This is a genomic window from Massilia sp. 01N410 (genome assembly GCF_056399665.1).
In genome coordinates this window covers 1-55757 of record NZ_JBFTRV010000002.1, presented here as the reverse complement: position 1 = coordinate 55757, position 55757 = coordinate 1, and the positions used below count along the sequence as shown (strand labels likewise).

The window sequence follows — 55757 nt, the reverse complement described above, 5'->3', positions numbered from 1 at the left end:
GCGGCATGAATATCGATGAAAAGCGAAAAATTTCAGATAAACTTGTTTCCTTTTGTCGAACAAATGCTGGCAATGACGTTCAAACAACTCGAGGCTTTCTATTGGGCGGCAAGCTGCGCGAATTTCGCCATCGCGGCCGAGCGCCTGCACCTGTCGGTCTCTTCGCTGTCCAAGCGTATTGCCGAGCTCGAAGAGTCGCTCGGCGTGAGCCTGTTCGATCGCAGCGGCCATCGCGCGGTCATGACGGAGGCTGGGCAAGGCCTGTTGCCGCGGGCGCTGGACTTGCTCGATGCCGCCGCCGGCATCCGCAATACCTTCGCGCCGGGCGCAGGCCTGGTCGGCCGCTGCGCCTTCGGTGTCGGTGAGCTCAGCGCCCTGACCTGGCTGCCCCGTTTCATCGCGCAGGCAAGGGCGCAGTACCCGAAGCTGGTGCTGGAACCTTATGTCGACGTTGGCGCAGTGCTCGAGGCGAAGGTGGATAACGGCGAGCTCGACTTCGCCATCATCGCCGGCCGCTCGTCGCGCCAGACCATGCTGTCGCAGCCGATCGCGCAGGCGCAGTTCGTATGGACGGCAACACCGGCGGCGGCGGCGCAGTATGGGAGCGTGCCCGGGATGATCCGGGCCAGGCAGCCGATCATTGCCTTGCCGCCCGGCGCCGGGACCACGCGCCTGATCGACGACTGGCTGCTGGCGCACGGGATCGCGGCGGTTGAACGGATCAGCTGCAACAACTGGGGTGCGATTGCCGGGATGCTGATCGCATCGGTCGGCGTGGGCATTCTGCCCGAGGCATGGGCGCGCAAGCTGGTAGGCGAGGGCCTCGTGTGCATCCTGAGCGACGAGCACGTGCCGAGGCCGCTCACCTATTCCTTCCAGTGGCGGCGCGGCGATTCGCGCCCCCTGGTCGACCAGATGCTGGCGCGGGCGAGGAGTGCGGTGGACTTTTCCGCCGACGCGCGCCTGCCTTTGCTGGTCTGATTTCTATACATATTGCCAACGCTTTGGCGCCGGTTTTCGGCATTTCATCCCGCGTTTTCGACGCTTCGGCGGATACCGGCTGACGCTTGTCGAGGGCCTGAATACACTTCCATCACTCGCCGCACATTTTGGGATGCGGCGATATGAAAAACGGTGGACCCGTAGCGCGATCATAAATTGTTTTGATGAGGCGCCTTCGGTCCGTGATTTATATCGAATAGTGAATGGGAGCAATCATGCGCATCAAACAAGTCCTGGCCTTCATCGGCGCCGCCGCAGTCTCGACCCTGGCCCTGGCCGAACCCGCACCGGTGGCCGTCAGCGCCGACGGCAGCACCGTGACCGTGTACGGCAATACCAGCCAGCTGATCCACCTGACGCCGGGCCAGGCCGCGGACGCCACCGGCTCCTTCAAGCTGAAGGATGGCCGCATGCTGCGCCTGACCAGCCGCGACAGCAAGATGTTCATGGAAGTCGACGGCAAGCGCGAACAACTGCTCCCCCTGTCGCGCACCGAGTTCGTGGCGAAAAACAGCGGCGCACGGGTGGAGATCGACGAAGAGGCTTTCCCGGACAACGTGCAGCTGACCCAGTTCCGCCGCTGATACCTTGTACGGACACATCAAGCGGCCGGCCTGGCCGATGGGACCGGGCCGGCGATTCATTCCTCAGAAGGGATCCCCGAAGCGTCCCGCCTGGTAATCCAGGATCGCCTGGTTGATCTCTTCGCGGGTGTTCATCACGAAGGGGCCGTGTGCGACGACCGGCTCGCCGATCGGTTCGGCGTGCCCGAGCAGCAGCAGGCAGTCCTTTTCCGCGATGATTTCCAGTTCGTCGCCGACGGTGTCGAATTGGGCCAGGTGGAAGGGGCCGACGGTGTCCGGCGCAATGCTGATGACGCCGCGCACCACGTACAGGAAGACGCTGCGGTCCAGCAGATTGTCGAGGTAGAGGCGGCCGCCCGCCTGCATCTCCACGGTGCTCATGAAGACCCCGGTCAGGGATTCGACCGGGCCCTTGACGCCCTGGAATTCGCCCGACACCAGATGCACGCGCACCCGCCCGGTGTCGGTTTCCACCACCGGGATCTGGTCGCGCTGCAGGCCGACGTAGCGCGGCGCCGTCATCTTCAAGCCAGGGGGCAGGTTCACCCACAGCTGCAAAATCTCGAGCGGGCCGCCGTTCTGCATGAATTCGCGCGGCGAGATCTCGGCGTGCACGATGCCGCGTCCCGCCGTCATCCATTGCACGCCGCCGGGGCCGATCACGCTTTCGTGGCCGGCGCTGTCGCGGTGGGCCAGCATGCCGTCGAGGATGAAGGTGACGGTCTCGAAGCCGCGGTGCGGATGCGGGCCGAAGGGCAGGCCGCCGTTGTGCGGCGGGTAGACCTGGGGACCGTGGTGGTTGAGGAACAGGAAGGGATCGACCTGGTCGATGTGCGGGCCCGGCACCGGGCGCTGGGTGATCAGGTCGCCGATATCGTCGCGCATGGCCGGGTGCAGCCGCTGGATGGTCTTGTAGCTCATGCCTGTCCTTTTTGCTGTTGTTCGTTTCCCCATACGATAACCGATTCCGCGCTGCCGGCGGCGCGCGCCGGCCCGCTGAGGCCGTGCTAGACTCCTTGCGCTTTTGCAACAAGGAGACAAGCTTCAATGAAAACAAGAAAGACCCTGGCCTGCCTGCTGCTGGCCTTCGCCGCCGGCACCGCCGCCGCCGTCAATGCCGTACCCGCGACACCCGCCGCGCCCGCCGTACCGGGCGAGGCCGCGGTCAAGGCCGCCAAGCACGCCGTCACCGCCTACCGCGACGACGTCGTCGACACCCTCGCCAAACTGGTCAGCTACAACACGGTGGCCGACAAGGACCTGCCCGTCGAGCGCAACCCCCAGCACATCGGCTTCAAGAATTTCCTGAAGGCGGAGGCGGCGCGCCTCGGCCTCGATTTCGCCGACTACGGCCACGTGGTCGTGATCGGACTGGGCGCGCCCGACGCCGCCGAGCGCGTGGGCATGATCGCGCACGGCGACGTGCAGCCGGTCGACCCGTCGAAGTGGAAGAAGTCGCCCTTCGAACTGGACCGCACCAGCGAACCGGGCAAGCTGCTGGCGCGCGGCGCCGAGGACGACAAGGGCCCGATCGCCACCGCCCTGTATGCGATGAAGTCGCTGAAGGACCTGCAGCTGCCGCTGTCCAGGCGCATCGAGCTCTACGTCTACATGGCCGAGGAATCGGACTGGGAGCCGCTGGCCGCTTTCGTGAAGACCCATCCGCTGCCGCAGGTGAACATCACCCTGGACGCCGAGTACCCGGCGGTGACGGCGGAAAAGGGCTACGGCACGGTCGCCGTCACCTTCCCGAAGGGCGCGCAGCCGGCGCAGGATTCGCCTGTCGTTGCGCAGTTCGGCGGCGGCTTCTTCGGCAGCCAGATCCCCGAGGACGCGCAGGCGACCATCGCCAACGCCAGCCCGGCGCTCGAAACCCAGATCAGGCAGCGCGCCGCGAAGCAGACCGGCATGCGCTACACCTTCGAACGCAAGGGCGGCGAGCTGGAGATCGCGGCCAAGGGCGTGTCGGCGCATTCGTCCAAACCCGAGGATGGCCTGAACGCGATCAGCATGTTGGCCGACGCGCTGGCCGTGCAGGCCTGGCCCGACACGCCTGCCGGCGCCCTGGTCAACTTCCTCAACGAGATGGTCGGCACCGGCTACTACGGCGAGAAGTTCGGCAACATCGCCTACCGCGACGGCTTCATGGGGCCGATGACCTTCGCCCCGACCGTGATCCGCCAGAAGGGGGACGGTCCCGAGCTGTCGATCAACATCCGCCGCCCGCAGGGCAAGACCGCGCAGCAGCTCTCCAACGAGATCAACGCCGCGCTGGCGCAATGGCAGGGCGCGCACGGCGCGATGCAGCTGGCCGATGTGAAGGTGCAGATCGGCGAGCCCTGGATCCAGCAGGACGCGCCGCAGCTGCCGGTGCTGATGAAGGTGTTCTCGTACTTTACGGGCGTGAAGGATCCGAAGCCGGTCGCGGTCGGCGGCGGCACCAACTCGCGCCTGTTCCCGCGCGCCGTCAGCTTCGGCCCGGCGATGCCGCGCACGGTCTACACCGGCCATTCGGAGCACGAGTGCATCACCCTCAAGCAACTCTTGCTGAACCTCGAGATGTACACGGCCGTACTGGCCGAACTCGCGCAGTAAGAATTCACCATCGCGGTCCCGCGGCGATGCGTCCGGGACCGCTTCCGACCCCCGCCGCCCGCTTCGATCCCGCGTTTTGACATGTAGGCGGAAGCCTCGCCAAAATCTGCGAAATTTTCTAATCGTTCTGTAGGTCTAAGCCTACAAGGGGTCCCGCTTCATAGGGGAAAACTGCCCTCGTTCCACGCTCTCCCTAGGAGAGTGGGCGCCCGAGCCTGTGCTTGCCGGAAGCCTTCCGCATGAGCTTGTTGATGGCCGGAAAACCCTGCACTGACACTTGGAAAATGTGTCGAAAACGCCATGATAGGATCGGTCACTGACCCGACATGACCGCCATCATCGCCATGCACATCCAAGAACTCGTAAAGCCAGACGGACGCCCACTCACCCTCTACAGTAACAAGCCGATCCCGGCCGGCCTGGTTGCGCCGAGCCCATTTCCCGACCCGCAACATGCGAATCCGCACCTGCGCTGGCATCCGCTGCGCGGCGAGTGGGTCACCTATGCGGCGTTCCGGCAAAACAGGACTTACCAGCCGCCGCCGCAGTACAATCCGCTGGCCCCGACCAGCGACCCCCAGCACCCGACCGAGATGCCGGCCGGCGATTACGAGATCGCGGTGTTCGACAACCGCTTCCCGTCGCTGGCGCTGGATTCCCACGATCCGCCGGTGCTGACGGTGCCGACCGCGCCGGCCAACGGCCATTGCGAAGTGGTGGTGTTCACCCAGGATCCGCAGGCCGCGCTGGGCCGGCTGCCGCTGTCGCGCATCGAGCTGCTGCTGCAGGTGTGGGGCGACCGCACCACCCGCATCGGCGGCCGCCAGCACATCCAGTACGTGCTGCCGTTCGAGAACCGCGGCGCGGAGGTCGGCGTGACCCTGCACCATCCGCACGGCCAGATCTACTGCTATCCCTTCGTGCCCTCGGTGCCGGCGCGCCAGCTGGCCCAGGAACGCGAGTACTACCTGCAGCACGGCTCCAGCCTGCTGTGCGACATGGCGCGCGACGAAGCCGCCGACGGCAAGCGCGTGCTGTTCCAGGACGAGCATGCGATCGCCTTCGTGCCGGCCTGCGCCCGCTATCCCTACGAGGTGTGGGTGATGCCGACCGCCCCCTGCAAGGACTTCGCCGCGCTCACCCCGCCGCAGCGCGCGAGCCTGGCGCGCGCCTTGAAGACGGTGCTGCTCAAGTTCGACAATCTGTGGGACCGGCCTTTCCCCTACCTGATGGCGTGGTACCAGGCGCCCACCGACGGCGCCGAGCATCCGGAAACCCAGCTGCACTGCCAGTTCTATCCGCCGTACCGCACCCGCGACCGCCTGAAGTACCTGGCCGGCACCGAGCTGGCGGCCGGCATGTTCGCGATGGACGTGCTGCCCGAAACCACGGCCTACGAGCTGCAGCAGGTCGAAGTGAACCTGGAGGATGGCGCATGAGCGTGAGCGCCGATCCGCTGGCGGTGCGCGGCGCGGAAGCCGCCGCCAAGCTGGCCCTGCTGCGCGAAGCGCTGGCCCAGGCGGGCGCCGGTGCAATCCGCCTGCGCGGCGCCGGCTGGTTCGCCTGGGCGACGGCGGGCGGCGCGCCGTTCGCGCCGGAAGGCTGCGAGGCCTGCGTGGCCGAACTCCTGGTCACGCCCGAGGAAGCCTGCGTGCTCACCGACGAGGTCGAGGCCGAGCGCCTGCGCCAGGAAGAGATTCCGGCCGGCTTCACCTTCCACATCGCGCCCTGGACCGAGCCCGAGCTGCACGAGACCTATGCGCTGGGCGCGGCCGCCGGTCGCGCCGTGCTGTCCGACCGTCCGCACAACGGCGAACTGGCGCTGCCCGCCAGCCTGAAGCTGCGCCGCATGGTGCTGGGCGTGGAGGAAAGTGAACGCTACCGCCGGCTGGGCCGCGAAACGGCCGAGGCGATCGGCGAAGCGCTGCGCGCTGCGCGCCCTGACTGGACCGAATACCGGCTGGCGGGGGAGGGCGCGCGCGCCCTGCTGCGGCGCGGGATCGAGCCGGCGCTGGTGCTGGCCGCCGGCGAACGCCGGATGGGGCAGTGGCGCCGGCCCACGCCTTCGCATGAAACCATCGGCGCGCGCGCTACGCTGTCCTGCTGCGCGCGCAGGCACGGCCTGATCGCCAGGTTGTCCCGTTCGGCCAGCTTCGGGCCGGCGCCTGGCGTCCAGCAGGAGCTGCTGCGCCTGGAGGCGACCGGACTGGACGCGGTACGCCCCGGGCAGTCGCTGGCGGCGGTGTATCACGCCTTCGACGCCGCCTATCGCCACTCCAACCGGCCGGATGCGATCCGCGAACGGCGCCTGGGCGGCATCGCCGGCTACCAGGCCTGCGAACTCGCCGTCAGCCCCAGCACCGCGACCGGACTGGAGACCGGCATGGCCTTCGCATTCAACCCCGGCTTCGAGGGCATGGTGATCGAGGACAGTTTCCTGCTCGGCGCGAACGGGCTGGAAAACCTGACGCTCGACCCGCAGTGGCCGGCGGCGAACATCGGCGGCCGTGTGCGGCCGCTTTGGCTGGAGTTGACATGACAAGTGCAGAAACCTTCTTCGGCGGCGCCCCGGAGGCGTGCGCATCGGCTCCCGGCCGGGTCAACCTGCTGGGCGAACACACGGACTACAACGACGGCTTCATGCTGCCGGTCGCCACGCCCCAGCGCACCTCGGTGGCGCTGGCGCACAGCCAGGACGACCAGCACCACCTGTATTCCGGCACCCTGGACGGCAACGTGACCTTCGCGGCGAAGGGCGGCAGCGCGCCGCAGGGCTTCGGCAGCTATATCGAAGGCTGCATCCGCCTGGTCGAGGCCACCGGGGTCGAGATCCCGCCGCTGCGCGTGTTCGTCACCACCGAGCTGCCGGTCGGTTCCGGCCTGTCGTCCTCGGCGGCGCTCGAAGTCGCGACCCTGCGCGCGTTGCGCCAGCTGCTCGGCTTCTCGCTCGACGACGTCAAGCTGGCCCAGATCGCCCAGCGCGCCGAGATCGACTATGCCCACGTCAACTGCGGCATCATGGACCAGATGGCGTCCAGCCTGTGCGACGAGCGCAGCATGTTGTTCATCGACGCCCGCACGCTGGAGCACCGGCTGGTCCAGATGCCGGCCGGGAGCGAGCTGATCGTCATTGATTCCGGCGTGCCGCGCACCCTGGCCGCCAGCAAGTACAACGAGCGCCGCTCCGAATGCGAGGAAGCCTCGCGCAAGCTGGGTGTCAAGGCCCTGCGCGACGTCACCGACCCGCAGCTCGTCGAGCAGCTGCCCGAGCCGCTGCGCCGCCGCGCGCGCCACGTGGTACTGGAAGACCTGCGCGTGCTGGAAGCTGCAAAGGGCGTATCGGCCGAGCGTTTCGGCGAACTGATGAACGCCTCGCACGACAGCCTGCGCGACGACTACGAAGTCTCGATCCGCGAACTGGACCTGCTGGTGGATGCCCTGCGCGCCGCGCCGGGCGTGCTCGGCGCACGCCTGACCGGGGCCGGCTTCGGCGGCGCCTGCGTGGCGCTGTGCCGCGCCGGCCAGGCGCAAGAGGCGGCACGAACCGCACTCTCCAACTACAACAAAGAGGGACGCAAGGGACGCATCCTGATCCCGGTTCCCGCCCAAGGAAAGGAAAACAATGAGCCAGTTTGAGTACCCCCGCCCCCAGCTGGTACGCGACAATTGGATCAACCTGAACGGCAAGTGGCGCTTCCGTTTCGACGACGAGGTGAGCTGCAGGATGCCGGACGGCGTGACCGGCTGGACCCATGAGATCAACGTGCCCTTCGCGCCGGAAACCGAAATGTCGGGCATCCAGGACACCGGCTTCCACCGCTTCTGCTGGTACGAGCGCGACTTCGAGCTGAAACCATCCGAGCAGCGCACGATCCTGCACTTCGGCGCGGTGGACTACTTCGCCCGGGTCTGGGTCAACGGCCAACTGGTGGCCGAGCACGAGGGAGGCCACACGCCGTTCTCGGCCGACATCACGCAGGCGCTGAAGGCGGACGGCAGGCAGGTCGTGACCGTGTTCGTCGAGGACGATCCGGCCGAGCTGGCCAAGCCGCGCGGCAAGCAGGACTGGCTGCTGGAGCCGCACTCGATCTGGTATCCGCGCACCACCGGCATCTGGCAGACCGTGTGGGTCGAGCAGGTCTCGCGCACCTTCATCAGGAGCCTGCGCTGGACCCCGATCTTCGAGACCTTCGAGATCGGCTGCGAGGTATTCGCCGGCGGCGACATCCAGGAGAACATGTTCGTCGAGGTCAAGATCTGGCATGGCGATATCCTGATGGCGGACGATCACTACAAGCTGCTGCAGGGCGAGGCGAACCGCAAGATCGCGCTGTCCGACCCCGGCATCGACGATTCGCGGAACGAGTTGCTGTGGAGCCCCGAGCGGCCGACCCTGCTGGACGCCGAGGTGATCCTGCGCTGCGGCGACCAGGTGGTCGACCACATCAAGTCGTATACCGCCTTGCGCGCCTTCCACATCAACCGCGACCGCCTGCTGCTGAATGGCCGTCCCTACCCGCTGCGCCTGGTGCTGGACCAGGGCTACTGGACCGAGTCCTTCTTGACCGCACCAAGCGACGAGCACCTCAAGCGCGACGTCGAACTGGCCAAGCTGATGGGCTTCAACGGCGTGCGCAAGCACCAGAAGATCGAGGATCCGCGCTACCTGTACTGGGCCGACAAGCTGGGCCTGCTGGTATGGGAAGAGATGCCCTCGGCTTACCGCTTCAGTCCGCATGCGATCAAGCGCATCGTCAAGGAATGGACCGAGGCCATCGAACGCGACTACAGCCACCCCTGCATCATCGTGTGGGTGCCGTTCAATGAATCCTGGGGCGTGCCGAACCTGACGCTGACCCAGGCGCACCGCAACGCGGTCGAGGCGCTGTACCACCTGACGCGCACCCTCGACGCGACCCGCCCGGTGATCGGCAACGACGGCTGGGAAGCCTCGGCCACCGACATCCTGGGCATCCACGACTACGACAGCGATCCGGAAAAGATCAAGGCACGCTACGAGGTCAGCGACCCCGTGCGCACGCTGTTCGATCAGCGCCGTCCCGGCGGACGCATCCTGACGCTGGACGGCTTCCCGCATCGCGGCCAGCCCATCGTGCTGACCGAATTCGGCGGCATCGCCTTCGATCCGAACGCGACCCCCGAGGACGGCACCTGGGGCTATACCCGTGCCCATACGGCCGAGAGTTATCACTCGCTGTACCAACGCCTGCTGAAAGTGGTCAACGAGACCTTCATGTTCAGCGGCTTCTGCTACACCCAGTTCGCCGACACCTTCCAGGAAGCCAACGGCCTGCTCAACGCCGACCGTACCCCCAAGCTGCCTTTCGAGGTGATCAGCGCCGCAACCCGCAACGTCCCGCTGCACCCGCAAGACCCTGAGAAGGAGGGTAAAGGACAAGGCGGCGCCTGACGTGCTTTACACAGTTACAGGGGCCTCGAAAACCGTCGCGAGCGGCCGCAGAGGTGGCCGAGAAGCGCAGCCGTACTTACGGTACGGCGAGCATCGCAGGCCGCCTCTGCAACGCGCAGCAGATTTGCGAGGCTCCCACCAAAGGAGCCATCATGACTACGATCGTCGTTTTCAGCCACCTGCGCTGGGATTTCGTATTCCAGCGGCCGCAGCACCTGCTGTCGCGCCTGGCGCAGCATTATCCGATCCTGTTCGTCGAGGAACCGGAATACGATGACGGCGCCCCGTTCATGCAGCGGTCGAATCCCGCGCCGAACGTGACCGTGTGCCGCGCGCACACCCCGATCCATGCCATCGGCTTCCATGACGACCAGCTGCGGCTGCTCCAGCCCCTGGTGGCGCAGCTGGCACCACCAGGGGAGCAGGTCATCGCCTGGTTCTATACGCCGATGGCCTTGCCCCTGCTGCAGTCGCTCCAGCCCGCGCTGGTCCTCTACGACTGCATGGACGAGCTGGCCTCGTTCAAGAATCCGCCGAAGCAGCTGCTGCAGCGCGAGAGCGCGCTGCTGAACATCGCCGACCTGGTGTTCGCCGGCGGCCCCAGCCTGTACGAGGCGAAGAAGCACCGCCACCCGAACGTGCACTGCTTTCCCAGCAGCGTCGATGTGGTGCATTTCCAGCAGGCCCTCGACCGCAGCCGCAGCCATCCGCAGCAGCGCGAGATCCCGCATCCGCGCCTCGGCTTCTACGGCGTGCTGGACGAGCGTTTCGACCCGGAGCTGGTCGGCGAACTCGCCGACGCCCATCCGGAATGGCAGCTCGTGCTGGCCGGCCCGGTGGTCAAGATCGACGAGCAACGTCTGCCGCGCCGCGCCAACATCCACTACCTGGGCCAGCAGCCGTATGCCGCCTTGCCCGACCTGCTGGCCGGCTGGGACGTCTGCCTGATGCCCTTCGCCATCACTGAGGCGACCAAGTTCATCAGCCCGACCAAGGTGCTCGAATACATGGCGGCCCAGCTGCCGATCGTGAGCACGCCGATCGCCGACGTCGCCAACCCCTATGGCCACGTGGTCGCGATCGCCAGCGGCGCGCGCGAATTCGTCGCCGCCTGCGAAGCGGCCCTTGCCCAGACGCCGGCCCAGCGCGAACACATGGTCGAGGCGATGAAAACCGTGGTGGCTGCCACTTCCTGGGACAGCACGGCCAGGCACATGCACGAGCTGCTCGATTCCACGCCGGTGCGCGGCGAACGCGGGGCCATGCAGCGCACCGCCTCGCACGATGCCGGCCAGCCCGCGCCGCAGGCGGGCAGCGCCGCGCCGAACGTCAATCCGCTGCGCAGCCAGGGTCCGCGCCATGTCGGCACCGTCATCATCGGCGGCGGCCCGACCGGGCTGTCGGCCGCCTACCACCTGGGCGCGGACGCGCTGCTGCTGGACCGCAACGAGACCGTCGGCGGCTGGTGCCGCTCGATCGAAGACAAGGGCTTCACCTTCGATCACGCCGGCCACATCATGTTCTCGAACGACCCCTATGTGCTGAAGATGTACGAAGTGCTGCTGGGCGATAACGTGCACTGGCAGAACCGCGAAGCCTGGATCTACAGCAAGGGCGTGTACACCCGCTATCCCTTCCAGGGCGCGCTGTACGGCCTGCCGCCGAAGGTCATCACCGAGTGCGTGATGGGAGCCATCGAGGCCCGCTACACCGCCAACGACGCCCAGCTCGACGACGAGGCCCGGGCCATCGACGACTGCTGCGCCGACGGCACCGCCGACGTCTGCAACACCGACCGTTCGGTGCGGGGCAAGGTGAACAACTTCGAGCAGTTCATCTACAAGGTCTGGGGCAAGGGCATCGCGAAGCACTTCGCGATTCCCTACAACCGCAAGCTCTGGACCGTGCCGCTGGCCGAGATGGAGACGTCCTGGCTGGGCGGCCGCGTACCGCTGCCGAACCTGGAAGAGATCGTGCAGGGTGCGCTCGAGCCTTCGCCCAAGCCGGTCGGGCCGAACGCGCGCTTCGGTTATCCGCTCGAGGGCGGCTTCCAGGCGCTGATGAACGGCTTCCTGCCGCATATCAAGGGCAAGATCGAGCTGGGCGCCGAAGTCGTGCAGGTGCTGCCGCGCGAACACATCGTGGCACTGGCCGACGGCCGCCGCTTCCGCTATGACGACCTGATCTCGACCATGCCGCTGCCGGAGCTGATCAAGGCGATCGGCGACGAGGCGCCGGAAGAGGTGAGGAATGCCGCCCGTGGCCTGCGCCATGTGTCGATCCGCTGCGTCAACATCGGCTTAGGAATTGACAATAAGCGCGTCGTCACCGACAAGCACTGGATCTACTACCCTGAAGACACGATCTTCCACCGCATCTTCGTGCAGGGGAACGCTGCGCCCGCATGCAATGCGCCGGGCGGCTTCGGCTTCACCTGCGAGATCTCGTATTCGCCGACCAAGCCGCTGCCGCTCGACGGCGAGGAACTGATCGCCCGCGCGATCGAGGATTGCCGCCGGATCGGCATGATCCGCGAAGGCGACCGTATCCTCGTCAGCAACCAGGTCGACATGCCCTACGCCTATGTGCTCTACGACCACCAGCGTGCGCTCAATGTCGAGACCTGCAAGGCCTGGCTGAAGCAGTTCGACATCACCCTGGTTGGCCGCTACAGCGAGTGGGAGTACTACAACTCCGATCATGCCCTGCTGGCCGGCAAGCGGGGCGCCGAAATCGTCCTCGACAAGCGCGCCCGCACCCAGAAAGCCAGCGCGGAGTAGGCGATGGGCCCCTTCGCCCGGGCCGGCTTGCCCCTGCTGCTCTTGCCTGATGCGTGAGAACAGCGGGACTTTCGTCGGGCTGGGTATGCTGCCCCGGCTGCTGGCACAGCGGGGCCATCTGGTGGAGCGCGTTTATTGAGCGCCGCTCGTCTGGCCTGGCGCGGCTGTTCAGTGCTTGATCATGCCGTCGGACAGGTTGACCCGGTCTCCGCTGCGGAAATCCGGCGTGGTTTCCTGGGTGATCACCTGGGTGCTGCCATCGTCCATGCGCAGGGTCACGCGGTAGACGCGCTCGGACGAGGAACTGCCGGTGGTGCCGCTGCTGCCGCTGCCGCCCACTGCCGCCGCGCCGACCGAACCCGCGCCCGCCATGCCGCTGGCCGTGCGCGGCACGACTTCGACCGCCATCACGGTGGCGTTCGGGCTCGAGCTCGCCGCCGTGGACGAACCCGCCGCCGAGGCGCCCATGGAACCCTGGCCGGTGGTGGCGCTCGCGGTGCCGCCGCCACCCTCATAGCCGCTGCTGGAGGTGCCGCTGCCCGAGGTGCCCGAGCTGCCGGTGCCGCCCCAGCCGGCCGATCCGCTGCTGCCGGTGCCGGACATGCCGCCGCTGCTGGTGGAGCTGCCGCTTTCCATGCTGCCCTTGTCGCCCTGCATGGATTTACACGCGGACAGCCCGAAAGCCAGCGTCAGCAAGCCTGCCAGGAGTACGCTCTGGTGTTTTAGCTTCATGATCAACTCCTTCTGATGGGATGGATAGGTCAGGTAGGTGCGTGATGATATCGTGTGCCACTCGAATAAGAGGCGCGTTTGGGAGCGACGTTCCAGCTGACTCGGGTTGGGCATGAGCCACGTCAAGGACGTCGAGGGATAGTGGAATTCGGCGTGGCGTGCGACTCAGCGTTTCGTTGCCAGGACCGATTTCGGCAGCACGGCGCATAACAGTAGGACCGTCAGGATGGCGGCAGTGCAATCGACTTCCCAGTCATGCACGTTGGCGCCGCGATAGGGAAAGAAACTCTGGATGAATTCGTCGCCGGCGCCCATCAGGGCGACCGCCAGCACGGCCTTGACGGCGCGCGCGGCCGGGCTGCCGGTGCTGCCGAGGAAGCACAGGCCGGCCAGGATGGCATACGCGGTCGAATGCAGCACGACGCCGGACGCAAGCTCGCCGATGTCGGCGCGCGCACCAGGAATATTGCCGGTCACCACGATTGCCAGGTACATCAGAACGGCGCAGGCAAGGCAGGCGTAGCGCAGGCGAGGGTGGAGCAGCAACTGGGACAGCATGGCGTTCATGGCAAGGAACAACTGGTATCAGGAAAACGCACACCTTACCATGACGCCTGCGAGAACGTCCGCACGGCCGCTGCGCCTTGCCATGGGTGAAACGGTATCAGGAAGGCTTGGCCCCTGGCCTCGGCGAACCGTGTTACGGAACGTCGGCCAAGGGCGGGACCGCGTCAGATCGTGAGCGCGGGTGTCCCGTTGGGGTAATGTGCGTCGAAGCAGCTTTCGCATTCGGCGCAGAAAAGATGGGCGACGCGGACGGTTTGCTGTCGCAGGACGAGCTTGAGCTGGTGTGTCCGGCATTTCGGGCAGATCTCGCGGACGCTGCCGAAGGTCAGTACGTGAAGAGGCTGTTCTTCATCGTCGAGGTGGTCGATGACCATGCGCGGGTTGAGTTCGCTGAGGACCAGGTAGTCGTCGGCGAAGTGCTGTCGCCGGCGCGATGGCTGGGATTGCTGCTGCTTCGGTGGGGACATCGCTTCAGGTAAAGTCATAGGACTGGCTCCATGAAAAAACGCAAGCGCGAAATTCATGATAGCGAAATCCCTGACTGGTTCAAGCATTGCGGGACATTTTTATTTGTTGCGTTGCATTCTCGACATTAATCATACGGAACAAAAAAATGCCCGCCAACGGAGGACGGGCACAACCCAAGATCAGGGCCAAGAGACGCGGAATTCGGTGCGGCGCACCGCTTTGCGGTACGCCTTTCTGCGATCACGCGTATCGGTTGCGTGTATGCAGATGAACCCAGTATAGGAGGCGAATGTGACCCGGACATGACACGCCTCAAGCAATCGTCGGCTGGCTGAGAACGAACTCGGTTGAGATCGGTCTATTGATAATCCCCGAACGAAACCCAGGCGACAGATAAAAAAAAGCCCGCTTCATCGGCGGGCTTCAAACTATTTTCTTGGAGGAGAATAGTGGAGACAGGTGAGATTATGTTGCGACGCGATATATATGTCCAATTTTGTTTATGGATATGTGATATTCACATAAATGATAATTGATGGGCTCACCCTGGTCCGCTTCATTCCTTTACCGGTACCGTGTAATTCAGCGCCATCCTGCCGCCGTCCGCGTACAAAGTCTGGCCGGTGATATACGAGGCGTCGTCGCTGGCGAGGAAGGCCGCGATGCCGGCGATCTCCTCCGGCTCGCCGCAGCGGCCCAGCGGCGTGCGCGACAGGATCGTGTGGCGCGCTTCCGGGCTGCCCATCACGGCATTCTTCGCCAGCTCGGTCAGGATGGTGCCGGGGCCGATCGCATTCACGCGGATGCCGTGTTCGGCCAGGGCGATCGCCGCCACCCGGGTCAGCTGGTTCACGCCGCCTTTCGAGACGACATAGGGGATCTGGTTGGGGATGGTCAGCTCGGCGTTCACGCTCGACATATTGATGATGCAGCCGCGCTTGTCCGTGTCATTGCGCTTGACCATCTCGCGTGCCACCGCCTGGCTGCACAGGAACATCGACTTCAGGTTGACGCGCAGCACGCGGTCGAAGTCTTCCTCGGCCAGCTCGAGGAAATCGGCGGCGTGGGTGACGCCGGCATTGTTGACCAGGATGTCGACCTGGCCGAAGGCGGCCAGGGTCGCGGCCAGCATGGCGTCGACGTCGGATTTCTGGCTGACGTCGGCGCAAAAGAAGCGGGCATTGTCGCCGAGCGCTTCGGCCGCCGCCGCGCCTTCCTGGCGCACGTCGACCAGCATCACGCGCGCGCCTTCGCGCACCAGGCGTTCGGCGCAGGCATATCCGATTCCCCGGCTGGCTCCGGTGACGATGGCGACTTTCTGGGCAAGTTTCATGGCTGGCTTTCCTGGGTGGCTGAAAATGCCATTGTACCGGGCGGCCTGAGCCTCGACGCTACAGCATCAGCGGCTTGTCGGGCAATTCGTTAGGCCGCGCGCCGTTCGCCGGGAAGTGCTGGCGCAGCAGCGCATTGACCTGGCCGACGGCATCCAGCGTAGCCTCGTGAAAGCGTCCCTGGGCGAAGCCCGCCGTCATCGTGCGGCAGACCGCCTGCCAGGTGACCGGCTCGATCCGGCGGTCGATGCCGCGGTCGGCCACGATGTCGACCTTGTGGTCGGCCAGGTTGACGTAGATGAGGACGCCGCAATTCTCCTCGGTATCCCAGATGCCGTAGTCGGCGAACAGGGCCAGCGCGCGCTGGCGGTTCGTCACGTCGGCCCAGACCGCCGCCAGCGGCAGGGATTTCTCGATGATCAGCCGGACTTCGCCGCGGTGGGTCCGCTCGCCGGCCGTGATCGCCTCGGCGATGGCCGTCAGCGTGTCGGGCGGGAAGATGCGCGCCGCCTCGGTCCTGGTGCTGAGCAGGTGGCGCAGGGCGCGGCGCAGGCGGCCGGGTTGATGTTGTGGCGCGTCCATCACCAGTCTCCCGAGGCGCCGCCGCCGTCGAAGGTCCCGCCGCCGCCGGAAAAGCCGCCGCCCGAAAAGCCGCTGTCGGAAAAGCCGCCGCTGCCCGAGAAGCCGCCACCACCGCGCCGCTGGTTTTCCAAATTGCTGAGAATATTGCCGAGGACGAAGCCGGCCGCGCCGCTGTTCCAGCCATTGTTCCAGCCTCCGCCGGGACCCGGCTGCACGAAGCGGCCGCGGCGCCGGCCGAACAGCGAGCGCAGGACCATCATCCCGATGACGATGAAGAAGATGCTCATCACGATGCCGGGGCCGTCGACGCCGTCCTCGGCCTGCTGCTGCGCCTGCCCCTGCTGGGCCTGTGGCGCAGGGAATTTTTCCTGGTTCAGCAGCGCGGAGATGGCGCCCACGCCGGCGACCAGGCCGCCGTAGTAATCGTTCTGGCGGAAGTGGGGCGCGATGGTGTCCTGCAGGATGCGCTTGGACTGGGCATCGGTCAGCACGCCCTGCACGCCGCGCCCGGCCTCGATGCGCAGGCGCCGCAGCGACGAGGGGTTGTCGCGCGCGACCAGCAGCAGCACGCCGTCGTCGACGCCCTTGCGGCCCAGCTTCCAGGCGTCGGTGACGCGGATGCCGTACTGCTCGATGGCCTCGGGTTCGGTCGACTTCACCAGCAGCACCGCGATCTGGCTGCCGGTCTGGGTCTCGTAGTCGGCCAGCACGCGTTCCAGGTTCTGGCGCTGCTCGGCCGTCAGCATCCCGGCCTGGTCGGTGACGCGCGCCGTCAGCGGCGGCACCGGCTTGAGCTGTGCGTGGGCCTGCCCGGCGAGCAGCAGGGCGAAGGCGAGGGCAAGGCCCTGGAACAGGCGCAGCACCGGGTTCATCGCGACGCTCCCGTCACTTGCCGAAGTCGACCTTCGGCGCGGTCGAGATCGAGCGCTCGTTCTCGACGGTGAAGGAAGGCTTGGGCTGGTAGCCGAACATCTTGGCCGTCAGGTTGGTCGGGAAGCTGCGCGCCAGCACGTTGTACTCCTGGACCGAGGCGATGTAGCGCTGGCGTGCCACGGTGATGCGGTTCTCGGTGCCCTCCAGCTGCGACTGCAGGTCGCGGAACTGGGTGTCGGCCTTCAGGTTCGGGTAGTTCTCGGACACTGCCATCAGGCGCGACAGCGCGCTGCTCAGTTCGCCCTGCACCTGCTGGAATTTCTGGAAGGCTTCCGGATTGTTCAGCACTTCCGGGGTGATCTGGAAGCTGGTGGCGGCGGCGCGCGCCCGGGTGACGGCTTCCAGCGTATCCTTCTCGTGCGAGGCATAGCCCTTGACCGTGTTGACCAGGTTCGGAATCAGGTCGGCGCGGCGCTGGTACTGGTTGACGACCTCGCTCCAGGCCGCCTTGGTCGCCTCGTCCTTGGTCTGGAATTCGTTATAGCCGCAGCCCGACAGTGCGGAACCGGCCAGGACCGCGGCCAGCAGCATGCCGGCCAGGCGCGTGAACAGGGAAGGCGTCATAGAGGTGGGCTTGTTCGTCTTTTGCATCGTCGGGTATCCATCGCCAGTTGTCGAATAATAAAAATATACCCGAATTGGCCATGCTGTGGCGTCCTGCCCATATGCAGGGTCGGCAGCGCGGGCGCGGCGCGGTACAATAGTGGGTTTGCAACAAGAGACAAGGGCCTGCCATGAACTTCATCGACAAGCTGAATGCCGCCTGGCGCAGCAACGATTCCCTGCTGTGCGTCGGACTCGATCCCGACCTCGAGCGCTTGCCAGAACAGATGCGCGACCGGCCGGACGGCATCGCTGAATTCTGCAAGGCCATCATCGACGCGACCGCCGACCTGGCCTGCGCCTTCAAGCCGCAGATCGCCTATTTCGCCGCCCTCGGCGCCGAAGACCAGCTCGAAACGGTCTGCCATTACCTGAAACAGCGTTATCCGCACATCCCCCTGATCCTGGACGCCAAGCGCGGCGACATCGGCGCCACCGCGCGCCAGTACGCGCGCGAAGCCTTCGACCGTTACGGCGCCGATGCCGTCACCGTCAGCCCCTACATGGGCTTCGACTCGGTCGAACCGTATATGGAGTGGCCGGACCGCGGCGTGATCGTCCTGTGCCGGACCTCGAACGCGGGCGGCTCCGACCTGCAGTTCCTCGACGTCGGCGGACGCCCGCTGTACCAGCACGTGGCCCAGCTGGTGGCGGACAAGTGGAACCGGCATGGACAGTGCGCGCTGGTGGTCGGCGCCACCTTCCCGCAGGAGCTGGCCCAGGTGCGCGCCCTGGTGGGCGACATGCCGCTGCTGGTGCCGGGCATCGGCGCCCAGGGCGGCGACATCGAGGCGACCGTGAAATCAGGCCGCACGGCCGATGGCGCCGGCATGATGATCAATTCCTCGCGCGCCATCCTGTACGCGCAGCCGCAGGGCGATGAAGATTTCGCCGCCGCGGCGCGCCGCGTGGCGATGGAGACGCGCGACGCGATCAACCAGTATCGCGCGTAACCGACCTTGGCGTGGGCACACCGTGCCCACGCATAACAATCAATACCGCTGCGGCGCAATCGACTCCGCGTAATCGTAGAGCGCCCCCAGGATCTCCTCGGCACGCTCATCCGCCGTCTCCGACAGCGCATCGATCTCGGCAAACAGCTGCTCGATGGTGCGCGCCCCGCCCAGGCCGTCGAACAGGCGCGCCGCGCGGTGCGCCTCCCAGCTTTCCAGCTCATGTTCCTGCAGCGTGTGCGGGAAGTTGCGGCAGCGGTAGCGGAACAGCAGCTGGGCCAGCCTTTCGTCCTCGAAGCTGGGCTGGCGCTGGGCCAGGCGGGCCGGCTGTTCGATGCGCAGCGCTTCCAGCTGGCGGCGGTCGCCCTGCGAGACGAAACCGCCGTACAGGTCTTCGTCGACATCGACACCGGCACCCGGCTCGGCGCCAGGGCGCTGGAACACCTTCTGCCACACCGCGCTCATGTCCGGCCCGCCGGCCGCAATGCGCGCGTGCGCCAGGCATTGTTCGACGTCCAGCTCCCACTTCGCCGCCAGCACCGGGTTGAGGGTCTTGAGGTTCCCGACCAGCATCGGCGATTTATTCAGGTGCACACTCTTGATCGGCAGCCGGGAGACGCCCTCGGGCATCTCGGCGGCGCGCGTGAAGAGGCGCTCGCGGATCGTGTCCACGCTCAGGGCGAACAGCTCGGAGGGGTCGTGGCGGCAATCCCAGACCAGCACCTCGTTCTTGTTGGTCGGGGGGGAGGCCAGCGGCCACACCAGGCCGAGGCAGCCGCGCTCGGCCGGGAACATGCCGGACACGTGCAGGACGGGGCGGCGCTGGCTGCGCTCCAGGTGCAGGCCCATCTCGCTGGCCACCTTGTCCTTGCGGCGCAGTTCCAGGCAGAAGTCGAACAGCTTCGGCTGCTTGCTGCGGATCAGGCGTGCCATCGCGATGGTGGCGCGCACGTCGGACAGGGCGTCGTGCGCGGCCTCGTGCGCCAGGCCGTTGGCGCGGGTCAGGTCTTCGAGGCGGAAGCTGGGCTTGCCGTCCTCGCGCATCGGCCACTGGATGCCGTCCGGGCGCAGCGCATAGGTCATGCGCACCACGTCCAGCAAGTCCCAGCGGCCGCAGCCGTTCTGCCATTCGCGCGCATACGGGTCGATCATGTTGCGCCAGAAGAGGAAGCGCGTGACCTCGTCGTCGAAGCGGATGGTGTTGTAGCCGACCCCGACCGTGCCCGGCTCGCTGAAGGCGTCGCAGATCTGCCGCGCGAACTCGTGCTCCGGCACGCCATGCTCCAGGCAGTGCTGGGGCGTGATGCCGGTGATCAGGCAGGCCTGGGGATCCGGCAGGTAGTCGGGCGCCGGCTGGCAATAGATCATGACCGGCTCGCCGATCTCGTTCAGCTCGGCGTCCGTGCGGATCGCGGCGAACTGGGCCGGGCGATCGCGACGCGGCACCGCGCCGAAGGTTTCGTAGTCGTGCCAGAGGAAAGTGTGGTTGCTCACGGGGGTACTCATGAATTGCGACGGGCCATTCTAACTTGCCGGCTTGCTCATTCCCAGCCCAGCCGCAAGCGATGTTACGGAACCTTCAGGTGTGGATGCGGTCGCGTCCGGCCTGCTTGGCGCGGTAGAGGGCCGCGTCGGCCGCTTCGACCAGGCTGCGCTCGTCCTGTTCGGGACCCAGGCTGGCGACGCCGAAGGAACCGGTGATGTGGGGCAGGGCGATGCGCATGTCGTCGAACACCACCGCCTCGCGCATGCGCCCGCACAGGCGCTCGGCCACCATTACCGCCAGGGTGCGGTTGGTGTTCGGCAGGATCGCCATCAGCTCCTCGCCGCCGTAGCGCACCGCAAAGTCGGACGGCCGCAGGGCGCTGCGGATCGCGGCGGCGGCGGTGGCGAGGGCGGTATCGCCGGCCATGTGGCCATGGGTATCGTTGAAGCGCTTGAAGTGGTCGAGGTCGATCATCACCAGCGACAGCGGGGTGCCGTCCATGCGGCTGCGGGCGACCAGTTTGGGCAGCATGTCGTTCAGCCAGGCGCGGTTGTACAGCCCGGTCAGGCCGTCGTTCATCGACAGCTGGCGGTAGAACTCGCCCAGCTTCTGGCGCCGCCGCAGCAGGGCGTTGGCGGCGCGGATGCGGAAGGACAGCATGCGCAGCAGGTTGCGGGCGACGCCGTTGGCTTCGTCGATCAGGCGCCACACCATGTCGGGTTCGATCACCAGCAGTTCGCTGTCTTCCAGGGCCGTGATGGCGTCGAGGTTGGCGGCATCGTCCAGCACCGACTGCTCGCCCACGCTTTCGCCGGGCAGGATGCGCTGGATCTCGCCTTCGCCGGCGGCGGTGGCCGGCTGCACGCCGAGCGAGCCCGACAGCACAACGTAGAGGCGGGCGCGCAGCCCGTCCTCGACCGGTTCACCCTTGCTGACGCCGACCACCGGGCAGGCGGCCAGCAGCGTCGCCACCGCCGGGGTGTCGGCGTCGCGGAACAGCTGCAGGTCGCGGATCGCGTAGCGGGATGCGCCGAAGGTGCCGGTGAGGTTCAATGGTAGCCCGGGTCGATGAAGAATATTGACAAGCTCGAAATCATAACCCATTGCAACAACTACGCCGAGACTTGGCGCTGGATAAACAACAGTGTTCCAATAGAGGGATGAATCCATCGAATCCTCTTGTCGACGCACTCGGGCAGCGTCACGACCCCGCGCCGGATGCCCGCATCGTCTGCCTGGTGCCTTCGATTACCGAACTGCTGTGCGAGCTGGGCCTGGCCGGCAAGCTGGCCGGGCGCACCGGCTTCTGCATTCATCCCCGCGACGTGGTCGCCGCGATCCCCAAGGTCGGCGGCACCAAGGACGTCAACATCGAGAAGATCCGCAAGCTGGCGCCGACCCACGTGGTGGTCAACATCGACGAAAACGAGAAGCCGACCGTGGAGCGGCTGGCGGAATTCGTGCCGCACGTGGTGGTCACGCATCCGAATGCGCCGCGCGACAACCTGGCACTGGCGCGCCTGATGGGCGGGATCTTCGGTGCGAGCGACGCGGCGGAGCGCTGGTGCGCCGGCTTCGAAGCCGAATACGCATCCCTGAAGCGGCTTCCTCCCGGACCGGCGCGCACGGTGCTGTACTGCATCTGGCAGGATCCGTGGATGACGGTTTCGAAGGAGACCTATATCGCCAGCATGCTGGCCGAACTGGGCTGGCAGGTGCCGGCGCTGGGGCAGGGCGAGCGCTATCCGCGTTTCGACTGGTCGCAGGGATTGGTGGACGGGCTCGATGCGGTGCTGCTGTCGACCGAGCCCTATCGCTTCACCGAAGAGCATGCCGATGCGCTGGAAAAGCAGATCGGCATTCCGGTGTTCCTGGTCGACGGCGAGATGATGTCGTGGTACGGCAGCCGCGCCCTCGAAGGCCTGCGATACCTTGGAAGCCTCAGGGCGCTGGTGGATGGAACTTACTGATTGTCGGTGAGGCCCTTGTAGGACTCGATCGGAACCTCGGGATCCAGCGGGACGGCATCGCGCTTGTTCTTGTCGTTGAGGCGGCCCATTGCGCTGTCCAGTGCGCGCTTCAGTTTGCCGGCCGCGCCCGAGATCGACAGGTGCAGGTCGGCGGCGTGGGCGTGCACGACCACCGGATCGTAGCCGGCCACGCGCGCTTCCATCATGCAGTAATTGTCGCCATCTTCGTGTTTCTGGCCGTTCTGGTTGCTCAGGTGGACATCCACGCGGCGGACCTGCTCGAAACGGCCGACGCTCGATTCGACGAGGTCGCGCACGCGTTCGTCGAGACCCTGGTGGCGGTCGATGGTGTTGTCGGTATTAACGTTGATTTCCATAAATCACTCCAATAGTTGACACTGTTGAAACGATCTTACACCGTCCCCGGAATTCGCCGCGCCCAGATGGACGCGCTCAGCTGTTTACGAGGCTGGCCGCGATGTTCACCGACAGGCCCAGGATCAGCACGTTGAAGAAGAAGGCCAGCACCGAATGGCCGAGCACCAGCTTGCGCATCGGGCGCGTCATCACCGAGACGTCCGAGGTCTGGACCGCGACCGCGATCGTGAACGAGAAGTACAGGAAGTCCCAGTAATCCGGTTCCAGCCCCTCGTCCGGGAAGCGCAGCGGCCGCTGATGAACGGGCGCGCGGTAGTAGAGGTGGGCGTAGTGCAGGCAGAACAGCACGCCGACCAGCAGCCAGGAACCGATCACCGTGAAGGCGGTGAAGGCGTAGTGCATGGCGATCTTGTTGGCGGGCAGGTGGTCCATGTGCGCCAGTTCGGAGATGATGGCGTACAGGCTCAGCATGGCGCCGACGACCAGCGAGAACAGCACGGTGCCGGCGCTCTCGTCATCCCTGCTCGCGATCCTGCGGACCTTGTCGTGGTCGGCCCGCAGCATCATCCACCCCATCCCCAGCAGGTAGGACCAGACCCCCGTATTCCAGCCGAGCAGGGCGCGCCGCAGCCAGGGATGGGACTCCGGCCACAGCAGGCCGACGGCGGCGCCGAGCGCGATCGCCAGCGTCAGGTGCGGCCGGTTGTGGATGAGGTGGCGGAGGAAGCTCTTGTCCATCATCCGGCTTTCTGTGCGGCGACTTCCGCCTCGTGGTGGGGGAAGCGGTCCATGCGCGACAGCACCGGGAACAGCTTCATCCAGGTGCCGGTGACCACCAGCGTGGCGGCGCCGCCGAACAGGATCGCCCGCACCAGGCCGAACCAGCTGGCGGTCAGGCCCGATTCGAATTCGCCCAGCTCGTTCGAGGCGCCGATGAAGACGGAGTTGACGGCGCTGACGCGGCCGCGGATCTCGTCCGGCGTCTCGTACTGCACCAGCAGGTGGCGGATGTAGACGCTGATCATGTCGCCGACGCCGAGCAGGAACAAAGCGACCAGGGCGACGCCGAAGCTGTGGACCAGGCCCATGGTGACGGTGGCGGCGCCGAACAGGGCGACCCCGCCGAACATCCAGGCGCCGACCCTGCGCGTGATCGGCCAGAAGGCCAGCGCGATCGAACACAGGGCCGCGCCGGCGCCGGGCGCGGTGCGCAGCAGGCCCAGGCTGGTGGGGCCGGCGGCAAGCACGTCGTGGGCATAGGCCGGCAGCAGGGCGGTGGCGCCGCCGAACAGCACCGCGAACAGGTCGAGCGAGATCGCGCCCAGCACGATCGGGCGGCTCCACACGAAGCGCAGGCCCTCGAGCAGGGTATGCCAGCTGACCGGGGCCCGGGTTCTGGCCTGCGGCGCGCTCTCGGTGCCTTTCATCAGCAGCACCGACACCGCCAGCAGGGTGCTCGACACCGCATACACGACGTTCGGCCCGAACACGTACAGCAGGCCGCCCAGCACCGGGCCGAGGATGATCGCGACCTGCATGTTCGAGGAACTCAGCGCGACCGCCTGCGAGAACTCCTGGGTCGACACCAGGTTGCGCAGCACGGCCTGCTGGGCCGGCATCATGAAGGCGCGCGCGCTGCCGTACAGCACCAGCACCGCATACACCGGCCACACGACGGTGCTGCCGGACAGGGTGAACAGCACCAGCAGCAGGCTGCACAGCAGCTGGGTGCCCAGGCACCACAGGACGATGGTACGGCGGTTATGGGTATCGGCGACGTGGCCGGCCCACAGGATCAACACCAGGAAGGGCGCGAACTGGGCCAGGCCGATCAGGCCGAGGTCGAACAGGCTGTGGGTGATCTGGTACACCTGCCAGCCGATGGCCACGCTCTGCATCTGGACCGCGAGCGTGCCCAGGAAGCGGGCGGAAAGATAGAAGGCGAGATTACGGTTGCGCAGGACGCCGAGGCGGCCCGAGGGGGAAATCAGTGACATAAAGTGGAATGAGATGGTGGCAGGAATGCCAACGCTCATTGTGCCTGATGTCGGGATCGTGCGCAGTCATTACGGCCGCGCGCGGCCGCAATGACCTAGGGTGGGCACGGGTCCCCGCCATCGCGGGAACGACGGGCCGTCTACTTCTTGAACCGCAACGCAAACTTGTCGTCCGGCGTCTCCATCTTGAAGAAAGGCTGCTCGCGCGGGTCCGAGGCCACGTGCAGGTAGTCGCTGCGTGTATCGAGCTTGAAGCCGGCCCTGGTGACTTCCTGGACCACGGTGTCTTCGTCGATGCGGTGCAGGGTCTTGGTGGCCGTCAGGCCGGCGCCCTTCTTGGCCGCGTTGTCGATGATGACCAGCTCGCCGCCCGGTTTCAGCGCTTCGTACAGGCGCTTGTTCATCGCCGCGCGGTCGGTCGGGGTGTTGGCGATGTCGTGGTAGGACATGTTGATGGTGATGAGGTCCAGCGGCGGCGTGCCTTTCGGGACCGGATCGTTGAAATCCGCGACCACCGCGTGCAGGTTGGGCAGGGTCGAGCCGCCCACGCGTTCCTGCAGCTTGGGATTCGGCTTCGGGTTCTGGGCCCACACTTCGCCCTTCGGACCCACCGCCGCCGTCAGCAGGGACGCGGTGGAACCGCCGCCCGAGGCGATGTCGAGGGCCTTCATGCCGGGACGGACCCCGGCGAAGGCCAGGAACTCGGCCGGCTTGCGCTTGGCGTCGGTCTTGCGGTCGTCGTCGGTGCGGATCGGGCTGGCGATCGCGGCCTGGTAGCCGGAAGCGGCCGGCTGGTCGGCGGCGTGCACGAAGCCGCCGGCCAGCAGCGCGGCGGAGAGTGCGGAAAAGGCGAGGGCGGAGCGAAGCGGATTACGCATGGTTGGACCCTTCATCGAAGTTGAGAAAGCGCCTCAGGACTGCGCCAGGTCGGCCTCCGTGGTGAAGGCGTCGGCGTAGAATTCTTCGGCCGGCAGGCCGCACTGCGCCACGTAGTCGCGGCGCGCGGAGTCGACCATGATGGGCGCACCGCAAGCATACACCTGGTAGCCCGACAGGTCGGGAATATCCTGCATCACGGCGGCGTGCACGTAGCCGCCGCGGCCCGTCCACGCATCTTCCGGCAGGGCATCCGAGATCACCGGCACGTAGCGGAAGTGCGGCAGCTCGCGCGCCCACTGTTCGCACAGTTCGTGCATGTACAGGTCCTGCGGACGGCGGCCGCCCCAGTACAGGTGGACCGGGCGCTCCGATTTCAGGTGGATCATGTGCTCGACCAGGGCCTTGACCGGCGCGAAGCCGGTGCCCGAAGCCAGCAGCACGATCGGCTTGGCGGATTCCTCGCGCAGGAAGAAGGTGCCGAGCGGGCCTTCGAAGCGCAGGATGTCGCGCTCCTTCATGGTCGAGAACACGTGGTCGGTGAACAGGCCGCCCGGCAGGTGCCGGACGTGCAGTTCCAGCGGACCGCTGAAGGAGGGCGCATTGGCGATGCTGTAGGCGCGGCGCTTGCCGTCCTTCAGCATGAATTCGACGTACTGGCCGGCGCGGTAGGCGAGGGCTTCGTTGGCCGGCAGTTGCAGGCTGAGGATGGCCACGTCCGGCGCGGCGCGGCGGATCGCGGTCACGCGGGTCGGCATCTTGCGCACCGGGTAGTCGGTGCTGCCGCCGACTTCGCGCGCCTCGATCGTCACGTCGCCTTCGGGGACGGCGCAGCACATCAGCGCATAGCCCTGCAGCTTTTCCTGTTCGGACAGGGCGCGCTGCTGGTGCGGCTTGTGGTGGATGGTCCCTTCGACGACCTTGCCCTTGCAGGAGCCGCAGGCGCCGTTCTTGCAGCCATACGGCAGTCCGATGCCGGAGCGGATCGCCGCCGCGAGCACGGTTTCGTCCTGCTCGCATTCGTAGTGGTGGCCGCTGGGCTGAACGGTAATCTGGAACGTCATACAATCCTCGGAATGAATACTTTAAACAATATCAGGTTCAACAAGCCGCGCCTCCTGATCGTGGGCTGCGGCGATGTCGGCATGCGGCTGCTGCCGCTGGTCAGGGAGCGCTTTCGCGTGTTCGCCGTCACCAGCCAGCCGGCGCGCCGCGCCGAGCTGCGGGCCGCGGGGGCGGTTCCCATCGTGGCCGATCTCGACCGGCCGGAAACGCTGCGCCGCCTGGCGCGGCTCGCGCCATGGGTCGTGCACCTGGCGCCGCCGCCGCGGCAGGGCGCTCTGGACTTGCGCACACGAAATTTGACCGCCATTCTACCCGAGGGGACCCATGTCGTTTATATCAGCACCTCCGGCGTTTATGGCGACCGTGGCGGCGCCCTGATCGACGAGACCGCGCCGCGCGCCGCCCGCAACGCCCGCGCCCGGCGCCGCGTCGACGCCGAACAGGTGCTGCGCGCCTGGGCCGTCGGCACGGGCGGACAGGTGTCCATCCTGCGCGCCCCCGGCATCTATGCGGCGGAGCGCCTGCCGCTCGAGCGGCTGCGCCAGGGCACGCCCGCGCTGGCGGCGGCGGACGACGTCTACACCAACCACATCCACGCCGACGATCTCGCCCGCCTGGCCCTGCTGGCCCTGTTCCGCGCCCGGCCCGGCCGCGCCTACAACGCCAGCGACGATAGCCACATGAAGATGGGAGAGTACTTCGACCTGGTGGCCGACGCCTTCGGACTGCCGCGCCCGCCGCGCCTGCCGCGCGCAGAGCTGGAAAAGGCGGTCTCGCCGATGCTGCTGTCCTTCATGTCGGAGTCGCGCCGGCTCGACAACCGCCGCATCAGGCGCGAATTGCGGGCCCGGCTGCATCACCCGCGGGTCGAGGAGGCGGTGCTGGAAATGGCGAAATAAGGTGCTCTTAAGCAAAAGATAACTGGTCCGTGTATCATTCGGGGTAGCTGCCTCGCAGCCATATAAATACTACCTATACCCCAAAACTATCGGATTTTTCACGACCCTATAAGGGTTGTGAAGAATATCCCACGGATTGTTATTTTAGAAAGAAGACCATGCCCATCAGAAGGATACCGGAGGGTTCCATCTACGACCCGAACCGGGTTCTCGACGCCATCATCGGCAAACTCAGGCTCAAGAACGACGCTGCGCTGTCGCGCGTGCTCGAAGTCGCACCGCCGGTGATCAGCAAGATCCGCCACAATACGCTGCCGATCGGCGCGACCATCCTGCTGCGCATGCACGAGGTATCCGATTACAGCATTCGCGAACTGCGCGCGCTGATGGTGCGGGCCGGCAGCGAGTCCGACGCCGGGACCGCCGCGGCCTGAAACGCCGGAAGCCGGGCCGGCTCAAGAACCGGTCCCGGCGCAGATCCGGCGCGGAAGGCCGGATCAGGGTGATGTCATTGGTGGCAGGCTTCGGCTTGCAGCCTGTCGCGCGAAGGGCCTGCGCAGAAGGCGACGGCGCTGGAGATGTCCGTGACGCGTGCTTTCAGTTTGTCGCGCGACGGTCCTGCACAGAAGGCGATCGCGCCGGAGACGTTCGTACCGATTGCTTTCAGCCTGTCGCGCGAGGGGCCTGCGCAGAAGGCGATCGCGCCGGAGACGTTCGTATCGATTGCTTTCAACCTGTCGCGCGAGGGGCCCGCGCAGAAGGCGATCGCGCCGGAGACGTTCGTATCGCCTGCTTTCAGCCTGTCGCGCGAGGGGCCTGCGCAGAAGGCGATCGCGCCGGAGACGTTCGTATCGATTGCTTTCAGCTTGTCGCGCGACGGTCCTGCGCAGAAGGCGGTCGCTTCGGCGGCTTCCACGGACGATCCCGGGTAGGCCTCGCCGAAGGTGGCTTCGTACAGGTCGCGCATGCGGTCGCCGCTGTCGAGGCGGAACTGTTCATCTTCTTCGCTGCCGTCCATGCCGACGTAGGGATAGTGGTGCAGGAAGTAGCCGAACACGCGCTCGCAGTCGGTGGCGTACTTCATGGTATCGAGGATGTGGTAGTGCCAGAACGTATCGACATCGGCCAGGGGCGACGTATCTTCTTCAGGATACAGCTTCATCAGGCACAGGAAGCGCCGGTATTCCTTTTCTACAGCGTTGACTTTCTCCAGGCTCCAGCCTTCTCCCGATTCGACGTGCATCAGCTTCATCTTGATCGGTTCCAGGTCGAGCTCGGTCACTGCTTTGAACAGGTCGTTGGCGTTCATGATCATCCTTAAATTTATTGACAGCATGTTTTGAACAGCTTCCCTTTTGTATTGTAATTCTATCCACTGCAACTGCTGAACTATTTACCAATTGTGCATGATGATTTTTAGCAACGTTTTCAGACTTCTTGATATGCGTTGCATGTGATTAATGTAATTTAGGAAATAAGCTCAGGCTTTGATATTTGTTAAAGTTTTTTGTTTTTAATTTGACATTTATCAAAGGAAAGTGGTGTACTAAAGCGGGAACCGCTGTGCGCCGATCAGCGCAAGGCCGTGCGCGATGGCGAATAGCGAGCCAAGGCCTCTGGCGCAGAAGAAAGGGAAGAGGGCGATGAGCCGGCCTGCATCGGCGCCGGTTGCTTCAGATGACGGCCGAACCGGCGCCGTGCTCCTGATGTTCCTGCAGAAGATGTTCGGGTGCGTTCACGACCGGTGCCGAGACTGTCACCGTCGTGCCGCCGCCGGGCTTGCTGAACACGGAACAGGTGCCGCCGAGGATGATGACGCGTTCCTCGATCCCGACCAGGCCGAAGGACCCGGACTTGTGATGTCCGCCCGGCGGCAGGCCGCAACCGTTATCCCGCACCATGAGCGACAGCCAGCCGTCGTTCAGGCTCAGCTCGACCCAGACCCTGGTCGCGTTCGCATGGCGCACGACATTGGTCAGCGATTCCTGCAGGATGCGGAAAAATGCGGTTGCGCAGTGGTCGGGCAGGGCGATCTCTCCCTGCTCGTTGCGCAGTTCGCAGGGGATGCCGGTGCGCCGCTCGAACTGGTTGACCTGCCACTCGACGGCTGCCGACAGGCCGAGGTCGAGTACGGTTGGGCGCAGGTCGTTGATGATCTGGCGCACGCTCTTGATGATGGTATCGATCTGCTGCAGCGTCTCGCGCGCGCGTCCATACAGGTGGCGATGGCTTGCCTTGGTGCGGGCGGCCAGCATCTCGCCTTCGATGCGCAGCGCCAGCAGGTTCTGGCCGAGGTCGTCGTGGATCTCGCGCGCGATGCGTTTGCGTTCCAGCTCCTTGATCTGGTAGGCATGATCGGCAAGGCGGCGCAGCTTGTGGTGCGACAGCTGCAGCTTGTTCTGGCTCTCGCGCAGTTCGCTGGTCATCTCCTTCGCCAGTTCGAGAGCGGCGCGGCGCGACGACGTCAACGTCTGCACCAGTGCGAACAGCAGCATCGAACCGAGAAAGCCGAAGGCCATCATCAGGTTCGGATAATGGACGTCGAAGTCGGTGTACAGGGCGGACTTGGGCACGCTGAAGACGGTCGTCCATGGACGGCCGTTGAAATCCAGCGGCAAGGTCACCGTGAACCCATGGTTACTGGTGTCGAGCGGAGGACTGGGGAGGGTGAGGGTGCCGTAGCTGTCGTACAGCGTCATCTTGCGCCCCGGATCGTCGCCGACTTCGTCGTCCACATGGGGGCCGGTCTCGTACAGGGTCATTCTCAGGTTCGGCACCGAGATTTCGTCCATCACTCCTTTCAGCAGCTTGGTGACGCTGAAGGCAATCCCGATCGAGCCAAGGTAGGAGGCACGGCGATGGTCGACGGTGTCCCGCGGTGCGCCCATCCGGTAGACCGGCATGCGCATGCCGAGGTAGACATCGTTCGGACGGGACAGCACCGGGATCGGCGTACCGGAGGCCTGCACCGTACCTTCGTCCCGCTCCCGCGACAACATGTCGCCGAAATAGGGATTGCTCATCAGGTCATACCCGTACATGCCGGAAAGCTGCCCTTGCGGCTCGATATAGGCAACCGGAAGATAGGCTGGCCTGGGGGCGGGCGGTACGATGTCCAGTTGGGCGGCGCGAGCCCCGAGAGCGCTCTTTTCGGCGCGCATACGGCGCACGAAGTCCTGGCGCTCGCTCGCGCGGACATACACGGCGAAATTGATGAAGTCGAGGGCAGGATAATCCCTTGCCAGGTTCAGGCCGTTCACGTAATCGTGGAACAGGCGCTGCGTCACGGTGTCGGCGCTCTGCAGGGTGCTGGCGCTGGCGCGCAGCAGGTCGGTATAGGACTTGATCCGGACTGCGATCACGCTCTGGGCATATTTGCAGTGGTTGAAAAAGCGCTGCTGGGCATCGCTCTCGATGGAACGCGCCGTGAATATATAGGCCAGGCCGCCGATCAGGGACGACAGCAGCAGGCCGGTCCAGAACGAGAACCGGGTGACCGAAAATGCGTCTCTCAGTACCCTCGACATCGGCTATCCCTGAATAGTAACCAACAGCAACTTACGGTCTTTGGAGGGAGGACGTACCTAGCTGTTCGACTAGTTGTGGCCGGGGCGAAAAAAAAGCCCGGCATGAACCGGGCTTCGGCGGAGGCGGCGCGGGCGGCCGCCGGCGCAGGCGCTTACTTGCCCCAGCTATCCTTCAGCGTGGTCACGCGGTTGAACACCGGCTTGCCCGGCTGGGAATCGACGCGGTCGGCCACGAAGTAGCCGTGGCGCTCGAACTGGAAGCGCTGTTCGGCTTCGGCCGACTTCAGGCCCGGCTCCAGGTAGGCGGTGACGGTTTCCAGTGCGTTCGGGTTCAGCAGGTCCTTGAAGTCGCGGCCGCCGGCGTCCGGATTCGGATCGCTGAACAGGCGGTCGTACAGGCGCACCTCGGCCTCGAGCGCATGGGCGGCGCTGACCCAGGTGATGTTGCCCTTGACCTTGTAGTTGTCGGCGCCCGGGGTGCCCGATTTCGAATCCTCGAAATAGTTCACGTGCACCGCGGTCACGTTGCCGTCCGCGTCCTTGTCGAAACCGGTGCACTCGGCCACGAAGCCGTACTTCAGGCGCACGCGCGAACCCGGCTTGTCGGCGGTCGGCGGGGTGAAGCGGTGGTAGCCCTTGCTCGGCACTTCCATGAAGTCTTCCTGCTCGATCCACAGTTCCCTGGTGAACGGGAAGCTGCGGTGGCCCATGTCCGGATGGTGGGGGTGGACCGGGGCGCTGCACTCGACCGTTTCGCCTTCCGGGAAATTGTCGACGATCAGCTTCAGCGGACGCAGCACGGCGATCGCGCGCGGCGCCTTCGGATCGAGGTCGTCGCGCAGCGAACCTTCCAGCGTGCTCATGTCGATCCAGCCATCGGCCTTGCTGACGCCGATGCGCTCGCAGAACAGCTGGATCGATTCCGGCGTGTAACCGCGGCGGCGCAGGCCGACGATGGTGGGCATGCGCGGATCGTCCCAGCCGGTGACGATCTTCTCGTCGACCAGCTGGCGCAGCTTGCGCTTGGACATGACCACATAGGTCAGGTTCAGGCGCGAGAATTCGTACTGGCGCGGCACCGGGCGCTGGAAGAAGCCGCCCTCGGCCAGGGTCTCGACCAGCCAGTCGTAGAAGGGGCGGTGATCCTGGAATTCCAGGGTGCACAGCGAATGGGTGATGTTTTCCAGCGCATCCGAGATCGGGTGGGTGTAGTCATACATCGGATAGATGCACCACTTGTCGCCGGTGCGGTGGTGATGCGCGTGACGTATGCGATACAGCGCCGGGTCGCGGTTGGTCATGATGGGGGAAGACATCGCGTCTTCGCTCATCTTGGCGCGCAGGATGTGCTCGCCATCCTTGTACTTGCCGGCCTTCATGTCGCGGAAGAGCTGCAGCGATTCCTCGACCGGGCGGTTGCGGAAGGGCGAGTTGATGCCCGGCGTACCGAAGTTGCCGCGGTTGCGCGACATGTTCTCGGCGCTCTGGCTGTCGACGTAGGCATAGCCCTTCTGGATCAGGTACTCGGCCATCGCGTACAGCTGGTCGAAGTAGTCGCTGGCGTAGTGCAGGTGCTCCTGGCCGCCTTGCTCCCACGAAAAGCCCAGCCACTTGACGCTGTCCATGATGGTGTCGACGTATTCCTGGTCTTCCTTTTCCGGATTGGTGTCGTCGAAGCGCAGGTTGCAGCGGCCCTGGTAGTCGCGCGCCAGGCCGAAGTTCAGGCAGATCGACTTCGCGTGGCCCACGTGCAGGTAGCCGTTCGGCTCCGGCGGGAAGCGGGTGATCACGGAAGGCATGCCCTCGCGCTGATGGGTGCCTGCCGCCAGGTCGGATTCGACGATCGCGCGCACAAAATTCGACGACGGCGCAGGTGCCGCCGCCGCGGGGTTCTTCTCGTTGCTCATGAATTAGTTTTAGATGGGTAAGATTGCAGGCATTTTACCGTAGCTATGTGGTAAAGCGCACGGTTTGCCGGGAGGCCGCTGGGCATACTTGGGGATATTGTCTCCCGCCACAAGCCCATCACCGCGGCCAGTCCTGCCTGTCAAGATGGCGTTTTCTATAGGATAATCCCGGTTTGAGGTTTTTACGGGCATCAGCCGGAGAGTTCTAAGTGGAAAATTTATACGCGATCCTCGGCGTCGCGCCGAACGCGACGGACGACGAGATCAAGAAAGTCTACCGCTCGCTCGCGATGCGCTACCACCCGGACCGTAACCAGGCGCCGGGCGCGGAAGCGCGTTTCAAGGCCGTCACCAAGGCCTACGAGGTCCTGTCGGACCCGACCAGGCGCGCCGAATACAACCAGAGCGTCAACCACCGCATCGTGCTCGATGCCGAAGGCGAGGCCTTCGAATTGTGGCGTTCGGTGTTCGCGCTGCACGGCGTGAACCTTCCGCACTGAATGCGGGATTAACGAAAGAATTGAAGCAACCATGAAAAAAGTACATCCGGAATTCGCTTTCCAGTCGCGCGAACTGGAAGGCCAGATCGAAGGCACGCTGGGCGATCCGCCGAATCGCAAGAACTACGACATGATGGTGCAGGCCCTGGTGTCGGAATACGCCAACGGCGACGGCCTGGACGACGTCAACATGATGGCCTTCGCCCTGGTCGACCGCATCCGCTTCACGGATCCGAAGGGCCTGATCCGCGAAGCCATCGATTACGAAGGCGACGATCCGGCGAAAGTCTTTGCCATGGCCAATTGCGACGGCGCCGACGGTAACGACGAGGAAGGCAAGGCCATGTACGCCGCAATCTGCGAGAACCATCCGGAACTGGCGCGCCAGGCCATCGTCACCGCCTTCCTGTACAAGAACCAGGCGCGCTGGGAAGACGACGACCAGTCGCTCGACCAGCTGGCGAAGGACGACGAGGGCGACGACGAGCTGGATGAAACCGCCGCCGGCGACGATTTCACGCAGATCTTCGACCCGGAGGGTGAGCGCGAATGAGCGACGAATCTAAATCCAACGAATCCAAATCCAACCTGCCGGCACTGACCCGGCAGGTCAATGAACTGGTGCTGGCCGGCTCCCTGCAGCACGCCGAGGAAGCCCTGTCCAAGGCCGCCGACGAGCACGGCGACTATGCCGTGGCCGAGGTGCTGTCGACCCTGCCGCCGCAGGTGACGGCCCTGCACCTGGCCGGCTTCGATGGCGCCAAGACCTCGGTGGCGACCCTGCTGGTGCCGCCGAAGGCCTGGGCCGAGAGCCTGGCCTACCTGGCCGCCACCTGGCCGGACGACATGATCGAGGACGATCCCGAGCGTATCGCCGAGAACCTGTTCAACCATATTCACGGCGTGGTCTACGCCACCGACGACGAGGACCGCCGCCACGAGCTGCTGAGCGAGGCCTCCAGCTCCGACTGGGGCGCGACCGCCTTCGCCATCGTCTGGTCGCTGGCGCCGAAGGAGATCCTCGAGGTGGCCGGCGAGATCAACAGCCGCGGCCGCTACGTGACCGGCCAGACGACTTCCGACAGCGACATCGTGCCGCTGGCGATCGACCTGGCCAAGGCCAGCGAGGACGGCTGGGAACGTTCGCTGCTGGAACTGTTCCCGGAATACCGCAATACCGCCGACCTGGCCGACGTCGAGCTGCCGGACGACCCCGACGAGGAGTCGGAATTCCAGCATCGCGGCACCCGCGAACTGCTGCACCGCCTGCGCAAGCAGGTGCCGTCGGTGCGCGGCACGCCCAAGCGCAGCTCCCGCCGCAGCATGGGCACGGACATCTTCTCGTGAGCGGAGCCATCGCAAGCATGCTGCCGGCAATCGTTATCGAAAAGCTGCCACGCCTGATCCGCGCGATCAGGCACCTGGCGGAGACCGCCACGCCCGACGAAGCGGTGGGCCTGGCCGACGAACTGGCCGGGATCACCGCGATGGTGGCCGAGAAGTTCACCAACGACCGCACCGCCGAAGGCATCCAGCGCGCGCAGCTCCTGACCGTCGGCGGAATGTCGCTGGGCCTGGAGTACCTGCTGGAAGAGGAAACCGACGACGAAGTCGGCGACAAGGCCGCAGCCGGCATCCTGATCTCGGAAGGCGCGGAGCTGGTGTTCCAGCAGGGCTTCCGTTTGATTCGCGAACTGGCCGCGCTGCCGGAGGACAGCCTGGTGGGCGAGTACGACACCGACCCGGTGTACGCCCAGCGCCGCCTGAAGGAGCTGTTCGTCGACATCTGCACCGCCGATCCGGGCGAGACCTGGTCGGGCTACGAGCGCTACCAGGGCCAGCTCAAGCAGCGCCAGGGGGTGCAGGCGATCGTGCGCGCGGCCCAGTGGCTGCGCCGCCATCACTACGAAGGCCCGGTCAAGGATCCGGACCTGAACGCCGAGGGCGTGATCGCGCTGGCGATCGTGTTCGGCATCGAGGGAGGCGGGCGGATCGTGGCGCGCACCGGCCAGAAGGAATTCGAGCGCTTCGTGAAGGCGGTGCGCAAGACCAAGCCGGACTTCGATACCGGCTGGGTCCAGCTGCTGGAGAATATTCCGGCGCCGCACCACGCCATCATCGCCGAGCGCATCGCCCTGTACCGCAACAGCGACATCATCCGCGACATCGGGGGCAGCACGCCGCTCAAGCAGCTGTTCGTCGAGCTGGAGAATTTTGCCGGTTCCGAGATCGACGCCGAGTACCCGTGATGTTTGCGTAGGGTGGGCACGGCGTGCTCACCCTATATAAGTCCTGGATTCGGCAAATATCTATTCTGAGGCAGCAGGAAACGGCTTCCTGATGCTCAAATCCGGCGAATTTATTGCCGGGTTCGTCAGCTCATCCATGCCGTTCGTGCGCCACGCTCCGGTCAACAGGGCTACCATGCAGCTCTCTTTCGTCAACAAAGCAAGGAGATCGACATGTTGCAAGCACGCGAAATCCAGCAGCGCTTTTCCCATATCCAGCAAACCATCAAGGACGCCGAGCAGGCCTGCCGTTCGCACGACGCTCCCGAGGACCTGAAGGACTGTATCGAGAAAATGGCCCGCGAATCCCAGCAGGCCCAGCAGGTGATGCAATCGAGCGACCAGCAGCGCATGGTCGAAGCCGTCGACAACCTTGAATCGATGGGCGACGAGGCGAAGCGCATCAGCCGCTCGGCATCGAGCATGTCGCCGGAGCTGGAGACGGCGGTCACCAAGGTGCACGCCGAACTCTCTAATCTAAAGCACCAGCTACATTAAAGAACCTTCTTCTCCCTCAGGGCGGTGATCTCCTCGCCGCTCTTGCCCAGGATCTCGGCCAGCACCTCCTCGGTATGCTGGCCGAGCAGCGGGGGCGCCTTGGCGCTGGTGGAAGGCAGCGCCGACATCCGCATCGGGCTGCGCACCAGCTTCACCTCACCCGCGGTCGGGTGCGGCAGGGTCATTTCGATGCCGCGCGCCTTCACCTGCTCGTTCGCGAACACCTCGTCCAGGTTGTTGATCGGACCGCAGGGCACGCCCACGTCTTCCAGCATCGCGATCCATTCGTCGCGCCCGCGCTCCTTCACCATCCCGGCCAGCAGCGGAACGAGGATGTCGCGGTTCTTCACGCGCTGGGGATTGGTGGCGAAGCGTTCGTCGAGCGCCAGCTCGGGGCGGCCGCCGGCCTGCACGAACTTCTGGTACTGGCCGTCGTTGCCGGCGGCGACGATGATGTGGCCGTCCGCGCAGGCGAAGGTCTGGTAGGGCACGATGTTGGCGTGGGCATTGCCCCAGCGCTTGGGGCGCTTGCCGCTGTTCAGGTAGTTGCTGCCGACGTTGGCCAGCATCGCCACCTGGGTGTCGAGCAGGGACATGTCGATGTACTGGCCTTCTCCGGTGCGGTCGCGGTGGGTCAGGGCCGCCAGCACGGCGATGGTCGCGTACATGCCGGTCATCAGGTCGGTCAGGGCCACGCCGGCCTTTTGCGGACCGCCGCCCGGCAGTTCGTCGCGCTCGCCGGTGACGGACATCAGGCCGCCCATGCCCTGGATCAGGAAGTCGTAGCCGGCGCGGTGCGCATACGGACCGTCCTGGCCGAAGCCGGTGATCGAGCAGTACACGATGTCCGGCTTGAGCGCCTTCAGCGACTCGTAATCCAGGCCATAGCGCTTCAACTGGCCGACCTTGAAATTCTCCAGCACGACATCGCAGTGGCGCACCAGTTCGCGCAGCAGGGCCTGGCCGTCCGGGCTGGCGATATCGACCGTCACCGAACGCTTGCCGCGGTTCGCCGACAGGTAGTAGGCCGCCTCGCCGGTCGGCTTGCCATCAGGCCCGGGCGCATACGGCGGACCCCAGGCGCGGGTATCGTCGCCGCTGTCCGGGCGCTCGATCTTGATCACGTCGGCGCCAAGGTCGGCCAGGTTCTGCGAGCACCAGGGGCCGGCCAGCACGCGCGAAAGGTCGAGCACGCGGATGTGGTTCAATGCTGCCATTCTGTCTCCAATGGTTGTGTTATCGAGAGATTATATCGGGCGCTAGACGGCGCTGCCGGGCGCGGTCAGGGCCTGGGCGAACTGGTCGCGCTCGCGGTCGACGATGCCGTCCACCACACGCTCGTCCAGCCCCATCGCTTCCAGCACGAAGGCGGACAGCTGCAGGCTGGCTTCCAGCGTCTCCGGCACCACCACGCTGGCGCCGGCCAGCTTGAGGGCGCGCGCATGCCGCTCGTCGCGCGAGCGGGCGAACAGGCGCGCGTGCGGGAACTCGCGCCGGATCCCGCGCACCGCCTGCAGCGCCGACGAGGGGTGGTCCATGGTCAGCACGATGGCCGGCGCTTCGTCCGCGTGCACGCGGCGCAGCAGTTCGGGGCGGGCGGCATTCCCGAAATACACCGGAATGCCCTCGGCATGCAGCTTCGACACCAGCTTGGCGTCGTTCTCGAAAGCCACGTAGGGAATGTGCTGGCTGGCGAGCAGCTTGGCCAGCTGCTGGCCGACGCGGCCGAAGCCGGCGATGACCACGCGGCCGCGCGCCTCTTCCAGCCCGCCTTCCATGTGCCGCGCCTCGAGCTCGCGCGCCTGGCTTTCGGCACGCTCGCCGATCGTGCGCCCGATCCGCGCCAACAGCGGCGTCAGGAACAGCGACAGGCCCACCGCCAGCATCACGCGGCCGCCCAGGCTGGCGTCGAGCAGGCGGCTGCTGACCGCGTAGCCGATCACGATGAAGGCGAATTCGCCGCCCTGGCCCAGCAGCAGGCCGCCTTCGAGCGCGCGGCCCCAGGGCAGGCCGCCGATCCGCATCAGGGAAGCGATCACGCCGGCCTTGATCAGCACCAGGATCAGCACCGCGCAGGCCAGCCACAGCGGCGCGTGGACGATCTGCAGCGGGTCCATGTTCATCCCGACCGTCATGAAGAACAGGCCCATGAGCAGGCCCTTGAAGGGCTCGACCATCAGCTCGACCTCGTGCTTGAACTCGGTCTCGGCCAGCAGCAGGCCCGCGATCAGGGCGCCCAGCGCCATCGACAGCCCGGCCATCGACGACAGGCCGGCGATGCCGAAGGTCGACAGCAGGATCAGGGCCATGAACACGTCCGGCTGGCGGTGGCGGGCAAAGGCGCGGAACAGCGGATGGACGACCCGTCCGCCGATCAGGTAGATCAGGGCGATCGCCACGGCCGCCTTGCCCATCGCCAGCAGCGCCAGCACAGTCACGCTGTCGCCGGGCGCATGGCCGCCGAGGGCGCCGATCAGGATCAGGATCGGCACCACGGCCAGGTCCTGCAGCATCAGCACCGCGAAGGCGGCCTGGCCCAGCGGCGTGCCGGTGGTCTGGCGCTCGCTCAGCAACTGCATCACGACCGCGGTGGAGGACAGCGACAGCACCAGGCCGAGCACCAGCGATGTCTCGATGCGCTGGCCCAGCAGCAGGAACACGGCGCCGCCGAGCAGCAGGGCGCACAGCAGGACCTGGGACGTGCCGGCGCCGAACACCCAGCGCCGCATCGCCCACAGGCGCGCCGCCGACAGCTCCAGGCCGATCATGAACATCAGGAACAGCACCCCGAGTTCGGCCAGCATGGCGACGTCCTCGTTGTTGGGGAAGGTGAACCAGGCCAGCCAGGGCAGGTCCTGGGCCAGGCGGCCCAGGCCGAAGGGCCCGAACAGGGCGCCGACCGCCAGGAAGCCCAGCACCTGGTTGATGCGCAGGCGCTGTAATAGCGGGATCAGGATGCCGGCGAGACTGAGGAACAGCAGGATTTCCCGCAGAAAGGGAAAGGGGTGTTGCTCTTGCACGGAATACGGCCTTTCATGAAGACGATCCGGGACATTGTATAACGCGTGTTCATGTTGCCGGCAAAACCATTACTTGCCACTTTGCCAGCATTCTTCGTACACTGCGTCATCTATTCCGATCATTCGACCATGGCATCCAGACTCGAACGCAAATGGTGGTTTGCCGCCCCGGTGGCGGTGGTGGCGGTACTGCTGACCCAGTATGTAATGAATGCCGCCGGGATTGCCCACCCCTACAATTTTTCCCAATGGCTGCTGTACTTCCTGTGCTTCGCAGGCTTGCAGCGCGGCTTTTCGTTTGCCGGCTGGCTGCTCGTGCTGTGCCTGTCGCCGGCGAGCGAAGTGCGGGAACGCACAAGGTAAGCGAACATGCCTTATCCGGACTACGAATCGAGCGCGGAAGCGGAAGTATCGAAGGCATTGCGCCACGACGCCTTGAAAGCGCGTTTGCATCGCAGGAGGCCCTCGAAGGCGCTGATCGCAGCTGCGGCGGCGGGTGCGCTGCTGCCCAGGTGGCTTGACCTGCCTCCCGTTTCCGCAAGTATCGTGAGCGGGCTGCTGGCGGCGGCGATATTCATGCTTGTCGAGCGGCTGATCAGGCGGCAACGATGAAATTCGACGCCATGGCCGAAAAACCGTCCAGCCTGCTTTTCCTCCCCGGCGCCCTCGGCCGCACCGAATTCTGGCACCCCGTCGCGGATCTGCTGACGCATCCGGCGCAAAAGCGGCACCTGGGCTGGCCCGGCTTCGGCGGCGTGCCGCCGGATCCGGCCGTCCACGGCATCGACGACCTCGTCACCAGGGTACTCGGGCACATCGACCGGCCCAGCGCCCTGATCGCGCAATCGATGGGCGGCGTGGTCGCCATGCTTGCCGCGCTGCGCACGCCGGAACTGATCACCCACCTGGTGCTGTCGGTGACCTCGGGCGGAATGCGCATGGACGAGCTCGGGGCACAGGACTGGCGCCCGGCGACCCGGGCCGCGCATCCCGGTCTGCCGGACTGGTTCGCCGGCTACCGCGAGGATCTGACGCCGAAACTGCCGGCGCTGCGGATTCCGACCCTGCTGCTGTGGGGCGACGCCGACCCGATCAGCCCTGTCCGGGCCGGCGAGCGCCTGGCGTCCGTGTTGCCGCTGGCGGAGCTGCACGTCATTCCGGGCGGCGAACACGATGTCGCCGCCACCCATGCGGGCGTGGTCGCGCCCCTCATCAACCGACACCTGTCGAGGTAAACATGGCGCTGGCCCGGATCGTCTTCGCTCTCCTGATCGCCGTGACGCAAGCGGCAAGCGCCAGCGGCGACGGCAAGCAGGACAGGGAAGTCCTTGTCGTTCAACTGCGGGAAGACAGCTTCCTGGGATCGCCGGACGGGCCTTCCGTGCCGCCGCATTACTCGAAGAAGCTGGAATCGATGGAAGGCGTCATCGGCAACGGCATCTATTCCTCGCCCTACCAGGGCTGGCAGATCCGTATCCCGAAAGTGGCGGACAATCCGCGCGTCCATGTCCACCAGGCGCTCATCGCGCGCAGGCCGGACGGCACCGTCATCACGAGCCATGTGCTGTTCCTGCCGGATGGCGGCTTCGGGGCGCAGGCGGTCGTGGTGACGCGCCTGCGGGACGACAGGCCCAAGAGCCGCACCGAGATCCTCGCCCGGTTCGCCCCGGGGAGCGCCGCCGAATTCGCCCAGTACGAGAAACAGGGCGTGAGCTTCAAGGCGGTCGACACCCCGCTGGGACAGGCGCTCCAGCGAACGGTCAGGAACCGTGCCTTTTCATGGCACTTTCCGTATCGCGTCATGATGGATACGGCGCAGGCGAAGGGCAGCCTCGGCGTGTCGCGCTACGTGGTGACAGGCGACTTCCTGTGCGAGTTCAGCATCATCGTCGATGGCGCCGCGGCGCCGACATTCGAGGCGCTGCAGGCGCTCGCCGAACGCGAGCTGGACGCGTTGACCGGCGGGATGCTGAAAACGCCTCAGTAGCTGACGGTCAGCTTCATGTTGAAGGGCACCACGCCGCCGCAGGGCTGGCCGCCGCATTTGCCGGGCGTGTACCCGAGCAGGCCGGCGGCGGTGCCGATCGCACGCTTGACCTCCGGATCGAGGGAGCCCATGGTGGTGACGGTCGTGACCTTGCCGTCCGCATCCACCGCCACGTACAACAGCACATCGTCGTTCAGCCGGAGGCGGCCGGCCAGCTTCGACAGCCCGGCATACAGGTCCTGCGCGCCCCTGAGCGGGTAGGGCGGATCGTCGCCCACCTCCAGCGCCGGATAGTAGGAGCGCACGAAGCGCTGCTGGTCCGGCGTCAGTTCGGCGAAACCCCGGTCCAGCGGCAGCGGTCCATGCGCCACCTTGTTCGGGATATGCGAGCCGACCGGGGCATTGCTGGATGACAGGGAATAGTTGGCGGAGGTCGTGGCACGCGACGGCAGTTCCGGCTTCACGTCGACCCTCAGGCCGTTTTCGAAGCGCACCTCGGCGCGGCGGCCGCTGCCGGCGAAGGTCATCGTGCCCTTGCCGTGGCGCCGGCCGTTCTTCCATTCGCCCTCGTAGGCGCCGCCGAGCATGTAGCTCATCTTGCCGGTGCCGTCGGGCTTGCCGTCCTTCCATTCGCCCTGGTAGCGGTCGCCCTTCGGGAACAGGCCCTCGGCAACGCCGGTGCGATGGCCCATGCGGACCTCGCCCTCGTACTGCATGCCGTCGGCATCCTTGAAATAGCCCTTGCCGTCGGGGACGCCATTGGTGACGGTGCCGATGTAGGTGCCGCCGTCGGGCATCTTGAGCTGGACTTCGCCCGGCGCCATTGCCGGCGCGGGCGCCGCCTGGGCGAGGACATGGTTGGCGCCGCCCAAGGCCAGGCCGAGGGCGAGCAGGAAAGCGGCAGATTGCACGGATGGGTTCCTTGATTCAGCAGGTTCAGTAAAGGGTGCGCAACTTCAGCCTGAACGGCACGACGCCCGCGCAAGGGTGGCCGCCGCATTGCGCCGGCTTGTACTTGAGAAGGCCGGCGCCGGCCGCGATCAGGTCCCGGAATTTGGCGTCGATGGTGGTCATCGTGGTCACCGAGGTCACATTGGCGTCCGCGTCCAGCGCGACGTAGACAAGGATGTCGTCCATCATCTGCATATGGCGGACCAGCGACACCAGCAGCTTGTACAACTCCTTGCCACCTTTCAGTGGATAGGCTGGCTGGTCGCCGGCGTCGAGCGCCGGGTAGTAAGAGCGGACCAGCCGCTGCTGGTCCGGCGTCAGCTCGTCGAAGTCCCGGTCCAGCGGCAAGGTCGAGTAGACCACCTTGTTCCGGATGTGCGAACCCGTCGGGTCGTCGCCCGACAAGAGCCAGAACCTGGCCGAGGCCGTGGCGGCGGAGGCGCGCTCGGCCGGCACGTCGACCCTGATATCGTCCACGAAGCGCACCTCGGCGCGGCGCTCGCTGCCGGCAAAGGTCATGATGCCCTTGCCGTCGCGCTTGCCGTTCTTCCACTCGCCCTCATACGAACCGCCCAGCATGTAGCTCATGGTGCCGATACCGTCGGGCTTGCCGTTTTTCCATTCGCCCTCGTACATGTCGCCATTCGAGAGCCGCGCCTTGGCAAAGCCATTGATGACGGGGCCGTGATAGCTACCGGCGGAGGGGATCGCGAGCCGGATCTCGGGCTGGGATGGCACGGTCGCTTCTACGGGCGGCGTGACGCACCCCAGGGCAAGACCCAGGGCGGACAGGAAAACTGCGGACCGCATGGACGGCTCCTTAGGAGTTCGGATGCATTAATTTTCAGTCAACTTGTTACTGCCAGTCAATAAAAAATTGCAACGTGGTAAAGCCGTGTCCTTGCGGCCCGCACCAGTCCTGGATCAGGATGCCTGGACCGCCTCCGGTGGCGTCACTTCCATCTGGCGATGTTCGCCGGCCAGAGGCTGGCGGGTTTCCATCGACCTGATCAGCTCCTCCATCTCCGGATCGCCCTGCCGGCGCAGCTCGAGGTAGCGGGCCAGCGCATTGTCCAGCGCCGGCAGCAGGATGCCGCGTTCGCTGGTCATTGCCGTGTAGGCCGGGCGGGCGGCGACGAAGCCGCAGTCCGCGGACGGCTTCGCTTCCAGGCGGCTGGCGTCCACGCCGGCGGCCAGGGCCGCCTTCGCGGCCAGTTCGGCCCAGGTGACGCCGCCGGCGTTGGCCAGGTGCCAGATTCCGGCCTCGAAGTCGATGGCGAGATCCAGGCAGGCGTGCACCAGGTCAGGCACATAGGTCGGCGAGACCGTCATGTCGCTGGCGGCCGTGAAGGCCTCGCCGCGCTCGAGCGCCTGCAGGGCCAGGGTGACGAAGTTGTGCCGGTCCCAGGGGCCGAAGAAGGCGGAGGTGCGTACCACCAGGGCGCCGGGATGCTTGTCCAGCACGCGCTGTTCGGCCTCGGCCTTGCTGCGGCCGTACACGTTCAGCGGCGACACCGTACTGCTCTCGGCATAGGGGGCGTCCTGGCGGCCGTCGAACACCAGGTCGCTGGAGAAGGTGGTCAGGTGGACGCCGTGGCGGGCGCAGGCGGCGGCCAGGATCGCCGGACCGATCGCGTTCTCGCGCATGCAGCGCTCGACGTCGTTCTCGGCCTCGTCGACGCGCACATAGCCGGCGGTATTGATCACCGCCCACGGCCGGTGATGGGCCAGCGCGCGCTCGACCGAGTCGGGGTCGGTGATGTCCATGTCCTGGCGCGACAGCAGGCGGAAGGCCAGGTGGCGCTTGCGGCAGAGATGGGCGAAGGCGCGCCCCAGGGTGCCGCTGGCGCCGGTGATCAGGATCGGGCGGCTGCCTTTTCCGACCAGGGTATGGCCGTCGGCCGTGATCGAGGTGACGGCGGCCGGGGTCGCCACCGGCGGGCACAGGAAGCGGCCCGCACGGCGCCACCAGCCCTGGCCGCGCAGCACCGGGTGCGACAGCGGCTGGCCCGACGCCAGTTCGCGCATCATGCGCGCCAGCGCGGTCGGGCGCGGCTCGGGCGAGCGGACGTCGAAGGGGCCGGGCTCGTAATAGCCGCGGTTCTGCGTGACCAGGCTGTTCCAGTCGAAGGAGCCGAGCAGGGACCAGACCGTCACGGCGCGCAGGTCGACGCCGTTGGCGCGGACTTCCTTGGCCGCTTCCCAGATCTCCAGCAGCCAGCGCAGCTGGTCTTCGCGGTTGGCGTCGATGTGGGCTTCGGTGACGGCCAGCGGGATGCGGTAGCGGTCCCACACTTCCGCCAGCAGCGGGGCGATGCCGGCGGTCGGCGTCGCCAGCGCGCGCGAGGCTTCGATGTCGGCGCAGGGAATGCCGTCGGCGGTGCCGCGGTGGTGCTGCGGGTAGCGCTCGGGGCGGTGATCCAGCCAGCGCTCGCTGGTGACGTAGTAGTTGACGCCGATGAGGTCGGGCGGGCAGGGGTTCTCGCGGAACCACAGGAAATCCTCGGCCGGGATGCCGGTCCGCAGCAGATAGTTCCACAGGGCGTGGTCGGGGCCGACCATGCCGCACAGCAGGTCCCAGGCCAGCCAGCGGCGTTCGTTGTAGAACTCGGCCACGTGGGCCAGCTCCGGCGTGCTGTAGGTCTTGCCGAGGTCGTCCGTCTGGACCAGTTTGGCGTTCGGGTTGACGGCGCGGATCGCGCGCATGGCCAGCACCACCGCGCGGCACTGGACCAGCAGGGCCTGGATGAAAGTGCGGTCGTCGCGGCCGTGCGGATACCAGACGCCGTAGAGGCCGGCGAAGCGGGCGGTGGTGCAGGGTTCGTTGACCGGGGTGTAGTACTCCAGCCAGGGGTAGCGCGCGGCCACGGCGCCGGCATATTCGGCGAGCTGCTCGGCAAAGGCCGGGTCGACCAGGCTGGTATGGCGCGGGCCGCTGCCGTGGTGGACCAGGCCGGCGATCGGGGTGACGCCGGCTTCGCGCAGGGCGTTCAGGCGCTCGTCCGGCCAGCTCCAGTCGGCATGGGCGATGCCGTCCGGGGCGGTACGCTCCCAGATGATCGGATAGCGGATCGCACGGATGCCGAGGGAGGCGAAACGCTCGATGTCGGCCGGACGGGTGGCGTGGCCGTTGCGATCGAGCTGGTGGAAATAGTCATCGCGGACGCGATTGACGGTACATTCGAGACCGCCCCAGAGGGCCAAAGGGCGGTTGTGGTGGCTGTTCGTGCTCTTCGTAGAATCCATAAATCACCAATCTATTAGTTTTCTTGCAACAAAAAATTCATGGAACTCCCTTCCGGTCCAGGATGTCAGGGGTATCGGTAAGCTGGCGGTTGACAGCGGTGCGGCAACCTGTAACCATGCCATCATGAATTTTTCGAATACACATTTCATTCTCGTTTCCTGGTGGCGCCGCTAAGCGCGCGCGGCCAGAGAGTTGAATGTGAATCAATGAACGCCGCCTCGATTCAAGGTGGCGTTGTCAATGGCGCGGCAGGATCGGGGCAAGGATAAAAAGGAACCCCGATGAGTCAGCAAACCCCCACCGCTACCAGCTCTGTCATCCTGACCGGCGACCGTCCCACCGGGCCGCTGCATCTCGGCCACTTCGTCGGCAGCCTGCGCAATCGCGTCACTTACCAGGATCAATATCGCCAATTCATCATGCTCGCGGACGCCCAGGCGCTCACGGACAACATGGATGACATAGGTAAGGTACACCGGAACGTGATCGAGGTGGCGCTCGATTACCTTGCCGTAGGGATCGATCCGGCCAAATCGACCATCCTGATCCAGTCCCAGATTCCGGAACTGGCCGAGCTGACCTTCTATTACCTGAACCTGGTGACCGTCGCCCGCCTCGAGCGCAACCCGACCGTCAAGGCCGAAATCGTGCAGCGGGGCTTCGAGCGCGATATCCCGGCCGGCTTCCTGACCTACCCGGCCAGCCAGGCCGCCGACATCACCGCCTTCAAGGCCGGCATCGTGCCGGTCGGCGACGACCAGATCCCGATGATCGAGCAGTGCAACGAGATCGTGCGCAAGTTCAACCGCACCTACGGCCAGGGCAAGGACATCCTGGTCGAGGCCAAGGCGATCGTGCCGGAAGTCGGCCGCCTGCCGGGCACCGACGGCCGCGCCAAGATGAGCAAGTCGCTGGGCAACACCATCAACCTGGGCGCCAGCGCCGACGAGATCCGCGCCGCCGTCAAGCAGGTCTACACCGACCCGCTGCACCTCAAGGTGTCGGACCCGGGCCACCTGGAGGGCAACGTCGCCTTCATCTACCTGGACGCCTTCGACACGGACAAGGAAGGCCTGGCCGAGATGAAGGCCCATTACACCCGCGGCGGCCTGGGCGACTCGATCGTCAAAAAGCGCCTCGAAGGCATCCTGCAGGAGATGCTGGCGCCGATCCGCGCCCGCCGCGAGGAATTCGCCAAGGACAAGGGCCAGGTCATGCAGATCCTGAAGGACGGCACCTTCAAGGCGCGCGAAGTGGCGGCGCAGACCATGGACGAGGTGCGCAAGGCGCTGGGCTTGTCCTATTTCTGATTCCCGCCGGTAGCGCCATCCGCTACCCCGGGTAGCGCGCGGCGGCTGCCGCGGATCCGGGGCTGGTGCGCGTTCTTCGAAAATGGCAAGCTGCGAGGGTTGCCATCCTTAAAAGAGAACTCCGCCATGAACAAAGGCCTGCGCCTGACCGAAACCTGGATGCACCGTGCCCTGTGGCTGGTGGCCGTCATCTTTGCCGGCTTCCTGATCGGCCTCGGCGGCAAGCTGATCGACAACCTGGGCGGACTCGACCCGGCGCCGACCGCGCAGGCCATGCTGGAGCCGGCCGCGGCGGCGCAGACCAGGGCGCAAATCGACCGTGCGGCCAGGGTGCGCGAGGAGGCCGGGCGCGCGCTCGACCAGGCCGAGCAGAAGCATGAGGTCGCCCAAGCCAACACGCGCAGTGCGCGCGAGACTTTCCACAACTGGCTCGCCACCCGCCATGCCACCGTGCGGCCGGACCAGGATGCCGAGCTGATAGCACGTACCCGCGCGCTGGACGGCCTGGCGCAGGACGAACGGACGGCGCTGGCCGCGGTGGAAGCCCAGCGCCAGGTCCGGCTGGATGCGGCCCAGGCCGAGCAGAAGGCGCGGCAAGATTATGCGGCGCTGCTGGAACCGGCCCAGAAGCAGGCCGAGCACGCCGCGCGCCGCGCCGAGCTGCACGTCTTCCTGTACCGCCTGGCGCTGACCCTGCCGCTGCTGCTGGCCGCCGGCTGGCTGTTCCGGCACAAGCGCAACGGCACCTACTGGCCCTTCGCCTGGGGCTTCATCTTCTTTGCCCTGTTCGCCTTCTTCTTCGAACTGGTGCCCTACCTGCCCAGCTATGGCGGCTATGTGCGCTACATCGTCGGCATCCTGCTGACGGTGGCCGGCGGCCGCTACGCGATCCGCTGGCTGCAGGCCTGGCTGGCGCGCCAGAAGGCGATCGAAGCCATGCCCGGACAGCAGCGCAAGACCGGCATGCGCTACGACCTCGTGATGGGGCGCATCGGCAAGGGCCTGTGCCCGTCCTGCGAGCGGCCCGCCAACTACAAGGACGAGACCCTGGCGCATTGCCCGCATTGCGGCTTCCAGTTGTTCGACCGCTGCCCGGTGTGCACGGTGCGCAAGAATGCCTTGATGCGCTTCTGTTTTTCCTGCGGAACGCCGGCGAATACCAGCCTGGCCGATTGAGTTCAGCCGCCGTTGAACTCGCGTCCGTCGATCGGGATGTCGAGGGTGAAGGTGGTGCCGGCCTGTTCCGAACTGTCGAGCACCACGGTGCCGCCGTGGCGCTTGGCGACTTCCTGGACGAAGGGCAGGCCGATGCCCCAGCCGATCTTGTCGGACTGTTCGCCGCGGTTCAGGTATTCGAAGATGTCCTTGCGCCTGTCGTCGGGGATCGGGTTGCCGCAGTTGTGGACCGAGATGACGACGCGGCCGTGGGTCTGGGCGACCTTCACGCTCACTGCCTTTCCGTCGCCGTACTTGGCCGCGTTCAGGGCCAGGTTTTCGAGGGCGCGCCGCAGCGCGCTTTCGTTCCACCAGCCGGTCACGGCTTCGCCGCTCACCTCGCAGTGCGCCGAAGTCGTGTCGTTGACGTGTTCGCCCACCTTCCGCGCCAGCGCCAGGGCATCCACCTGGGCCAGGGGCAGGGCGGCGGTGTGGGGCGCCGGCTGGACGATGGCGTCGAGCTGCTCCTGGATCATCGTTTCCAGGCGCAGGCCGTTGTCCAGGATCTTCCGGGCGATCTTGTCCGACTGGCCCGGACTGGTCGCCAGCAGCAGTTCCGCGCCGGAGACGATGACGGACAGCGGGCTGCGCATGTCGTGCGTGAGCGAGGCGGCGACCCGTTCGCGGAAGGTCCGCTGCAGGGCCGTGAATTCTTCGATGGCGTCGCGGATCGCCTGGTCGAAGGAGGAGCGGATGATGCGGGCTTCCTCGCCGCTGAACTTGATGCCGTGCTGTTTGGCGACCTCGAACAGGACGTCGCGCAGCAGCTGGTATTCGTGGACGATCTCGACGGCCTTGTATTCGGTCGTGCGCGCCCGCTCGCTGCCGTGTCCGGTGGCGGCGGTCGAATCGCTGGCCCCGTTTGCGCGCTCGAATCCCGGACTGAGCGCCTCCGCGATGTTCCCGTAGAACAAGGGGAGGGTATCCAGCAGCACGGGATGGCTGACTTCATCCGCGCCGAGGATCAGGCTGCGCACACGTTTTTCCCATTCGGCAAAAACATCGTCGCGGATGGCCAGGACTTTCCTGGATTGCTCGGATAAGTTCTTGGTGCTGGACTGTTGATTGGTCGAAAGCATCATCAATGGGCCGGACCGGTGCGCGCTGCGCGTCCCGGCCCGGCGGCGTCGTTAGCCCTGCAGATCGGCCGGCACCTTGCCGCCGTTCTGCGCCAGCTTGGTCATGACCTGCTTGTGCAGCCAGATGTTCATGGTGGCCGAGTCGTTGGTGTCGCCGGTGTAGTTCAGCTCGGCCGCCAGTTCCTTGCGCGCCTGCAGGCTGCTGTCCAGGTTCAGCAGCTTCAGCAGATCGACGATCGAGGTGCGCCAGTTCAGCTGCTGGCCCGACTGCTTCTGCATGTTGGTCAGGATCTCCTCGACGTCCACCTGCTGGTTCAGGTTGGAAGCCGGAGCGGCTGCGGCCCCGGTGGTGCCGGTGGTCTGCGCCGGCGCGGCCTGTGGCTGCTGGGCCGGCGCCTGCTGGGCCGGCGGCGGCACGTTCTGCTGGCCGCCGGGGGCGCCGGCCTGGGTGGCTGCCGGATGGTGGGACGGGAAGATCTTGTGGAAGATGTCGCCTAGGATACCCATGTAATTCTCCTTTGTTTAATGACGTTGCATGCCTTGCGCCATATGGCCCAGCGCGATCGCCAGCGCGGCGCCGCCGAGGGCTTTTACCAGGGTCGGATGTTGCGAATAGAAATTGCCCATCTGGTCGACGATGCCTGGATTCTGCTGTTCCGCGTGGGCGGCGATTTCCTGCACCTGCTGGGGCGAGAGCTGGGACGCCTGTTCCGGCGTCACGCTGGTCTGGCCGCCGCCGAGGATATTGCCGAGCGCGCCGCCGGCCACCGACGACAGCAGGGACGGGCCGACGCTGGAGAGCAACTGGTTCAGCATGCCGGCGCGCTGGTCCGGGTTGCTGTTGCCGAACAGCTGGCCGACCATTTGCGGGAAGGGCGGCGTCTGGTCCGAGCGCAGCGCCTGGGTCACGCCGCGCGCCACCTCTTCCTGCGGCGCCTGTTGCGCGACGCGGTCGAAGTCGTCCTCGGCCTGCGCATGGTTGGCGTTGGCGCCGCCGCCCAGGTATTGCTGCAGCAGGTTGCCTAGATCGAATCCCATGATTTCCTCCGGTGTTGAGACAGTCGAAAATGGAGGGTAGGCGCTTCGGCCGGATTTCTCCGTACGTTCATTAACGGACAGTGCGGACAGCCCGGACAAACCGGGGCTTTCGCCAGGAGGGGCATGCTCTCTATAATTGTGTAATTACAACAGCAAGATAGACCAAGAGATCATGCGCTTCAGCACAACCCTGGCGGCCATCGTGACCATCGCCGCCGCCTTCGCCGGCATGCCGCCTGCCGCCCAGGCGGCATCCGTCGCCCAGGCCGGCAGCGCGGCCATCCGGGCCGGCGAACACCAGACCGTCGTCAACGGCGTGCGCCTGTGGTACAAGGTCGCCGGCCAGGGGAGCGCTGCGCCGCTGCTGTTCCTGCACGGCGGCCCCGGCTACAACAGCTACAGCTTCGAGGTCCAGGCCGGCAAGGCCCTGGAAGGGAAGCTCAGGATCATCTACCTGGACCAGCGCGGCAGCGGCCGTTCCGAGCGTCCCTGGACCGGCGCCTATTCCCTGCCGATCATGGTCGAGGACATCGAAGCCCTGCGCAAGCAGCTCGGCGTGCCGAAGCTGGCGCTGATGGGCCATTCCTTCGGCGGCGCCCTGGCGCTCGAGTACGCCGCCGCCTATCCCCAGCACGTCGACAGGCTGGTGCTGGTCAGCGCGGCGTCGAGCATTCCCGACGCCTGCGCCGCCCGCGTCGCCTTCCTGACGCAGCGCTATCCGGCCGACCTGCAGAAGGCGCGCGCCGCCGCCGCCGAACGCAAGGAAGCGCCGGACGAGTGCTTCTTCGCCTTCAACTCGGTGGGCGACGATATCCGCGAGCGCGTCAACGACGAGACCATGTTCCCGGACATGAAACGGGTGGCCGAGCAGCGCGACGTCGATGCGAAGAGCGGCCTGCGCAATACCGGCGAACTGGGCGGCGCCCTGTGGAACAGCGGCTTCCTGTCCTACCGCTTCACCCGCTTCGACCGCCTGACCATGCCGGTGCTGGTATTGGCCGGCGAAGAGGATCATGCGATCGGCCTGCCGGCACAGCGCTCGCTCGCCAAGGCGTTGCCGAAGGCGAAGCTGGTCGAGTACGCCGGCGCCGGCCACTTTCCCTATCTGGACGTGTCGCAGCGTTTCAACAACGACGTGGTGGGCTTCCTGAAGTCCGCCAACTAAGGCCCTTTCCGTATGGACACCATGAGCGGCGGGGCGTAAGCTGCCGTTCATGACGCCCTATCTGCCCATCCTCCTGTTCGCCGCGCTGTATGCGGGCGCGACCCTTGCCTGGCGCCTGCCGCCGGTGGTCGGCGCCGCCTATCTGGCGCTGAGCGTGGTCTGTTTCTTCAGCTATGCGCTGGACAAGTCGGCGGCGCGGCGCGGCGAGCGGCGCACCCCGGAAAGCAGGCTGCTGGTGCTGGGCCTGCTGGGCGGCTGGCCCGGCGCCCTGGTGGCCCAGCAATGGCTGCGGCACAAGACGGTCAAGCAGCCCTTCCGCCGGATGTTCTGGGGCACGGTGGCGCTCAACCTGGCGGGTTTCCTGGTCTTGTCGGCACGCGGATAGGAGAACGAAGCATGTGGCGCTACCCGAAAGTCCTGGCGCATCGCGGCGGCGGTACCCTGGCGCCGGAAAACACCTTCGCCGGCCTGAGACGCGGTATGCGCGCAGGCTTTCGCGCCATCGAATACGACGTCATGCTGGCGCGCGACGGCGTGCCCATCGTGATGCACGACCCCTGGCTGGGCCGCACCGTCGCCGGCTCCGGCAAGATCTGCGACTACGACGCGCTGGAACTGGCCGGCATGGACGCCGGTGCCTGGTTCGGCCGCGCCTATGAGGGCGAGCCGGTGCCGCTGTTCGTCGAGTTCGCGCAATACTGCAAGGTCCACGGCGTGTGGATGAACATCGAGATCAAGCCGGTGCCGGGCCACGACACCGAGACCGGCGCCACGGTTGCGCGCATGGCCGCCGCCCTGTTCGCCGAAGAGCTGGCGGCCGGACAGCTGGAACGGGCGCCGCTGCTGTCCTCGTTCAGCCAGGCGGCGCTGGAAGCCGCGCGCGAGGCGGCGCCCCGCCTGCCGCGCGCCTGCCTGATGGATGCGCTGCCGCCCGACTGGGAGCGCCGCGCCGGCGCGGTGGATGCGGTCGCCATCCACGTCGATCACCGCTACCTGCGCCCGCGGCAGGCGGCGGAGATCAAGGCGGCCGGCTTCGGGCTGTTATGCTATACCGTCAACGACCCGGCGCGGGCTGGCGAGCTGCTGGGGTGGGGGGTGGATGCTGTTTGTACCGATCGGATTGATCTGATTGGGGCGGAGTTTGCGGAAGCTTAGCAGAACCTTCCGTCGTCCCCGCGAAGGCGGGGACCCAAGTTCTGCGCGCGTTTCGTCAGCTCGAACAAACTTGGATTCCCGCCTTCGCGGGAACGACGTGCTAACTGTTGCAATTAGTGCAATCACACCATTCGCGGCCTGCAATTCCCCCCAACAGCTACGCTATAATCATTTTCTTTATATAGCATGCTGCCCTCACACGCCCCTACGACATGAAATCCACCGAAATACGCGAAAAGTTTCTCAAGTTCTTTGAGTCCAAAGGCCACACGATCGTCCGCTCCAGCCCGCTCGTGCCGGGCAACGACCCGACGATGTTGTTGACCAACAGCGGCATGGTGCAGTTCAAGGACGTGTTCCTGGGCCTGGATAGCCGTCCGTACAAGCGCGCCACCACCGTGCAGCGCTGCGTGCGTGCCGGCGGCAAGCACAACGACCTGGAAAACGTCGGCTATACCGCGCGCCACCACACTTTCTTCGAGATGCTGGGTAACTTCAGCTTCGGCGACTACTTCAAACGCGACGCCATCAACTTCGCCTGGGAACTGCTGACCAAGGTCTACGCGCTCCCTAGCGAGAAGCTGACCATCACTGTCTACTTCGAAGACGACGAAGCCTACGACATCTGGGCCAACGAGATCGGCGTGCCGAAAGAGCGCATCATCCGCATCGGCGACAACAAGGGCGCCCGCTACGCCTCCGACAACTTCTGGCAGATGGCCGACACCGGCCCCTGCGGCCCCTGCACCGAGATCTTCTACGACCACGGCGCCGACATCTGGGGCGGTCCGCCGGGCTCGCCGGAAGAAGACGGCGACCGCTTCATCGAGATCTGGAACCTGGTGTTCATGCAGTTCAACCGCGACGAGCAGGGTGTCCTGACCCCGCTGCCGAAGCCGTCGATCGATACCGGCATGGGCCTGGAGCGCCTGGCCGCCGTGCTGCAGCACGTGCACTCGAACTACGAGATCGACCTGTTCCAGCACCTGATCAAGGCCGCCGCCCGCGAAACCGGCGCGACCGATCTCAGCAATAACTCGCTCAAGGTCATCGCCGACCACATCCGCGCATCGAGCTTCCTGATCGTCGACGGCATCATCCCGAGCAGCGAAGGCCACGGCTACGTCCTGCGCCGCATCATCCGCCGCGCGCTGCGCCACGGCTACAAGCTGGGCCAGACCAAACCCTTCTTCTACAAGCTGGTCGAAGACCTCGACATCGAGATGGGCGACGCCTATCCGGAACTGCGCGACGCCAAGGCCCGCGTCATGCAGGTGCTGAAGGCCGAGGAAGAGCGTTTCGGCGAGACCCTGGAAAACGGCATGAAGATCCTGGAAGCCCAGCTGGCCAAGGATCCGCAAAACCTGGATGGCGCCACCGCCTTCACCCTGTACGACACCTACGGCTTCCCGCTGGACCTGACCGCCGACATCTGCCGCGAGCGCAACGTGACGCTGGACGAGGCAGGCTTTGCCGCCGCCATGGAACAGCAGAAGAAGACGGCGCGCGCCGCCGGCAAGTTCAAGATGGCCGCCAACGTCGAGTACTCGGGCGAGAAGAACAAGTTCGTCGGCTACGAAATGCTGGTCCACAATACCCACGTGGTGGCGCTGTACGCCGACGGCGTCTCGGTGCAGGAGCTGAAGGCCGGCCAGGAAGGCATTGTGGTGCTGGACACTACCCCGTTCTACGCCGAATCCGGCGGCCAGGTGGGCGACAAGGGCGTCATCAAATCCTCGGACGGCCTGTTCGAAGTCGAGGACACCCTGAAGATCCAGGCCGACGTGTTCGGTCACCACGGCGTGCTGCGCTCCGGTTCCCTGAAGGTGGGTAACACGGTCGACGCGCAAGTGGACGAAGCCAAGCGCGCGCGCACCATCCGCAACCACTCGGCCACCCACCTGATGCACAAGGCCCTGCGCGAAGTGCTGGGTTCCCACGTCCAGCAGAAGGGCTCGCTGGTCGATCCGGACAAGACCCGCTTCGACTTCGCCCACAACGCTCCCTTGAGCGCGGAAGAAATCGCCAGGGTCGAGCAGATCGTCAACGCCGAGATCCTGCAGAACCATTCGACGAAAGCCCAGCACATGTCGATGGACGACGCCATCAAGCATGGCGCGATGGCCCTGTTCGGCGAGAAGTACGGCGATACCGTGCGCGTGCTGGACATCGGTTCCTCGAAAGAGCTGTGCGGCGGCGTGCACGTCACCCGCACCGGCGACATCGGCCTGTTCAAGATCGTCTCGGAAGGCGGCGTCGCTGCCGGCATCCGCCGCGTCGAGGCGGTGACGGGCGAGGGCGCACTGGCATGGGTGCAGGCGACCAACCGCAAGCTGCAGGAAGCCGCGGCCAGCCTGAAGACCAGCCCGGACGAACTGCCGTCGCGCATCGGCCAGGTCCAGGACCAGGTCAAGGCGCTGGAGAAGGAAGTCAACGCGCTGAAGTCGAAGCTGGCCGCGGGTCAGGGCGATGAGCTGGCCGGCAAGGCCGTCGACGTCAACGGCGTGAAGGTGCTGGCCGCCACCATGGAAGGCGCGGATGTGAACGCACTGCGCGAGACCATGGACAAGCTGAAGGACAAGCTCGGGACCGCCGCCATCGTGCTGGCCTCGGTGCTGGAGGGCAAGGTCAGCCTGATCGCCGGCGTCACCAAGGACGCGACCGCCAAGGTCAAGGCCGGCGAGCTGGTCAACTTCGTCGCCCAGCAGGTTGGGGGCAAGGGCGGCGGCCGTCCGGACATGGCCCAGGCCGGCGGTACCGATGCTGCTGCGTTGCCGCAGGCACTGGCCGGCGTGGCTGGCTGGGTCGGCGAACGCGTATAAGCCAGGGTGGGCACATCGTGCCCACGCGCTCAGCATGAACGGCCGGGAAATTCCGGCCGTTGTCATTTCTGTCAATGTCTTGCCGTTGTCACAACGCAACATGGATACCAAATTTTGATGCGGCGCGTCATAATCCCGCAATTGGAGTACCATGCGGGCATCTGCCCCCTAAAACCGCAGGCAAATGATGAGCGAAACCATACTCGACACCGGCACCATCGAGGTCCAGAAGGACCTGGATGCACGTGGCTTGAATTGCCCGCTGCCGATCCTCAAGGCCAAGAAGGCCCTCGCAGAACTGGCAAGCGGCGAAGTGCTGCGCATCGTCGCGACCGACACCGGCTCGGTCCGCGACTTCCAGGCCTTCGCCAAGCAGACTGGCAATGCATTGCTGGCGCATACCCACATCAACGGCGAATTCACCTTCTGGCTGCGCCGGAAGTAAGCGCGCAAGGACGGCGCGCAGCGCTGCACGGGGCAGGGCAGGGGCAGCCTCGTGTTTTCCATATCCGACTTTTCTATCCGGCAAATCGATTTTCCTCAGAATTAGTGGCATCCTTCTAAGTAAAAAACGCACGATCGTGCTTTAATTCTGTGCTGAAGCAGTTTTGCTCTTATAATTCGGATCATTTTTAGTCAGTCACATTCCATTTTTCAAAGGCCCACTATGAAAGTCCTGGTACCCGTCAAACGCGTGGTCGACTACAACGTCAAGGTCCGCGTCAAGTCCGACGGCAGCGGTGTCGATATCGCCAACGTCAAAATGTCGATGAACCCGTTCGACGAGATCGCCCTGGAAGAAGCGACCCGCCTGAA

54 protein-coding genes and 1 pseudogene are annotated in these 55757 nt (G+C 65.8%); 29 read left to right on the top strand and 26 right to left on the bottom strand.

Annotation, left to right across the window (positions count from 1 at the left end):
- Positions 1–63 precede the first annotated feature (63 nt).
- Positions 64–981 (top strand): LysR family transcriptional regulator, encoded by a 918-nt coding sequence (locus tag AC1DOP_RS02905; protein WP_442122622.1) that lies wholly within the window; start codon positions 64–66, stop codon positions 979–981.
- Between the two features lie 236 nt (positions 982–1217).
- A complete protein-coding gene (locus tag AC1DOP_RS02900; RefSeq protein ID WP_442122567.1) occupies positions 1218–1586 on the top strand; it encodes a hypothetical protein in 369 nt (122 codons plus the stop codon).
- Between the two features lie 63 nt (positions 1587–1649).
- Here the strand turns inward: AC1DOP_RS02900 and AC1DOP_RS02895 are convergent, their stop codons facing one another.
- Positions 1650–2507, bottom strand: a complete 858-nt coding sequence (locus tag AC1DOP_RS02895) for a pirin family protein (protein ID WP_442122568.1) — start codon at positions 2505–2507, stop codon at positions 1650–1652.
- Between the two features lie 126 nt (positions 2508–2633).
- Between AC1DOP_RS02895 and AC1DOP_RS02890 the strand changes: the two genes are divergently transcribed.
- From AC1DOP_RS02890 to AC1DOP_RS02865, 6 genes are all read left to right on the top strand, one after another.
- A complete protein-coding gene (locus AC1DOP_RS02890) occupies positions 2634–4181 on the top strand; it encodes a dipeptidase (RefSeq protein WP_477249705.1) in 1548 nt (515 codons plus the stop codon).
- A 326-nt stretch (positions 4182–4507) separates the two neighbouring features.
- Positions 4508–5620 (top strand): galactose-1-phosphate uridylyltransferase, encoded by a 1113-nt coding sequence (gene galT / locus AC1DOP_RS02885; protein ID WP_442122570.1) that lies wholly within the window; start codon positions 4508–4510, stop codon positions 5618–5620.
- Complete coding sequence (locus AC1DOP_RS02880; RefSeq protein WP_477249702.1) at positions 5617–6720, top strand: M24 family metallopeptidase; 1104 nt, start codon at positions 5617–5619, stop codon at positions 6718–6720. Before galT ends, AC1DOP_RS02880 begins: the two co-directional genes overlap by 4 nt.
- Positions 6717–7817 (top strand): galactokinase, encoded by a 1101-nt coding sequence (galK, locus tag AC1DOP_RS02875; RefSeq protein ID WP_477249700.1) that lies wholly within the window; start codon positions 6717–6719, stop codon positions 7815–7817. Before AC1DOP_RS02880 ends, galK begins: the two co-directional genes overlap by 4 nt.
- A complete protein-coding gene (locus AC1DOP_RS02870) occupies positions 7804–9612 on the top strand; it encodes a glycoside hydrolase family 2 protein (protein WP_442122573.1) in 1809 nt (602 codons plus the stop codon). Before galK ends, AC1DOP_RS02870 begins: the two co-directional genes overlap by 14 nt.
- Positions 9613–9764: 152 nt before the next feature.
- Positions 9765–12392 (top strand): NAD(P)-binding protein, encoded by a 2628-nt coding sequence (locus AC1DOP_RS02865; protein WP_477249698.1) that lies wholly within the window; start codon positions 9765–9767, stop codon positions 12390–12392.
- A gap of 168 nt (positions 12393–12560) precedes the next feature.
- Here the strand turns inward: AC1DOP_RS02865 and AC1DOP_RS02860 are convergent, their stop codons facing one another.
- The 7 genes from AC1DOP_RS02860 to AC1DOP_RS02830 form a co-directional block, all read right to left on the bottom strand.
- A complete protein-coding gene (locus tag AC1DOP_RS02860) occupies positions 12561–13124 on the bottom strand; it encodes a hypothetical protein (RefSeq protein WP_477249696.1) in 564 nt (187 codons plus the stop codon).
- Between the two features lie 165 nt (positions 13125–13289).
- The gene (locus AC1DOP_RS02855) at positions 13290–13682 is read right to left on the bottom strand and encodes a VanZ family protein (protein ID WP_442122576.1); all 393 of its coding nucleotides are present in this window, start codon (positions 13680–13682) and stop codon (positions 13290–13292) included.
- A 173-nt stretch (positions 13683–13855) separates the two neighbouring features.
- Positions 13856–14176: a hypothetical protein gene (locus tag AC1DOP_RS02850; protein ID WP_477249694.1), complete on the bottom strand. Its 321-nt coding sequence runs from the start codon at positions 14174–14176 to the stop codon at positions 13856–13858.
- Between the two features lie 539 nt (positions 14177–14715).
- Positions 14716–15492, bottom strand: coding sequence for an SDR family NAD(P)-dependent oxidoreductase (locus AC1DOP_RS02845; RefSeq protein WP_442122578.1), 777 nt, complete (start codon positions 15490–15492; stop codon positions 14716–14718).
- Between the two features lie 58 nt (positions 15493–15550).
- On the bottom strand, positions 15551–16072 hold the full coding sequence (locus tag AC1DOP_RS02840) for a TPM domain-containing protein (RefSeq protein ID WP_477249691.1): 522 nt from the start codon (positions 16070–16072) through the stop codon (positions 15551–15553).
- Entirely contained in the window at positions 16072–16944 is an 873-nt protein-coding gene (locus AC1DOP_RS02835; RefSeq protein ID WP_477249689.1) for a TPM domain-containing protein, read from the bottom strand. The genes AC1DOP_RS02840 and AC1DOP_RS02835 overlap by 1 nt, the downstream gene beginning before the upstream one ends.
- 13 nt (positions 16945–16957) lie before the next feature.
- Positions 16958–17536 carry a LemA family protein gene (locus AC1DOP_RS02830; RefSeq protein ID WP_442122623.1) on the bottom strand — a complete coding sequence of 193 codons (579 nt, stop codon included), beginning with the start codon at positions 17534–17536 and terminating at the stop codon, positions 16958–16960.
- Between the two features lie 203 nt (positions 17537–17739).
- On the opposite strand from AC1DOP_RS02830, the gene pyrF reads away from it, so the two are divergent.
- Complete coding sequence (pyrF, locus tag AC1DOP_RS02825; protein ID WP_442122581.1) at positions 17740–18561, top strand: orotidine-5'-phosphate decarboxylase; 822 nt, start codon at positions 17740–17742, stop codon at positions 18559–18561.
- Between the two features lie 39 nt (positions 18562–18600).
- Here pyrF and sbcB read toward each other — a convergent pair whose 3' ends face one another.
- Positions 18601–20055, bottom strand: coding sequence for an exodeoxyribonuclease I (gene sbcB / locus AC1DOP_RS02820; protein ID WP_477249687.1), 1455 nt, complete (start codon positions 20053–20055; stop codon positions 18601–18603).
- Positions 20056–20140: 85 nt separating this feature from the next.
- Positions 20141–21100, bottom strand: coding sequence for a GGDEF domain-containing protein (locus tag AC1DOP_RS02815; RefSeq protein WP_442122583.1), 960 nt, complete (start codon positions 21098–21100; stop codon positions 20141–20143).
- Between the two features lie 107 nt (positions 21101–21207).
- Between AC1DOP_RS02815 and AC1DOP_RS02810 the strand changes: the two genes are divergently transcribed.
- Complete coding sequence (locus AC1DOP_RS02810) at positions 21208–22017, top strand: helical backbone metal receptor (protein WP_442122584.1); 810 nt, start codon at positions 21208–21210, stop codon at positions 22015–22017.
- Here the strand turns inward: AC1DOP_RS02810 and AC1DOP_RS02805 are convergent.
- The 5 genes from AC1DOP_RS02805 to AC1DOP_RS02785 form a co-directional block, all read right to left on the bottom strand.
- On the bottom strand, positions 22011–22394 hold the full coding sequence (locus AC1DOP_RS02805) for an HPF/RaiA family ribosome-associated protein (protein ID WP_477249685.1): 384 nt from the start codon (positions 22392–22394) through the stop codon (positions 22011–22013). The genes AC1DOP_RS02810 and AC1DOP_RS02805 overlap by 7 nt on opposite strands.
- Positions 22395–22470: 76 nt before the next feature.
- Positions 22471–23136: a DUF1345 domain-containing protein gene (locus AC1DOP_RS02800; RefSeq protein ID WP_442122586.1), complete on the bottom strand. Its 666-nt coding sequence runs from the start codon at positions 23134–23136 to the stop codon at positions 22471–22473.
- The gene (locus AC1DOP_RS02795; RefSeq protein ID WP_442122587.1) at positions 23133–24392 is read right to left on the bottom strand and encodes an MFS transporter; all 1260 of its coding nucleotides are present in this window, start codon (positions 24390–24392) and stop codon (positions 23133–23135) included. Before AC1DOP_RS02795 ends, AC1DOP_RS02800 begins: the two co-directional genes overlap by 4 nt.
- Positions 24393–24532: 140 nt before the next feature.
- A complete protein-coding gene (locus AC1DOP_RS02790) occupies positions 24533–25270 on the bottom strand; it encodes a class I SAM-dependent methyltransferase (protein WP_442122588.1) in 738 nt (245 codons plus the stop codon).
- A 33-nt stretch (positions 25271–25303) separates the two neighbouring features.
- Positions 25304–26332 carry a CDP-6-deoxy-delta-3,4-glucoseen reductase gene (locus AC1DOP_RS02785; protein ID WP_442122589.1) on the bottom strand — a complete coding sequence of 343 codons (1029 nt, stop codon included), beginning with the start codon at positions 26330–26332 and terminating at the stop codon, positions 25304–25306.
- 12 nt (positions 26333–26344) lie between these two features.
- Here AC1DOP_RS02785 and AC1DOP_RS02780 point away from each other — a divergent pair, with 12 nt between their 5' ends.
- Together AC1DOP_RS02780 and AC1DOP_RS02775 are read left to right on the top strand one after the other, a co-directional pair.
- Positions 26345–27232 (top strand): NAD-dependent epimerase/dehydratase family protein, encoded by an 888-nt coding sequence (locus AC1DOP_RS02780; RefSeq protein WP_442122590.1) that lies wholly within the window; start codon positions 26345–26347, stop codon positions 27230–27232.
- Between the two features lie 158 nt (positions 27233–27390).
- Positions 27391–27666 carry a hypothetical protein gene (locus AC1DOP_RS02775; RefSeq protein ID WP_442122591.1) on the top strand — a complete coding sequence of 92 codons (276 nt, stop codon included), beginning with the start codon at positions 27391–27393 and terminating at the stop codon, positions 27664–27666.
- A gap of 74 nt (positions 27667–27740) precedes the next feature.
- Here the strand turns inward: AC1DOP_RS02775 and AC1DOP_RS02770 are convergent, their stop codons facing one another.
- From AC1DOP_RS02770 to AC1DOP_RS02760, 3 genes are all read right to left on the bottom strand, one after another.
- A complete protein-coding gene (locus AC1DOP_RS02770) occupies positions 27741–28541 on the bottom strand; it encodes a glycine-rich domain-containing protein (protein ID WP_477249680.1) in 801 nt (266 codons plus the stop codon).
- Between the two features lie 364 nt (positions 28542–28905).
- Positions 28906–30759 carry a sensor histidine kinase gene (locus tag AC1DOP_RS02765; RefSeq protein WP_477249678.1) on the bottom strand — a complete coding sequence of 618 codons (1854 nt, stop codon included), beginning with the start codon at positions 30757–30759 and terminating at the stop codon, positions 28906–28908.
- Between the two features lie 152 nt (positions 30760–30911).
- Positions 30912–32666, bottom strand: coding sequence for a glutamine--tRNA ligase/YqeY domain fusion protein (locus tag AC1DOP_RS02760; protein WP_477249676.1), 1755 nt, complete (start codon positions 32664–32666; stop codon positions 30912–30914).
- 209 nt (positions 32667–32875) lie between these two features.
- Here AC1DOP_RS02760 and AC1DOP_RS02755 point away from each other — a divergent pair, with 209 nt between their 5' ends.
- The 5 genes from AC1DOP_RS02755 to AC1DOP_RS02735 all read left to right on the top strand — a co-directional run bounded on the left by AC1DOP_RS02755 (position 32876) and on the right by AC1DOP_RS02735 (position 35952).
- Positions 32876–33166 carry a DnaJ domain-containing protein gene (locus AC1DOP_RS02755; protein WP_442122595.1) on the top strand — a complete coding sequence of 97 codons (291 nt, stop codon included), beginning with the start codon at positions 32876–32878 and terminating at the stop codon, positions 33164–33166.
- Positions 33167–33197: 31 nt separating this feature from the next.
- The gene (locus tag AC1DOP_RS02750) at positions 33198–33719 is read left to right on the top strand and encodes a hypothetical protein (protein WP_442122596.1); all 522 of its coding nucleotides are present in this window, start codon (positions 33198–33200) and stop codon (positions 33717–33719) included.
- Positions 33716–34513, top strand: coding sequence for a hypothetical protein (locus AC1DOP_RS02745; RefSeq protein ID WP_442122597.1), 798 nt, complete (start codon positions 33716–33718; stop codon positions 34511–34513). The genes AC1DOP_RS02750 and AC1DOP_RS02745 overlap by 4 nt, the downstream gene beginning before the upstream one ends.
- A 17-nt stretch (positions 34514–34530) precedes the next feature.
- A complete protein-coding gene (locus tag AC1DOP_RS02740; RefSeq protein WP_477250102.1) occupies positions 34531–35415 on the top strand; it encodes a hypothetical protein in 885 nt (294 codons plus the stop codon).
- Positions 35416–35628: 213 nt separating this feature from the next.
- On the top strand, positions 35629–35952 hold the full coding sequence (locus tag AC1DOP_RS02735) for a hypothetical protein (RefSeq protein WP_442122598.1): 324 nt from the start codon (positions 35629–35631) through the stop codon (positions 35950–35952).
- Here the strand turns inward: AC1DOP_RS02735 and AC1DOP_RS02730 are convergent.
- Together AC1DOP_RS02730 and AC1DOP_RS02725 are read right to left on the bottom strand one after the other, a co-directional pair.
- Positions 35949–37169, bottom strand: a complete 1221-nt coding sequence (locus AC1DOP_RS02730; protein WP_477249672.1) for a CaiB/BaiF CoA transferase family protein — start codon at positions 37167–37169, stop codon at positions 35949–35951. The genes AC1DOP_RS02735 and AC1DOP_RS02730 overlap by 4 nt on opposite strands.
- A 42-nt stretch (positions 37170–37211) precedes the next feature.
- Positions 37212–38972, bottom strand: a complete 1761-nt coding sequence (locus AC1DOP_RS02725) for a cation:proton antiporter domain-containing protein (RefSeq protein ID WP_442122600.1) — start codon at positions 38970–38972, stop codon at positions 37212–37214.
- A 129-nt stretch (positions 38973–39101) separates the two neighbouring features.
- Here AC1DOP_RS02725 and AC1DOP_RS02720 point away from each other — a divergent pair, with 129 nt between their 5' ends.
- Genes AC1DOP_RS02720 through AC1DOP_RS02705 form a run of 4 tightly spaced genes read left to right on the top strand, consistent with a single transcriptional unit; the run spans position 39102 to position 40959 of the window.
- On the top strand, positions 39102–39335 hold the full coding sequence (locus tag AC1DOP_RS02720) for a hypothetical protein (RefSeq protein ID WP_477249670.1): 234 nt from the start codon (positions 39102–39104) through the stop codon (positions 39333–39335).
- A gap of 6 nt (positions 39336–39341) precedes the next feature.
- Positions 39342–39584 carry a hypothetical protein gene (locus tag AC1DOP_RS02715; RefSeq protein ID WP_442122602.1) on the top strand — a complete coding sequence of 81 codons (243 nt, stop codon included), beginning with the start codon at positions 39342–39344 and terminating at the stop codon, positions 39582–39584.
- A complete protein-coding gene (locus AC1DOP_RS02710) occupies positions 39581–40207 on the top strand; it encodes an alpha/beta fold hydrolase (RefSeq protein WP_477249667.1) in 627 nt (208 codons plus the stop codon). Before AC1DOP_RS02715 ends, AC1DOP_RS02710 begins: the two co-directional genes overlap by 4 nt.
- 2 nt (positions 40208–40209) lie before the next feature.
- On the top strand, positions 40210–40959 hold the full coding sequence (locus AC1DOP_RS02705; protein WP_442122604.1) for a hypothetical protein: 750 nt from the start codon (positions 40210–40212) through the stop codon (positions 40957–40959).
- On the opposite strand, the gene AC1DOP_RS02700 is transcribed toward AC1DOP_RS02705, so the two are convergent.
- The 3 genes from AC1DOP_RS02700 to AC1DOP_RS02690 form a co-directional block, all read right to left on the bottom strand.
- A complete protein-coding gene (locus AC1DOP_RS02700; protein ID WP_477249665.1) occupies positions 40953–41870 on the bottom strand; it encodes a hypothetical protein in 918 nt (305 codons plus the stop codon). The two genes, AC1DOP_RS02705 and AC1DOP_RS02700, sit on opposite strands and share 7 nt — an antisense overlap.
- Before the next feature lie 25 nt (positions 41871–41895).
- Complete coding sequence (locus AC1DOP_RS02695) at positions 41896–42720, bottom strand: hypothetical protein (protein ID WP_477249663.1); 825 nt, start codon at positions 42718–42720, stop codon at positions 41896–41898.
- 114 nt (positions 42721–42834) lie between these two features.
- Positions 42835–45156, bottom strand: coding sequence for a family 1 glycosylhydrolase (locus tag AC1DOP_RS02690; RefSeq protein WP_477249661.1), 2322 nt, complete (start codon positions 45154–45156; stop codon positions 42835–42837).
- Positions 45157–45438: 282 nt separating this feature from the next.
- Between AC1DOP_RS02690 and trpS the strand changes: the two genes are divergently transcribed.
- Positions 45439–46467 (top strand): tryptophan--tRNA ligase, encoded by a 1029-nt coding sequence (gene trpS / locus AC1DOP_RS02685; protein WP_477249659.1) that lies wholly within the window; start codon positions 45439–45441, stop codon positions 46465–46467.
- A gap of 126 nt (positions 46468–46593) precedes the next feature.
- On the top strand, positions 46594–47643 hold the full coding sequence (locus AC1DOP_RS02680) for a serine endopeptidase (RefSeq protein WP_477249657.1): 1050 nt from the start codon (positions 46594–46596) through the stop codon (positions 47641–47643).
- 2 nt (positions 47644–47645) lie between these two features.
- On the opposite strand, the gene AC1DOP_RS02675 is transcribed toward AC1DOP_RS02680, so the two are convergent.
- The 3 genes from AC1DOP_RS02675 to AC1DOP_RS02665 form a co-directional block, all read right to left on the bottom strand.
- Positions 47646–48659: a sensor histidine kinase gene (locus AC1DOP_RS02675; RefSeq protein ID WP_477249655.1), complete on the bottom strand. Its 1014-nt coding sequence runs from the start codon at positions 48657–48659 to the stop codon at positions 47646–47648.
- Between the two features lie 153 nt (positions 48660–48812).
- Complete coding sequence (locus tag AC1DOP_RS02670) at positions 48813–49268, bottom strand: DUF3597 domain-containing protein (RefSeq protein WP_477249653.1); 456 nt, start codon at positions 49266–49268, stop codon at positions 48813–48815.
- 15 nt (positions 49269–49283) lie between these two features.
- A complete protein-coding gene (locus tag AC1DOP_RS02665; RefSeq protein WP_442122612.1) occupies positions 49284–49799 on the bottom strand; it encodes a hypothetical protein in 516 nt (171 codons plus the stop codon).
- 172 nt (positions 49800–49971) lie between these two features.
- On the opposite strand from AC1DOP_RS02665, the gene AC1DOP_RS02660 reads away from it, so the two are divergent.
- The 6 genes and pseudogenes from AC1DOP_RS02660 to AC1DOP_RS02635 form a co-directional block, all read left to right on the top strand.
- Complete coding sequence (locus tag AC1DOP_RS02660) at positions 49972–50964, top strand: alpha/beta fold hydrolase (protein ID WP_477249650.1); 993 nt, start codon at positions 49972–49974, stop codon at positions 50962–50964.
- A 49-nt stretch (positions 50965–51013) separates the two neighbouring features.
- Positions 51014–51349 carry a DUF1294 domain-containing protein gene (locus AC1DOP_RS02655; protein WP_477249648.1) on the top strand — a complete coding sequence of 112 codons (336 nt, stop codon included), beginning with the start codon at positions 51014–51016 and terminating at the stop codon, positions 51347–51349.
- Positions 51350–51360: 11 nt separating this feature from the next.
- A complete protein-coding gene (gene ugpQ / locus AC1DOP_RS02650) occupies positions 51361–52119 on the top strand; it encodes a glycerophosphodiester phosphodiesterase (RefSeq protein ID WP_477249646.1) in 759 nt (252 codons plus the stop codon).
- Between the two features lie 212 nt (positions 52120–52331).
- Positions 52332–54941, top strand: coding sequence for an alanine--tRNA ligase (alaS, locus tag AC1DOP_RS02645; RefSeq protein WP_477249644.1), 2610 nt, complete (start codon positions 52332–52334; stop codon positions 54939–54941).
- 217 nt (positions 54942–55158) lie between these two features.
- A complete protein-coding gene (locus tag AC1DOP_RS02640) occupies positions 55159–55386 on the top strand; it encodes a sulfurtransferase TusA family protein (RefSeq protein ID WP_036238555.1) in 228 nt (75 codons plus the stop codon).
- A gap of 222 nt (positions 55387–55608) precedes the next feature.
- Positions 55609–55757 (top strand): annotated as a pseudogene (locus AC1DOP_RS02635) (electron transfer flavoprotein subunit beta/FixA family protein); the annotation flags it as partial.

Bases quoted from the DNA above. Each gene is read 5' to 3' on its own strand.
- AC1DOP_RS02665 (WP_442122612.1), bottom strand. From the start codon at position 49,799: ATGGGATTCGATCTAGGCAACCTGCTGCAGCAATACCTGGGCGGCGGC.
- galT (WP_442122570.1), top strand. From the start codon at position 4,508: ATGACCGCCATCATCGCCATGCACATCCAAGAACTCGTAAAGCCAGAC.
- AC1DOP_RS02840 (WP_477249691.1), bottom strand. From the start codon at position 16,072: ATGGACGCGCCACAACATCAACCCGGCCGCCTGCGCCGCGCCCTGCGC.
- AC1DOP_RS02895 (WP_442122568.1), bottom strand. From the start codon at position 2,507: ATGAGCTACAAGACCATCCAGCGGCTGCACCCGGCCATGCGCGACGAT.
- AC1DOP_RS02775 (WP_442122591.1), top strand. From the start codon at position 27,391: ATGCCCATCAGAAGGATACCGGAGGGTTCCATCTACGACCCGAACCGG.
- alaS (WP_477249644.1), top strand. From the start codon at position 52,332: ATGAAATCCACCGAAATACGCGAAAAGTTTCTCAAGTTCTTTGAGTCC.
- AC1DOP_RS02805 (WP_477249685.1), bottom strand. From the start codon at position 22,394: ATGGAAATCAACGTTAATACCGACAACACCATCGACCGCCACCAGGGT.
- AC1DOP_RS02795 (WP_442122587.1), bottom strand. From the start codon at position 24,392: ATGTCACTGATTTCCCCCTCGGGCCGCCTCGGCGTCCTGCGCAACCGT.
- AC1DOP_RS02850 (WP_477249694.1), bottom strand. From the start codon at position 14,176: ATGACTTTACCTGAAGCGATGTCCCCACCGAAGCAGCAGCAATCCCAG.
- AC1DOP_RS02705 (WP_442122604.1), top strand. From the start codon at position 40,210: ATGGCGCTGGCCCGGATCGTCTTCGCTCTCCTGATCGCCGTGACGCAA.
- AC1DOP_RS02890 (WP_477249705.1), top strand. From the start codon at position 2,634: ATGAAAACAAGAAAGACCCTGGCCTGCCTGCTGCTGGCCTTCGCCGCC.
- AC1DOP_RS02670 (WP_477249653.1), bottom strand. From the start codon at position 49,268: ATGGGTATCCTAGGCGACATCTTCCACAAGATCTTCCCGTCCCACCAT.
- AC1DOP_RS02655 (WP_477249648.1), top strand. From the start codon at position 51,014: ATGACGCCCTATCTGCCCATCCTCCTGTTCGCCGCGCTGTATGCGGGC.
- AC1DOP_RS02720 (WP_477249670.1), top strand. From the start codon at position 39,102: ATGGCATCCAGACTCGAACGCAAATGGTGGTTTGCCGCCCCGGTGGCG.
- AC1DOP_RS02710 (WP_477249667.1), top strand. From the start codon at position 39,581: ATGAAATTCGACGCCATGGCCGAAAAACCGTCCAGCCTGCTTTTCCTC.
- AC1DOP_RS02865 (WP_477249698.1), top strand. From the start codon at position 9,765: ATGACTACGATCGTCGTTTTCAGCCACCTGCGCTGGGATTTCGTATTC.
- AC1DOP_RS02730 (WP_477249672.1), bottom strand. From the start codon at position 37,169: ATGGCAGCATTGAACCACATCCGCGTGCTCGACCTTTCGCGCGTGCTG.
- AC1DOP_RS02860 (WP_477249696.1), bottom strand. From the start codon at position 13,124: ATGAAGCTAAAACACCAGAGCGTACTCCTGGCAGGCTTGCTGACGCTG.
- AC1DOP_RS02870 (WP_442122573.1), top strand. From the start codon at position 7,804: ATGAGCCAGTTTGAGTACCCCCGCCCCCAGCTGGTACGCGACAATTGG.
- AC1DOP_RS02660 (WP_477249650.1), top strand. From the start codon at position 49,972: ATGCGCTTCAGCACAACCCTGGCGGCCATCGTGACCATCGCCGCCGCC.
- pyrF (WP_442122581.1), top strand. From the start codon at position 17,740: ATGAACTTCATCGACAAGCTGAATGCCGCCTGGCGCAGCAACGATTCC.
- AC1DOP_RS02695 (WP_477249663.1), bottom strand. From the start codon at position 42,720: ATGCGGTCCGCAGTTTTCCTGTCCGCCCTGGGTCTTGCCCTGGGGTGC.
- AC1DOP_RS02750 (WP_442122596.1), top strand. From the start codon at position 33,198: ATGAAAAAAGTACATCCGGAATTCGCTTTCCAGTCGCGCGAACTGGAA.
- AC1DOP_RS02680 (WP_477249657.1), top strand. From the start codon at position 46,594: ATGAACAAAGGCCTGCGCCTGACCGAAACCTGGATGCACCGTGCCCTG.
- AC1DOP_RS02690 (WP_477249661.1), bottom strand. From the start codon at position 45,156: ATGGATTCTACGAAGAGCACGAACAGCCACCACAACCGCCCTTTGGCC.
- AC1DOP_RS02900 (WP_442122567.1), top strand. From the start codon at position 1,218: ATGCGCATCAAACAAGTCCTGGCCTTCATCGGCGCCGCCGCAGTCTCG.
- AC1DOP_RS02810 (WP_442122584.1), top strand. From the start codon at position 21,208: ATGAATCCATCGAATCCTCTTGTCGACGCACTCGGGCAGCGTCACGAC.
- AC1DOP_RS02785 (WP_442122589.1), bottom strand. From the start codon at position 26,332: ATGACGTTCCAGATTACCGTTCAGCCCAGCGGCCACCACTACGAATGC.
- AC1DOP_RS02780 (WP_442122590.1), top strand. From the start codon at position 26,345: ATGAATACTTTAAACAATATCAGGTTCAACAAGCCGCGCCTCCTGATC.
- AC1DOP_RS02790 (WP_442122588.1), bottom strand. From the start codon at position 25,270: ATGCGTAATCCGCTTCGCTCCGCCCTCGCCTTTTCCGCACTCTCCGCC.
- AC1DOP_RS02740 (WP_477250102.1), top strand. From the start codon at position 34,531: ATGCTGCCGGCAATCGTTATCGAAAAGCTGCCACGCCTGATCCGCGCG.
- AC1DOP_RS02770 (WP_477249680.1), bottom strand. From the start codon at position 28,541: ATGAACGCCAACGACCTGTTCAAAGCAGTGACCGAGCTCGACCTGGAA.
- AC1DOP_RS02760 (WP_477249676.1), bottom strand. From the start codon at position 32,666: ATGAGCAACGAGAAGAACCCCGCGGCGGCGGCACCTGCGCCGTCGTCG.
- AC1DOP_RS02845 (WP_442122578.1), bottom strand. From the start codon at position 15,492: ATGAAACTTGCCCAGAAAGTCGCCATCGTCACCGGAGCCAGCCGGGGA.
- AC1DOP_RS02800 (WP_442122586.1), bottom strand. From the start codon at position 23,136: ATGATGGACAAGAGCTTCCTCCGCCACCTCATCCACAACCGGCCGCAC.
- AC1DOP_RS02735 (WP_442122598.1), top strand. From the start codon at position 35,629: ATGTTGCAAGCACGCGAAATCCAGCAGCGCTTTTCCCATATCCAGCAA.
- AC1DOP_RS02715 (WP_442122602.1), top strand. From the start codon at position 39,342: ATGCCTTATCCGGACTACGAATCGAGCGCGGAAGCGGAAGTATCGAAG.
- ugpQ (WP_477249646.1), top strand. From the start codon at position 51,361: ATGTGGCGCTACCCGAAAGTCCTGGCGCATCGCGGCGGCGGTACCCTG.
- AC1DOP_RS02905 (WP_442122622.1), top strand. From the start codon at position 64: ATGCTGGCAATGACGTTCAAACAACTCGAGGCTTTCTATTGGGCGGCA.
- AC1DOP_RS02830 (WP_442122623.1), bottom strand. From the start codon at position 17,536: ATGCTGCTGGCCGCGGTCCTGGCCGGTTCCGCACTGTCGGGCTGCGGC.
- galK (WP_477249700.1), top strand. From the start codon at position 6,717: ATGACAAGTGCAGAAACCTTCTTCGGCGGCGCCCCGGAGGCGTGCGCA.
- AC1DOP_RS02855 (WP_442122576.1), bottom strand. From the start codon at position 13,682: ATGCTGTCCCAGTTGCTGCTCCACCCTCGCCTGCGCTACGCCTGCCTT.
- AC1DOP_RS02835 (WP_477249689.1), bottom strand. From the start codon at position 16,944: ATGAACCCGGTGCTGCGCCTGTTCCAGGGCCTTGCCCTCGCCTTCGCC.
- AC1DOP_RS02745 (WP_442122597.1), top strand. From the start codon at position 33,716: ATGAGCGACGAATCTAAATCCAACGAATCCAAATCCAACCTGCCGGCA.
- AC1DOP_RS02880 (WP_477249702.1), top strand. From the start codon at position 5,617: ATGAGCGTGAGCGCCGATCCGCTGGCGGTGCGCGGCGCGGAAGCCGCC.
- trpS (WP_477249659.1), top strand. From the start codon at position 45,439: ATGAGTCAGCAAACCCCCACCGCTACCAGCTCTGTCATCCTGACCGGC.
- AC1DOP_RS02765 (WP_477249678.1), bottom strand. From the start codon at position 30,759: ATGTCGAGGGTACTGAGAGACGCATTTTCGGTCACCCGGTTCTCGTTC.